We start from the raw sequence: 53,357 nt of genomic DNA, 5'->3' as shown, positions 1-53,357 counted from the left end.
CAATGGTAACGCTGTCGGATCGAAATGATGCCATTGATGCCACGACAGTACGTACCATTTTAGATGACCAAGATGACCTCCAAAATATAGGGGGTATTTCTTATCTTGTAGATTTGGTCAATAGTGTCCCAACATCGGCAAATGCTGAGTACTATGCTAAGATTGTGGCTGAGAAAGCCATGCTTCGACGTATTATAAATAGGCTGACAGAGACTGTCAACCAAGCATATGAGGGCGCAACGGAATCTGATGAAATTATTGCGAATGCTGAGAAAGCCTTGGTTGATGTTTCAGAGCATAGTAATCGTAGTGGTTTCCGCAAAATATCTGAAGTTCTTGACGTTAATTTTAATACCTTGGAGATGCGTTCCCAGCAAACATCAGATGTTACTGGATTACCAACAGGTTTCCGTGACCTTGACAAGATTACAACAGGTTTACACCCTGATCAATTAATTATTTTAGCAGCTCGCCCCGCAGTTGGTAAAACAGCCTTTGTGTTGAACATTGCTCAGAATGTTGGCACCAAGCAAAATAAAGCTGTTGCAGTCTTTTCATTAGAGATGGGTGCAGAAAGCTTAGTTGATCGTATGTTGGCAGCTGAAGGGATGATTGATTCTCATGCTTTACGTACAGGTCAATTGACAGAGCAAGATTGGAATAATGTTATGATTGCTCAAGGAGCACTGGCTGAGGCACCTATTTACATAGATGATACCCCTGGTATAAAGATTACTGAGATTCGTGCACGGTCCCGTAAATTGTCACAAGAAGTAGAGGGTGGTCTTGGTCTCATTGTGATTGACTACTTGCAGTTGATTACAGGTACGCGACCAGAAAATCGCCAACAAGAGGTTTCAGATATTTCAAGACAGTTAAAAATCCTGGCCAAGGAGCTCAAAGTTCCTGTAATTGCCTTGAGTCAGTTATCTCGTGGGGTTGAACAACGTCAGGACAAACGTCCAGTATTATCTGATATCCGTGAGTCAGGATCTATCGAGCAGGATGCCGATATTGTCGCCTTCTTGTATCGTGATGATTACTACCGAAAAGAGGGTGAAGAACCAGAAAATGCGATTGAAGATAATACCATCGAAGTTATCCTAGAAAAAAACCGTGCTGGTGCGCGTGGAACAGTCAAGTTACTATTCCAAAAAGAATACAATAAATTTTCATCGATTGCTCAGTTTGAGGAATCATAATTTTCAGATTTAAGGAGATATATATATGAGTGATGCATTTGCAGATGTTGCTAAGATGAAAAACATCAAGGAAGCTATTAAGTCACATGAAGGTCAGCTAGTAGAATTGACCCTAGAGAATGGGCGTAAACGTGAAAAGAATAAAATTGGTCGATTGACAGAAGTTTATCCGTCATTGTTTATTGTTGAATATCAAGACTTCAGTTCCCAAGCAGGAGCTATTAATAATAGTTATGTTGAATCTTACACTTATTCAGATATTTTGACTGAGAAGACTCTCATTCGTTATTTGAGTCCTGAGGAACAAGCTGAAATCGAAAATAAATAAGAAAAAGCCTTTACTTGGGCTTTTTTTCGTGGTAAAATATTTAAGTATGTGAAATAATAGCAGGATAAAATGAAGCTCGTCAACAGGAAGTCGGCTAGAAAAGTAACCTTTGCTGTTTGGGCGAAGTCTTTCTGAACGAATCAGGTTTATCTAAAACGTTATTTCCTAAAAATATTTTTTATAGGAGGACATTATTAATGTCACGTTATACAGGTCCATCATGGAAACAATCACGTCGCCTTGGTTTCTCACTTACAGGCACAGGTAAAGAATTGGCACGTCGTAACTACGTACCAGGTCAACACGGTCCAAACAACCGTTCAAAACTTTCAGAATACGGTTTGCAATTGGCTGAGAAACAAAAACTTCGTTTCTCATACGGTTTGGGTGAAAAACAATTCCGTAACTTGTTCGTACAAGCTACTAAAGTTAAAGGTGGAACACTTGGTTTCAACTTTATGGTTCTTTTGGAACGTCGTCTTGACAACGTTGTTTACCGTCTTGGTCTTGCAACTACTCGTCGTCAAGCACGCCAATTCGTAAACCACGGTCACATCCTTGTTGATGGTAAACGTGTTGATATCCCTTCATACCGCGTTGAAGTTGGTCAAGTAATCTCAGTTCGTGAAAAATCAGCTAAAGTTCCTGCTATCCTTGAAGCAGTAGAAGCTACTATCGGACGTCCAGCATTTGTATCATTCGATGCTGAAAAACTTGAAGGTTCATTGACACGTCTTCCAGAACGTGATGAAATCAACCCAGAAATCAACGAAGCACTTGTCGTTGAATTCTACAACAAAATGCTTTAATTTTAAGATTATTGTATCGAAAAGCCCGTTGTTATGGGCTTTTTTGTTTGTCTTAAATCATTGATTTCTAGGTTTGTTCAGTTACAAGTTTCCTAAAGCCATTTCATAGAATGAGACTGCTTTTTGTTTTCGAATATTAAAAAGACCCCTAGTCTGATACAAGTGACTAAGGGATTCGTAACATGATGATAGATGATTTTGAGGTATAAATTATTTATTATCCAATCCGCCTTCAAAATCTGCTGAAACGTTTGAAACGTAGTTGGTGAAGTAGCTTTCAAAATCTTTTTTTAGTTGGTCGTACTCCTCTTCGGAGTAATCTTTATCCTCTATATAAGCCTGAAATCTAGGAATTCCCAAATCTTTTTGGAGACGTTGGATTACTTCTGTCTTTGTCATAAGAACCTCTCTTTCATTCTTTATTTTACCATATTTCAAATTGTATGAAGCATACATGTTGTTTTAAAAGTTTACTTTTGATATACTGTCAAAGTTATTTAAGAAGGAGGCTACGATGTCTATTATTACACTAATCTTAGCTGGGATTGTTGCTTTGGAGCATCTCTATATCATGTATTTGGAAACTTTTGCGACACATTCAGACATGACTAGTCGTGTTTTCAATATGAGTAAAGAAGAACTTCAACGTGATTCTGTTACAAACTTATTTAAAAATCAAGGGATCTACAATGGTTTGATTGCTGTATTCCTCTTGTATGGGATTTTCACAAGTAGTCAGCTACTTGTAACTGTTTTTGTACTCAATGTTTTCTTTGCTGCTATTTATGGTGCTATGACTGCAAATAAGAAAATTATTTTAACTCAAGGTGGACCCGCAATCTTGACCTTACTTTCACTTATCATTTCCTTATTTTAAGGTTTTTATTGTAAAAGAAAAAGCTGCTTTAACTGTTGAAATGGTTTGCAGCTTTTTATGCTTTTGAAGTTGTTTTATTGTGGAATAAATCGTAGAAGAAAATCTGTCATTTCTCGGGGGGATTCTTTTTTTCCTTTATTTATCCAGGCTTGACAAGCACCAAAAATAGCGTGCGCAAAATAAATACTGGCATAGTCTTTCTCAAATCCTTTTAGAGATCTTTCTTCAGCAGTAGGGACAATGAAGTCCTCAGCTATCATACGCTGAAGTTTATGTATCAGAAAATCTTGAATTTCTTTTGATCCATTGGTAGACAAAAGAGCTGATAGGAGTTTTTCACGAGTAAGAAATTCAAAGATTTCGAGGAAGGCTCCCTCCTTCTTTCCTTCGTATTTATCGAAGATATACTCTAGTTTATGGAAAAGCTCTTTCTGATAACTATCAATCATTTCATACTTATCTTTGTAGTGGGTATAAAAACTCGAACGGCTAATCCCAGCTGTTTGAACCAGACGAATGGTAGTAATATCATTGAAATCTTGATCTTTAAGGCATATTACTAAAGCATCTAAAAGAGCTTTTTTAGTTTGAGCTCGCCTTTGATCTTTTGACATACAAATCTCCTCTTATACACTTTTAGACTATGTGTCCAAAAACTAATTATTTAACATTGCTTTTCATGTAAATGAGTTTATAATTGATTATATCATAAAAATAAACACAATGTCTAAAAAGGAGAAATATGTTAGCAGAATTAAAGGCGCTTCTTAAAAGTCCAAAGCTCTGGATAACTATTATTGGTGTCTCATTGATACCCGCTTTATATAATCTAATCTTTTTATCTTCTATGTGGGATCCTTATGGAAATGTAAAGCATCTGCCAGTAGCCGTAGTGAACAAAGATAAGAGTGCTAGTTTCCAGAATAAGACTCTAAATATTGGTCATGATATGGTAGACAATATGTCTAAAAACAAAAATCTAGACTATCATTTTGTGACTGAAAATGAAGCCCAAAAAGGAATTGATGATGGTGATTACTATATGGTAATCACTTTTCCAGAAAACCTCTCAAGTAATGCAGCAAGTCTTTTGACAAATGATCCTAAGAAACTTGAAATTTCTTATCAGACAACAGCAGGGCATAGCTTCGTTTCTTCAAAAATGAGCGATTCTGCCATGTCTAAGTTGAAGGATACCGTTTCTAAAAATATTACATCAACTTATGTTGGAGCTGTCTTTAGGAGTATGTCTCAACTTCAGGGTGGTATGGGAACTGCGGCGAATGGAGCTAGTCAATTATACGCAGGTGCAGGCGCACTTCAGTCTGGGAGTCAGACCTTATCAAGTGGTTTAGGAACTCTTGCTGGTTCTACACAGACATTGGCTACAGGTGTTGATACCTTGAGTTCAGGTGCATCTGCCTATACTTCAGGTGTGTCAACTTTGTCAGGTGCTTTGTCACAGTTAAATGCTAACTCTGAGGCTGTTAATTCTGCTGCAGGTCAATTTGTATCAGGAGCAGATGCTATGAGTACCTTAGTTACTGGTGCAGATTCTTTGTCAACTGCACTCAGTCAAATGGCTACGGCAACAAGTTTATCTGAAGAACAGCAAGCACAGTTGTCAACCTTGTCAACTAATTTAACCGATTTAAATACAGCAATTCAAAATCTCAATACAGCGGTAAGTAACACATCATTACCTAGTGGAACATCAACAACATCAGTAGATACAAGTTCAATAGCGACTTATCTTTCAAATATTTCTTCTGCGGCTAGTTCTATAGCTACGGCTAGTGCCACTGACAAAGCGAACGATTTGGCTGCGGTACAAGGAACAGCTGCTTATCAAAGCTTGACGGCAGATCAACAAGCAGAGATTACATCGGCAATTAGTAACGCAGGATCTACGGCTAGTAGTTACGCTTCAACTATTGCATCAGAAGTGTCAAGTATGTCAACGGCCTTATCTAGCTTGACAGGTACGACAACAACTAGTAGCGGAGATTCAAGTAGTTTAGCTTCTCTACAAACATCTATTTCAGGCATTGCAAGTTCGGCGAATGCTCTTCTTCCTGTAGCTTCATCAACGGTATCATCAATGCAAGCTAATATTGCTAATGTCAATTCGGTACTTGTCAATCAATTATCACCAGGAGCAATTCAAGTGGCTTCAGGTGTGTCAACCGCTCAAAGTACTCTAGCAACAGGTGCAAGCGCACTTTCAACTGGTTTGTCAACTTATACTGGTGCTGTGTCAACAATTGCTAGTGGCGCTAAAACTCTAGATGCTAACAGTAGTAGTTTAATGACTGGTTTTTCTACTCTTCAAAGTGGTACAAGTGCTCTCAATGCAGGTGCTCAACAATTAGCAACTGGAGGAAACACCTTAACAAATGGTTTGACAAGTCTGTCAACTAACCTTTCTACATTATCTGATTCATTAAACAAAGCTAATCAGCAACTCTCTCTTGTTTCTGTAAACTCAGACAATTCAAAAATGGTGAGTGCTCCGCTCAAAGAGAAGAAAACTGATAAGGATAAGGTTGACACTAATGGTGTGGGAATGGCTCCATATATGATTTCTGTTTCTCTTATGGTTGTCGCTCTTTCAACTAATGTTATCTTTGCTAAGAGCTTGACAGGAAGAAAATTTACGGGTCGTTTTGATTGGGCTAAGAATAAGTTACTTATCAATGGTATTATTACAACTATGGCTGCTATTGCGCTTTATATTGCCATTCGATTTGTGGGAGTTGAACCAAATCATCCATTAGCTACATTTGGTATGATTCTCCTTGCAGCATGTACTTTAATGGCGCTGGTTACAGCCCTTGTGGGTTGGGATGATAGATATGGTGCATTTGCTTCCATGATTATACTCCTTTTGCAGTTAGGTTCTAGTGCAGGAACTTATCCAATTGAACTTAGTCCTAAGTTCTTTAAGGTCGTCCAACCATTCTTACCAATGTCCTACTCGGTATCAGGTCTTCGTCAAACTATTTCAATGACAGGACAGATCTCAGATCAAGTACGTATGTTATTCATTTTCTTACTTATTTTTGTAGTTGTAGGTATTATTATTTATAGACCAAAGTCTGAAAATGAATAAACTAAAGGCCAGCTCTAATGTGAGCTGGCTTTTTATGTTATTCAACAGTTATATCACCGAGGTCTGAGGTAATGGTTAGTGAGTTATCCTTTGAGATTTTAAGGTTATTTGTGATGTCTACCTCTCCTGAATGACTATCGGCTTGAACATTGAGCGTGTAATCTTTAAGAGCTAGTTCAATATCACCAGATGTAACATCAAGTTTATTGTGACCATTGAAAATTAGGTTATCTCCAGAGTAATCTCCCATTGCAATAGATAAATCTGAGTTAGTAAAAAGTGTATGATTACTATCAACACTACCAACATCAAGGTTAGCTTTTAGGTTGCTGACAATCATTTTAGTAAAAGTTAGGTCCCCTACATTTAGATTGATATCTGCTTGTTTGATGGTGCTATTACTTAAATCTAGATTTCCAGTTGCTAAATCAACCTTTAAAAAATCAATCGTTTGTTTTTTAGGGAGTGTAATGATAATGGTTTTCTTTCTGACTTCCTCGTTGAGAGTAGAAAGCCTCACTAAATCTTTTAATCCGAAAAAGTTAATATGTTTGTTAGAAGTTGAATCTAATTCAGAGTTGCTATCATTGATAGTCAATTGACCATCCTTTACAGATGTGTCAATTGGATTTTTTGTTTTTTGGTAGTAAGAAAGCGTTGCTTTGTCAACATCACCATTTTTTATAAGCACATTGTAGCTACTACTTTTAATATCAATTTTATTGAAGTCCTCAACTTCTTTCTTGACATAATCTTGCTCACTTATAGTTTGATTTTGTAAATCTGTTAAGCCACCTTGGCTATAACCCCAAGCTACGAATCCTCCTCCTAAAAATAGAGAGATAAGGGACACTCCGAGGATGATCTTTTTCCAAGTTTTCATGATTTTCTTCCTTTCTTGATGAGCCATTTAATCAATAGGGTAATTAGCTTTACAATAAGTTTACAGATTTCAAACGAAATCAAAAGTAGTAAGAGTGCTCCTCCAAACATCAATAGACCTAGACCTCCTCCAAACAGTGTTGAAGCTAGTGAAACACTTAAGAGAGAGAAGCTTGTAAAGAAAGTGTAAACACCACTAATGAGTAAAGCAAAAGTAAGAGCTAAGGCAGTCACTATAACTGCGAAAATAATCATAAGAAGTGTCACTATCATAGCTAAGAAGAATAGTAGAATTGGTAAGGCGACTGGACTGGCTAAAACAGCTAGAATCGCAATCCAAAGGATAGTTGTTTTATTGCGTAAGCTGCTCTTGTCCTCAACAATCTTTTCTTCTAGAAGACGACTAATGACTTCATGTGCGGCTTCCTTAGGTGTACCCAGTTCTGCAATAACCCGAGCTTCATTCTCAGGTCCAGCCTCTTCAAAATATTCCATGAAATATTCTATAGCTTCTTCGTAGTCCTGTTGTGGTAATTTTCGTAGATATTTTGTTAATTTGGCTATATATTCAGTCTTTGTCATGTCTTAATCTCCCTTCTAGAATACCGTCCAGAGTTTCTTTATAGGTTAACCATTCTTCATTAAGAAATTGAAGTTGCTCTTTTCCCTCTTGGGTAATACTGTAATATTTACGTTTACGCCCTTGATACGCTTGGCTATAGGTGGTCATATAGCCTGCTTTTTCAAGCTTTTTTAGAATAGGATAAAGTGTTGACTCCTTAATATTAGCCGCAAGCTTTATTGTTTGACTAATCTCATAGCCATAAGAGTCTTCTCTATCGATAATAGCTAATATTAAGAACTCTATCAGTATTGATGATGTTGGAAAATACATAGTGTGCTCCTTTGCTTCTAGGATATGTATAAAAAATATATATAATTATTTTACATATAGAGTGTATCTCTTTTAGAAATATATGTCAATATTTTATATATAAAAATTTTATATAATAGGGATATCTTCTTTTTTATGATAATATGAAGTCAAGGAGTTCTTATGACTATTAAAGATAAACTAGCTCGTTACGAGCCGAAGCCACTAGGGGAGAAAAGACGCTATGCGGTGCTTTTACCCCTAATATATGATGTAAAAACTGATAAGTATCAAATTCTTTACCAAGTACGAAGTGAGCATATTTCTCAACCAGGTGAGGTCTCTTTTCCTGGAGGGCGTGTCGAAAATGGTGAGACTTTTCAGGAAGCTGCTATACGAGAAACTTGTGAAGAATTAAACCTAGTTCCTGATCAAATTGACATTTGGGGAGAGCTTGATTATCTGATTCATCAGGGGAGAACCATCCATTGCTTTGTTGGAAAGATAAATATAGAAAATTGGGAGCATATTCATCCAAATGAAGAGGTGAAACGGTTGTTTACAGTTTGTGTTGACACGTTGTTGACAGAAGATCCGGTTTATTACAAAGTCACTTCTACTTTGAGTGATGCGAAAGGTTTCCCATTTTTCTTGGTAAAAAATAGAGAAAAATATAATTTTGGGTACAGTGAACGTCATATTCCTTTTTACAGGAACTTGACAGAGAATATATGGGGGATGACAGCTATGTTTACACATAGATTTACAGATATTTTAAAAGGCTTAGAGTAAAAATAAAAGATCAACGGTAATATGTTGATCTTTTTACTATTATTTAAATTGTTAATTTGGTACCAAAGGAGTGAAATTTATTTCTGGGACATGAGTCTAGAGTATTCCTAAAATGATTTTCAAAATTAATATCGAAGCTTTTAGCTAGGTGGTCAAATTCAGAGTGGACAATGACTTTTTGTTTCGTTTGTGTCATTTCTATGCTAAAAAGAAGGGGAGGTGGATACAGGCAGTTATGCTTTGGTGTTATTCTGCCTAAGATTGATGATTCTATTGATCTTTCTTAGGGAGTTACCTATGTTGAAGAGAAGGTAAAGCATATAACTATAAATAGTAAAGCTCCAAAAATCTGGGACAATACTGAGACTATAGACAAATAGGACTGTTGCACTAACAAAAATTAGACAGCTACATATTATTGAAAGTAGAGGATATCCTTTTGAAAATAATAGGCTTTCTATGATTAAGGCAAAAGCAGGTAGTAACAGAGTTAGAATGATAATAATAAAGATGAAGCGTTGTGTATCATCTAGCATCAAGTTACCCAATGATTTACCTAGGTAAAAACGAGAATCACTCCCCCCCGGATAAATCAATTCTCTTGTCAAGGGACTAACTAGGATTAGGGTGTCAAATAGTGAGAAAGCCGCCCATCTCCAAATAGGGAAAGCCCATTCTTCCTCAGATAATTCTCTCTGAGTTTTTTCTTCAGTTAATTCTAATTTGATTGCCATCAATATGTACCTCTTTTGGAAAGTCGTTATTTTGATTTAAGATATACCATCCATCTGGTAGTTCAGAGTTTTTAAGTACCTGTTCTAATTGCGAATGTAAGTCAATTTCTTTAGTCGTGGAACCAGAAGGAAAACTCAATTGAACAGTAAGTTGTTTGTTTCGTAGAGCATCTTTAAGTGAAAAATCATAATAGCCACCTAGGGCCTTAGAATGTCCCCTCTCATAAGTATAGAGTGTCGTGTATGGTACAGGTTCTATCTGAACAATAATATTTTTTAAATCTTTTTCGGTACTTAAAGCTTTAGAGATATCATTGATAAATTTTTGATTTCTAGGGTTGATTTTAATAGACTTTTTAACAAAATCGTCCCAATATTCCCTTTCATCAGGTAAAATCTTATATTCACTATTTTGGCGATTAAAATCTGAGTCGCTTTCTGTTGGGCTGGCAATGTAAGGATAGAGTAAATCTTGAATATGGAGAGGCAGTTGAGTCTTTACATGTGCTGTTTTGTTATTAATAGTCTCTTGATAATCAATATGGAAAATCAGGTAATGTTTAACCTCATCTTCTTCATTCATACGATAAGTAATTTTATCTGCCCAACCGATGCCAGTTATTTGTACCTTCCCTTGAAATCCACGAGTTTTATAAAAACCTTTAATATTTTCTTGAGCATTGTAATAGAAAAAGATAGCAATCATGGTCAATAATAAACTCAAGGGCATAGTGATTTTAAGGTATTTGAAGCTATTTTTTACCATCTTAGTTCTGACTCTCCTTAACTAGTAGGTTGTAATCTTTTTGACTTTTAATTTCCTCGAGGCGTCCAGTAGTTGTATTAGTGCTTGTAAAATACCAATAGATATCCTCCTTATCTGGTGTTAACTCTTTTTGCAGTTTAACAGCATCATCCAGATTAAGTGAGTCAGTTGTTACGATGATTAAGCTAAATCTTTTTTTGAGCGATTGGTCACTGTATTTGTTGTCATCTTGATTTTTGTAATCAGCAAAATTTCTTTCTTTGGTCCAGATAAGGGGCATGGAGTTGATAGTGAGGGGATCATCTTTATAACCTATAGAAAAATTATCCTTTGAAAGGAGATAGCGGTAAGGTTTAGCAAATCCGTGGTATCGACTGACTTTTGATGGTTTGGTTCTGGTTGCCTTCTGGGTGCGTAAATTGACATAGAATACTTTTTTGTTGTCATAGGATGAAAATTTCACAAACTCATCCCTACCATCGGAGTACATGGTATCATCCATGGAACCAGGATCATCATATCCTAGTTTCTTAGCAAGGCTTAGTACATTAATAGTATGTCCTTTTCCAGTATCTTTACCAAGCTGATAATAGTGAATAATATCATAATTTTTAGAGTCCTTCTTGTTTTTAGATAGTTTATACCTAGATTCTTGGAAGGCTAGGTAGGTGCGACCAACGGCTAATTGACTTCTTTCCAGTGATTTTTCATTTCCAAACTTAACACCTAAAACGTTAAAGTTTCCAATTTTGACGTTTTGAAAGGATGTTACAGTAACTTTTTTGTTAGTATAGTCGTAAAGTCTATCGTCTAAGGAATAAGCGGCCTGAATTCTATAACCATAGCGAACGAATGTACCTGTAAGTAGAATGGTTATAAAAAATAAGGAGATAAACATGCCACATACGCCATCTAAATGTTTCTATTTTTGTCATAGGAAATCCTCTTTGAGTAATAGAAAAACCATGAAAATCTTATTTTCATGGTTTTTAATTCAATTATTTAACCTCAGTAAAGATTACGTGTTTACGCAATTTTGGTGAGTATTTTTTCAATTGAAGACGGTCTGGAGTGTTACGTTTGTTTTTTGAAGTAAGGTACAAGCGTTCACCAGATTCTTTGTGTTCAAGTGTAATATTTACGCGCATGGTATCTCCCTTCTATTATTTAGTTGCGTTAGCTTTAGCGATTTTACGTCCTTTGTAGTATCCTTTAAGTGATACACGGTGTGAACGTGAGTAATCTCCAGTTGTTTCGTCAAATTGTACTGATGGAGCAGTCAATTTGTAGTGTGTACGACGTTTGTTTTTCTTCGCTTTTGAAGTGTGACGTGCAGGTACTGCCATTTCTTTATTTCCTCCGAATTAATATTTATGTTCTTGATTTTAAATCAACTATAACAGAATAACATATCTTTTTTGTAAAGTAAAGTTACTTGACAAAAAACTTTCCAAGAAATGATATAGTTAAAAACTATACCATGAGATAACAAATACATATTTCACAGCTATAACAGCAAGTGCTAGAATAGGCTTATTATTACATTAAGTGAAAGCATAAAAAGGAGTAAATAACTATGAGTAAAGTTCATTATCATTTTGATCATGTTGGTTCTTACCTTCGTCCACAAGCTTTAAAAGAAGCACGTGAAAAATTTGCCAATGGTGAGATTTCGCAAGAAGAATTGTTGAAAGTACAAGATGAATTGGTTAAGGAATTGGTTCATCATGAGGTAGAAAATGGTCTTCAAGTAGTTTCTGATGGTGAATTTGGTCGTTCTTGGTGGCACCTTGATTTCCTATGGAACCTAACCGGTTTTGAAGCTTACCAACAAGAAGATTCATATAAATTCCATGGAGCTAAGACACGTACAACCAACGTTCGTATCAATGGTAAGATTGCCGAAAATCCTAATCATCCTTTCTATCGTGACTTTGAATATCTTAAATCAGTGACTCCTGAAGGAATTACTCCAAAAGTAACTATTCCAAGTCCATCACTCATCATTAACCGTGACCACCGTAGTGATCTTTATGCAGATTACTATGATTCATGGACAGATTTTCTTGATGATTTGGCAAAAGCTTACCATGATACCATCCAACATTTCTACGATTTGGGTGCACGTTATGTACAGTTGGATGATACGACTTGGGGTTATTTGATTCAACAGTTTGAGAATGAAAAAAATAATCCTGAGAAAACAGCTGAGTTGGCAAAAATTGCTGAGGATGATGTATACACTATCAATAAAGCCTTGGAAGGTCTTCCAGAAGATTTGACTTTGGCTACTCATATTTGTCGTGGAAACTTTAAATCAACTTATCTTTTTGAAGGTGGCTATGATTCAGTAGCTAAATATCTTGGGAAATTGAATTATGATATCTTCTTCTTGGAATACGATGATGCGCGTTCAGGTAGCTTCGCACCACTTCCAACGATTTGGAATAATCGTGATCATGTTGAATTGGTGCTTGGTGTGATTACTTCTAAGGATTCAGCTTTGGAAGATGTAGATGCTGTCATCGCTCGTATCCATGAAGCGGCTGAGCTTGTACGACTTAAGAACCTTGGTATATCAACTCAATGTGGTTTTGCATCAACTGAAGAAGGCAATATCTTGACTGAGCAAGACGAGTGGAATAAATTACAATTGATTAAAACAATTACTGATAAAGTTTGGTCATAATAGAAAAATGTAGAGGACAGGCTCAGCTTGTTCTCTATTTTTATGAGTATAGAAAGGAAGTGTCATGAACTATAAAGAGACAGGACAGAAGATTTTAGATGCTGTAGGAGGAAAGGAGAAAGTTCAGAATCTTGTAAACTGTGCTAAACGTTTATGTTTTACCTTAGCAGATGATTCTAAAGCTGATGATAAAGTTGTTCAAACTATCTAAGGTATTGTGAGTTTGGCTAAGAGTGGTGGTCAGTATCAAGTTGTTGTTGGTAGTGATATACCAAATGTATACCGTGCTTTGGAAGGCTTATTAGACCTAGATGAAGTGTCTAAGGAATCATCGGAAAAACAAGACAGAACTCCTCTTCAAAGCTTTTTAGCCCTTATTTCTGGGATTTTCACACCAATCTTACCGGTAATTACAGCAGCAGGGATGATCAAAGCCGTTTTGTCTCTTTTGGTTGTCTTTAAGGTAGTAGCTGTAGATGATGTTAACGATCAAGTTCTTAATTTTATTAGTGATGCTGGATTTTATTTTTTACCTGTATTTTTAGGTGCTTCAGCAGCTCGATAGTTTAAGACAAACGCTCAATTGGGGATGTTGATTGGTGCTATTTTATTACACCCAACTTTTACGAAGATTGTGACAACTGCCAAGGAATCAGGTCATGGCGTCTCTTTCTTTAGTATTCCCCTTACATTAACTTCTTACTCATCAACGGTTATTCCTGTTATTTTGGCAGTTTGGTTTATGAGTTATGTGGAGCGCTTTGCAATTAAAATTTCATCAAAGACTGTTAAATTTTTCTTGGTGCCTATGATTACGACCTTGATCACTGCAAACGTAACACTTTTGATTTTAGGTTCAGGTACTTTGGCTTCGAATGTGGCTCAGGGGGGAGTAGCCCATGCTATTGCTTTAAAAACTAAGGATACCAATAAAAAAGCTCTGGTTTCATCTGCTGGAATTACTGCAATTTGTGGGATTACGGAACCGGCTTTTTATGGGGTAACTTTGCAAAATAAAGCTGCCCTCATAGGATCTATTGTTGCAGGGGGAGTAGGTGGCTTCTTCCTTGGTATTTTAGGTGCGAGAAATTTTGCAGGTGGTTCCCCAGGTCTATTGACGATTGCAGCCTATATCGGTGAAGATACACTTAAATATTTTTACACAGCTATTACAGGTCTTGTAATTTCTGTTGTGGTCTCTTTTATTGTGACCTTCGTTCTTTATAAAGAAGATTAATGATTGTGGCAGGTCGAGAGGTCTGTTTCTTTCTTACGTTGAAAAAACCTTTACCATTTCCCAAAAGCTATGTAAATTATGATAGAATAGAGTGATTATATCTGTAATAACGGAAAAGGAGGGCAGGTCTATTTGAGACCTGTATCATCATTATGAAACTTCAAAAACCTAAGGGAACGCAGGATATTTTACCTGCTGATAGTGCTAAATGGCAGTACGTAGAAAATGTTGCACGTGAAACATTTAAGAAATACAATTATGGTGAAATTCGTACACCTATGTTTGAACATTACGAGGTCATTTCACGTTCAGTAGGTGATACAACTGACATCGTTACTAAGGAAATGTACGATTTTCATGATAAGGGAGACCGTCATATCACACTTCGTCCAGAAGGAACAGCACCGGTTGTACGCTCTTATGTAGAAAATAAACTCTTTGCGCCAGAGGTTCAAAAACCCGTTAAAGTTTATTATATTGGATCAATGTTTCGTTATGAACGTCCTCAAGCAGGACGCTTGCGTGAGTTCCACCAACTTGGTGTAGAGTGCTTTGGATCAAAAAATCCAGCTACAGATGTTGAAACCATTGCTATGGCCTACCAACTCTTTAATACGCTTGGCATCAAGGAAGTTACCCTTCATTTGAATAGCCTTGGAAATACTGAGAGTCGTCTGGCTTATCGTCAGGCCTTGATTGACTACTTGACACCAATGCGTGATACTTTATCAAAAGATAGTCAACGCCGTTTGGATGAAAATCCTTTGCGAGTACTCGATTCAAAAGAAAAAGAAGATAAGGTTGCAGTTGAAAATGCACCCTCTATTCTTGATTATTTAGATGACGAAAGTCAAGCGCACTTTGACGAAGTGCGTGCCATGCTCGATAGTCTTAACATTCCTTATGTGATTGATACTAATATGGTACGTGGTCTTGATTACTACAACCACACGATTTTTGAATTTATTACCACTATTGATAAGTCTGAATTGACAATCTGTGCGGGGGGTCGTTACGATAGTTTGGTTGAATACTTCGATGGTCCAGAAACAGCTGGTTTTGGTTTTGGACTTGGTTTAGAACGCTTGCTTTTGGTTATTGATAAACAAGGTATTGAACTTCCGGTGGAAGAAAGTCTAGATGTTTACATTGCAGTACTTGGTTCAGGTGCTAATGGTAAAGCTCTTGAGTTAGTTCAAGCTATCCGCTATCAAGGATTTAAAGCTGAACGTGATTACCTTGGACGCAAGATTAAGGCACAATTCAAGTCAGCAGATACCTTCAAGGCCAAGACTGTTATCACATTAGGTGAGAGTGAAGTGGAGTCAGGTCAAGTTAATGTCAAAAATAATTCTACTCGTGAGGAAGTTACTGTAAGTTTCGAAGAGCTAACTAAGAACTTTGCAGCAGTCCTCAAACAGTTAGAAAAGTAGGGGGCATATGATTAGTATAGTTGATATGCTCAAACGGAGTGAAAAGTTTAGTTTGGCTTTTGATCGTAGTATGCCTATTCGTTTCCAACAACAGTTTTGGCAGTTGATTGCTTTTCTTGATAAGCATGAAATTACTTGGTTTAATGATGAGCCTGCAAGTGATCATGCGATGTGTCAGCAATTACTTGGTCAAGTTTGGCGTCAAGATTGTCAAGATGTAGTCTTGAGTTTTGAAACTCAGGAACGTTATTTGGGATGGCAGGTAGACGAGGAAACTGATGAACTTAGTGTTATCATTGAAGATGTTTACGGTTTCCGCTGGAATAGTTTACTTGACTTAGAAACAGCTGATTATCGTTTTGAAGATTTTGAAGAGTTTGCTGAAGATTACGTGGATACTAGTGATTTGTTGAAACAATTTGGCAAATAGTTTGATAAAAAAGAAAGTCTATTAAAATTCTAACCTGAAATGGGTGGGGTTTTGATGGGCTTTTTGCTATAATAGTTAAGACTAAAAAATTAACGAAAGAAGTGTATTTATGGAACGTTCTATGTATGCCGGACGTGTTCGTAGTGAACACATCGGAACTACTATTACTTTGAAAGGTTGGGTATCTCGCCGTCGTAACCTCGGAGGTTTGATTTTCATCGATCTTCGTGACCGTGAAGGTTTGATGCAGTTGGTTGTTAACCCTGAGAATGCGGATGCAACTGTGGTTGAAACAGCTGAGAGCTTGCGTAGCGAATTTGTTATTGAAGTAACAGGAACTGTTGAAGCGCGTGAACAAGCTAATGATAACTTGCCTACAGGTGCTGTCGAACTTAAAGTTGAAGACCTTAAAATCCTTAATACTGCCAAAACAACACCATTTGAAATCAAAGATGGTGTTGAGGCTAGTGATGATACACGTATGCGTTACCGCTACTTGGATCTTCGTCGTCCAGAAATGTTGGAAAACTTTAAGCTCCGTGCAAAGGTAACTCACGCCATCCGTAATTATCTGGATGACTTGGAATTTATCGATGTTGAAACACCAATGTTGACAAAATCTACACCAGAAGGTGCTCGTGATTACTTGGTGCCAAGCCGTGTTAGCCAAGGCCACTTTTATGCTCTTCCGCAAAGTCCCCAAATCACTAAACAGTTATTAATGAATGCTGGTTTTGACCGTTATTATCAAATTGTTAAGTGTTTCCGTGATGAAGATTTGCGTGGAGATCGTCAACCTGAATTTACACAAGTTGACTTGGAAACCTCATTCCTTAATGAGCAAGAAATCCAAGATATTACTGAAGGATTGATTGCTAAGGTCATGAAAGAAACTAAAGGTATTGAAGTCACATTACCATTTCCACGTATGTCTTATGATGATGCCATGAATAACTATGGTTCTGACAAGCCAGATACACGCTTTGACATGCTTTTACAAGACTTGACAGAGGTTGTCAAGGGTGTAGACTTCAAAGTGTTTGCTGAGGCACCAGCTGTTAAGGCAATTGTTGTCAAAGGAAATGCAGACAAATACTCACGTAAAAGCATTGACAAGTTGACAGAGTTTGCTAAACAATTTGGCGCTAAAGGTCTTGCTTGGGTTAAGATGACTGACGGAGCTCTAGCTGGTCCAGTTGCTAAATTCTTGACAAGTATTGAAGAAAAGTTGACAGATGCTTTACACCTTGAAGAGAATGACCTAGTTCTTTTTGTAGCAGATACTCTTGAAATCGCTAATAACACACTTGGTGCTTTGCGTAATCAGATTGCTAAAGAACTTGACATGATTGACAATACTAAGTTCAACTTCCTTTGGGTTGTCGATTGGCCAATGTTTGAGTGGTCTGAAGAAGAAGGACGCTATATGTCTGCTCACCACCCATTTACTTTGCCAACAGAAGATTCTGTAGCAGAGCTTGAAGGTGATCTTTCCAAGGTTTGTGCTGTGGCTTATGATATTGTCTTGAATGGTTATGAGCTTGGTGGGGGTAGTCTACGTATCAATCATAAAGACCTACAGGAACGTATGTTGAAAGCCCTTGGCTTCTCTGAAGAATCAGCCTACGAGCAATTTGGATTCCTTCTTGAAGCTATGGACTATGGTTTCCCACCACATGGTGGTTTGGCTATCGGTCTTGACCGTTTTGTTATGCTTCTTGCAGGTAAAGATAATATCCGTGAAGTGATTGCCTTCCCTAAAAATAATAAGGCATCAGATCCTATGACTCAGGCTCCAAGTCTTGTGGCTGATAAACAGTTGGAAGAACTTGCCCTTCATGTAGATTTAGAAAATGAATAAAGCACCTCTTCATAAACATGTTAAATTTGTAGCGAAAAAGTCTGCGAAGAGAATGGGCGTTTTGCAGGCTGTTCGTAGTATTTCCCGTGAAAAGTATACTGAAAAAGTCTCAGCGTCTTTACTTTATGGGCTCTTATCGTCAATCGCCGTTAATTTCTTTTTTCAACCTGGACATGTTTACTCCAGTGGAGCGACAGGTTTGGCACAGGTTTTATCGGCATTGAGTGTTAGAACTTTGGGCTTTGAGATACCAGTATCATTGACTTTCTACGCGATTAATATCCCTCTCTTGATTTTGGCTTGGTATAAGATTGGCCATAAATTTACTATCTTTACCTTCATTACAGTAACGATGAGTTCCCTTTTTATTCAGGTGATGCCACATGTAACCTTGACAGAGGATCCTTTGATCAATGCTATCTTTGGTGGTTTGGTCATGGGAACAGGAATTGGTTTCGGTTTAAAATCTCGTATCTCTAGTGGGGGGACGGATATCGTTAGCCTCACTATTCGTAAGAAAACAGGCCGTGATGTTGGTAATATCTCCTTGATTGTCAATGGGATTATCATGGTTTTTGCGGGCATTCTTTTTGGTTGGAAATACGCTCTCTATTCAATGGTTACGATTTTTGTTTCTAGTCGAGTAACGGATGCGATTTTCACAAAACAAAAGAAAATGCAGGCTATGATTGTTACAAGTAATCCAGATCCAGTTGTACGAATGATCCAGAAGAAACTCCACCGTGGAGTAACGTTGATTAATGATGCGGAAGGAACATATAATCACGAAAAGAAAGCCGTATTATTGGCGATTATTACGCGTGAAGAGTATACTGACTTCAAGCATTATATGAGAAAAGCAGACCCTAAAGCCTTTGTCTCCATTGCAGAAAATGTACATATTCTAGGTCGTTTTGTTGATTTAGATGACTAACAAAAAAAGAAAGTTGACGAACGTTAGCTTCTTTTTTGTTGGATAGAATTCTTGACGAAATGCTTGCTTGACTTTACAATATCAGTATGATTAGATTTTTAATTCCAACCGCAAAAGAAATGAAGGCCAGTAAGGAAGTTCCGTCTCAAAAATTATCTGAAAAGAGTGCGGCTATCCTAACTGAAATGGCAAAATTATCCACAGATGAATTGTCCACAGCTTATAAAATAAAGCCTGAGCAGGCTGAGAAAGAGAAGCAGCGCTGGGCTGCGATTTTGTCTGGAGAAGCGAAGAACTATCCGGCTGTCGAGCTTTTTAATGGACTGATGTATCGTCACATCAAACGTAGTGACTTATCCACATATGAAAAAGATTTCTTAGGCCAACAAGTATTCATCACATCTTCTTTTTATGGAATCATTCCCGCTTTTTACCCGATTCAAGAACATCGTCATGACTTTCATACGAAGATCAAGGTTAATGGTCAGTCCTTAAAAAACTATTGGCGTGCTGAATATGACCAATTTCTAGAGGAGAGTCAAGTTCCAGTTGTTTCTTTGCTTTCAAGTGAATTTGAAGATGTTTTTAGTCCAACTCTTCGTAAGCAGTTATTCACGGTTAGCTTTATGGAAGACCGCAATGGGGTTCTTAAGACTCACTCTACGATATCCAAAAAGGCAAGAGGGGCTTTTTTGACAGCTGTTATGGAGGAGAATTGTCAAACGATTAATGCTTTACGAAAATTGTCTTTTGATGATTTTAACTATCGTGAGGATTTATCCTCTAACAATGAGCTAGTTTTTGTTAAAATCGTCTAAAAAAGTCTGAGTTATCAACTCAGACTTTTTCTTATAGCATATCTTTACGATCAACTTGTTCATAGTTCGTTTGACCGTCATTTAGTTTGTCCCAAATAACGACTGCTCCTTGATCAAGAGATTTTTTGACATCAATAATACGTTGATTAGATGATCCTCGAAACTGGAGCATAAGATTCTTTTTAGTGATGTCAAAGCGGCCGTCAACGAGAATATCAACGAGTTGAAGAAGTTCTAGTTTATCAGGGGTTTCAAGCATCAACTCCTCCCAAGTATATCCAGTCCAAGACCAGATATCTTTTTCCGGGAGTTCCTTACGAATGCGTTTGACTAAGGGAATGAGAATTCCTGTGTTTAGGAAGGGTTCACCACCAAGTAGCGTGAGACCTTGTACGTAAGGTTGAGCTAGATCCCTCATGATTTGTTCTTCAAGTTCTTTAGTATAGGGAATTCCTGCCTTAAAGGACCAGGTGGTAGCGTTATAGCATCCCTCGCAATGAAACATGCAACCAGAGACGTAAAGGGAGTTACGTACGCCTTCACCATCAACGAAATTAAAAGCTTTGTAGTCAATAATGCGTCCTTGGCTAAGTTCTTCGGACTTCCATTCTTGTGGTTTTGGTGTATTCCATGTCATGATTTTACTCCAAATCTATCCAATAGCGCTCAGTTTCATGGCGAATGTCCTCCAACTGACCACCGTTGGCTAATATAACAGCTTGGCTAGCAGGATTCTTGATACTACAAGTGACCAGAACACGATGAATATTCTTTTCTTTAGCTATTTGTAAGCCTTGACGGAGAGATTCTTTCGCATAACCCTTTCCTCGTTCGGATGGACGGATAGAGTAGCCGATATGGCCCCCTTTTTCTAGTAAGTAGTCATTTAATCGGATACGAAGGTTGAGAAAGCCAAGAGCCTGGCCTGCTACGTCAAAACTAACCAGCTGGATAGCAGGAACCCAGTTTTCAGGAATATTGAGTCCCGCTTCCGCTTGAAGATTTTCTTCTAGCCACTCTTCATAAACAAAATTGTTGGCGTTCCAAAATCCACCATCATGAGCAGCTTGCTCCCTTTCAAATTCAGCCATCATCTCTAAGATAGCTTCTTTATCTGTTTGACTTGGACGGCGTAAAATCATATTACTTCTTCTTTCCAGCTTTTTTCAAAAGGGCTTGGACACGTGCTTTTTTATCATTTTTGACGGTTGCATTTTTTTCGTGGTAACGTTCCACTTGTTGCATACCTTTATAATCTAATTGATATTTTCCCATTATATTCCTTTCTAAAAATGAAATAAGCAAAGCAGTTGGAAGGTATCATCCAGCTGCTTCTAGTTTATTATAATGTATTCTAGGTCTTATTAAAGGTGTTTACCTTCATATTTTATGGTTGAACCGTTCATGTGTTTGACTCGAGCTGAGATTTCTTTGTGGCGTCCTTTAACCATTGGGCGTGCCTGTGGATTTCCTAGATAACCGCAAGTACGTTTGACAACATCAACTGTTTTAGGATCTGTGTTGCCACAGTTAGGACACATGAATCCACGTTCTGTTGGGGTGAAGTCCCCTTCAAAGTCACACTTGTAGCATTTATCTATTGGAGTATTCGTTCCAAGATAACCGACACGGTCATAAGCAAAGTCCCAGACAGCTTCGAGTGCTTTAGGGTTTTGCTGGAGGACTGGATATTCACAATAATGGATGAATCCACCAGTTGCGCCAGCTTCTGGGTAAGCTTTTTCGAATTCTAATTTTTCAAATGGTGTTGGATTTTTACGAACATCGTAGTGGAAAGAGTTGGTGTAATATTCTTTATCTGTGATATCAGTCACGACACCGAATTTTTCAGTATCCAAACGACAGAAGCGATCAGTCAAACTTTCTGATGGTGTTGAATAAACAGAGAAATGATAATCATATTCGTCAGACCAACCTTCACAAGCATTTTTCATAGCTTTTACGATATTTAAAGTAAATGCCTTGGCTTCTAGATTTGTCTCCCAGTCACTACCATAAAAAACAGATGCTACTTCATAAAGCCCAATATAACCAAGTGATACGGTTGCACGACGATGTTTGAAGAGTTGATCTACATTGTCGAAGTTACCTAGACGTTGGCCAAAGGCCCCATACTGATAAAGTATAGGCGCATTAGCAGGTGTAGCTTCTTTGACACGTTCAACTCGATAGACGAGTGCATCTTTGGCAATTCCCATTCTTTCTTCAAAAATTTCCCAAAATTTATCTTGGTCTCCCTTAGATTCTAGGGCAATTCGAGGAAGATTAAGGGTTACAACCCCCAGATTCATTCGTCCAGAATTAACTTCAACACCATTTTCATCCTTCCACCCCTGTAGGAAGGAACGACATCCCATAGGAGCCTTGAAGGAACCCGTCAATTCAATGACTTTGTCATACGATAGGACATCCGGGTACATACGCTTTGTTGCACATTCAAGAGCTAGTTGCTTAATATCGTAGTTAGGTGAGCTAGGCTCTAAGTTAAGTCCACGTTTTAAGGTAAAAATCAGTTTAGGGAAAATAGCTGTACGGTGTTCGGAGCCAAGTCCTAAAATACGAACTTGTAGGATAGCCTTTTGGATTTCACGCTCAAACCAGCTTGTTCCCAAACCGAAACCTAGAGAGGTAAAGGGAGTCTGTCCATTTGAAGTGAAAAGCGTATTAATCTCATATTCAAGAGATTGCATAGCATCGTAGATATCTTTACGCGTTTTGGCGCGTGCATAATCTTCACGTTTTTCTTCAGCTACCCACTCTTTAGCATCAGCTAAGTGTTTTTTGTAGTTAAGTTTTGCGTAAGGAGCTAAAAACTCATCGATACGGTCAGCAGTACAGCCACCATATTGACTAGAGGCAACATTTGCGATGATTTGTGAAATTTGTGCTGTTGCAGTTTGAATGGATTTAGGACTTTCAACTTCAGCGTTACCAATTTTAAAACCATTTGCCAACATGCCTTTGAAGTCAATCAAACAACAGTTGGTCATAGGTGTGTAGGGGCTGTAGTCTAAATCGTGGAAATGGATATCTCCTTTTTGATGAGCATTTGCCACGTGTGGAGGAAGCATCTTAAGTCCTACAGACTTTCCGACAATTCCTGCGGTTAGATCACGTTGTGTATTGTAAAGGTCGCTATCTTTATTAGCATTTTCATGGACAACAGCTTGATCTTTATTAACAAGTTTACTGATGGTGAAATTGATGTCAGTAGCCTGAGAACGCTCAAAATCACGTTTGGTACGATAGTTAATATATTCTTGAGCGATAGCATATTCGTTAGCTTCGAGTAACTCATGCTCTACAATGCTTTGGATTTCATATATTTTGATATTTTGAGTGAAGCGGTCATTAATTTCAGCAACAATACGGTTGGCAATTCCCTCCAATTTTGCTTCAATTAAGGGTGTGATAGGTGTAATAGCTTCACTCGCTTTGAGAATAGCTTCATATATTTTACTTGAATCAAAGACAACCATACGACCATCACGTTTGATGACTTTGATATCAGGGTTGATTGTAACCTTTTCTTTTTCTAATGTAATCATCTAAAAATCACCTCGTTACTAATTATAGCACTAGGCAAAAAAAAATCAATATATTGTGGTATATTTTTATCTCAACCACTATATATTGATTTTTTGACCTATTTTAGGACGTAAACAGTGTATCGTTCAACGCCTTTTACAGGGGCTTTTTTATAGTTTTTTGAAAGTGTAGATTTAACATCAGAAGGTAGTTGTGTATCCTGTTGGACAACGATATATTGTGCTGAATCTTGGATAATAGTATCTGAGAGAGCTTTCTGATGACTAGATTTAGCTGTGTTAAGTTCTGGAAGAACAAATTGTGAGGCTGCTTTACGACCGCTTTCCAAATAAATTTTTGCTGAGGAATCGTAAACGTAGATAGTTTCATCTTTTTTGGTATTTTTAGCGAGGTAATTTGCAACAGTACTACGTTCAGTATTATTCCCTAAATTAAATAGGAACATAATGATTGGCATCGCAAAAGCGAATGCAAAGACTGCAATAGGTAAGAAGTAATTACGACTAAGGAAGATACCAAAAACTTTAAGTGTGTGAATTTGGTTACCATTACGACGTCGGTGAGAAGTTCGCTCTGCTCTCTTTTTAATAGCATCATCTAAAGAAAGTGCTGTTAAGACTAGACCATAAGGTACGATATTGAGCATACTGTAAAGTCCAAAGCTTTGAGAGAACAAGCTGTAAACCACTGTAAAGATAAAACTAAGGAGCAGTACCCACTTGATGCTCTTATCTTTAGCCTCGCCAAGAAGGTGGTTGCTTGTAGTAAGTGCACCAATAAGTAACCCAGAGCCTAAAACAGCAAAGCTTTGATAGGCTAGTGTAAGTAGAAAGTCATTTTTTTCTACAGCGAGTTGTGTAAAGTTGTAAACCAAAACTTGGTTAATATAGTCCGATGTAATTTGTAAATTAAGGATAAAGTAAAGACATAGATACAATACTAGAATATTACCAAAAACAATACAAAGAACTTGATAAAAACCACGAGCAAAGTGTTTGTTGACAAGGTTGTAAACGAAGATTGTCACAAGTGACAATATCCAGAAAATAAGAGTTCGAGCTTCAAAGAGGGCCCCGGCAGTTCCAGCAAAGCCGTAAAGAATAAAGGCTTCGTCACGACTATGACCCGCAAAGTAACGAGTTAAGAAGAAGATTGCACCTAGGACAAAAGGCATAGCAAATTGGATAGGGTAAAGCCCACCAAAACCAAGTGTTCCATTAGTGACATAGAAAATAATACTAATTAGAGTGGCAATTTCCTTCTTACTTGTCATGTGCATGACAGTCTTGTAAAGGTAACTACCAGAAAGATAGTAGGCGAGGAATTGTATAGGAATTAGCCAAAGCGTTGATCCTAAACGGAAAGCAAGAGAAACCAGGAGGTAATAAAAGAATCCACCTGTCGCAAAAAAGTCAGAGTAAGGTAAGCTACCATTGGCAAACATTTTTGCAATATAAAGGTTTTGAGACTGTATATTATTGGCAAAGTCTGTAAAGCAGGGAACTGATATACTAAAAATACTTAAGATCAAACTGAAAATCAGGATATGACCTTTATGCTTCCATGGAAGTGAGATCTTAGTTTTTTTCTCTATTTGAGAAGAATCTGATTCTTCGGTATGTCCTTGAATTGTCACTTCAATCTTTTCGGATTGACTATCTTGTGTATGAGATCGATGGTGGCTTCGATGATAACCTTGGTAGCCACTTGAATCTACAGTATTGTCTTCGTTGTATGGACTCACAATTAAACTCCTTTGTTGACATTTGAAAAGTTATAAATAGAAGGGTCTTGCCTCCTAATTGTCTTATTTAAAGTATATCAGATAATACCATTTAGTCAATTTTCCTCTAATTTCTTACATTTAATAAAAAATATCTAAAAAAGAGACTGAGATACAATATCCCAATCTCTTTTTAACAAGCCATTTCTTTGCCTATGGCATTGAATATTTTTAGTTTTCGTCGATAAAGCTATTGAAAACTTCTTCGATCATATCCCATTCAGCATCTGAATCTTCAGGGATTGGTTGAAGGTCGCCTTCAGTACCGTCTTCATTTTCAGTGAATGAGTATGCTTGTATTTCGATTTCTCCATTAGCATCTTCTTCAGCACCAGCTGGTACTAAAAGAACATAGTTTTTACCAAATTCTTCGCGTCCATCAATAGTCAACAAGATTTCAAAAAGTGTTTCATTTCCTTGTTCGTCTACTAAAGTGATGACTTCATGATCATGGTTGTGGTCGTGATTGTGTGACATATTGTTCTCCTTTTTGAAGAGAGCGCTGAATAGTGAGGAAAATCTAGTATATTTGCTTGTCAGTTTACTAGATTGTCACTTGACTATTAGGTCTCTATTACACTTTCTTAAAACATTCGATCGAGGTAGTTTTGTAGAATAAGTTGGGCAGCTAATTTATCAATAACTTTTTTACGTTTTCCACGGCTGACATCTGCTTGTTCAACTAACATACGCTCGGCTTGAACAGTTGTCAAGCGCTCGTCTTGGTAATCTACAGGAATTCCAAAGATTTCCTTGATTTTGTCACCATAGGCTTTGCTTGCCTCAACACGTGGTCCTTCAGTGTTATTCATGTTTTTAGGAAGACCAACAACAAATTTTTCTACCTTATATTCTTTAACGAGCTCGCCTAGTCGGTCGAAACCAAACTCTTCAGCCTCCTCGTCAATTTTGATAATTTCAACGCCTTGGGCTGTAAAACCGAGGGGGTCACTAATCGCAACTCCTACTGTTTTTGAGCCAACATCAAGTCCCATTACTCGCATTAGAGGTCAATTCCATTTCCTTTAAGATAATAGCGAACGAGTTCTTCAACGATTTCATCACGTTCGTATTTACGAATCTGGTTACGGGCGTCATTATAACGCGGAACATAAGCAGGGTCACCGCTCAGAACATAACCGACGATTTGGTTGATAGGATTATAACCTTTCTCAGCCAACGAACGGTAGACATTTGTCAAAGTATTACTGATTTCATCTTTGCTACCGTCGTCTAGGTTGAAACGAACAGTTTCATCTGTAAATCCCATACTGACACCTTCTTTCTATAAGAATTATCTGTTAGTTCTTTATTATAACATAAGTATACCCAAAAGGGAAAGATGATAAATAAAAAAAGAGACGACTGAAGTCATCTCTCTTAATATCCAATAAGATTAAACGCGTTCAACTTTACCAGATTTAAGCGCACGAGCTGAAGCCCAAACTTTTTTAGGTTTACCATCAACAAGGATAGTAACTTTTTGAAGGTTAGGTTTAACGGCACGTTTAGTTTTGTTCATAGCGTGTGAACGGTTGTTTCCAGAAACAGTTTTACGTCCTGTAAAGTAACATACTTTAGCCATTTCGTGTTTTCCTCCTAGGTAGAATTTATTACGGATGTGCTAGCACCACATACCAAAACATTCTATCATAAGAATTTAGGTTTGACAAGAACTATTTATGATTTCTTTTTGTAACAAAATAGTATATGCTTATTGTAATAAGAAAAAATCAGTTAAAAAAGGAGAGAAGATGCCAGATAATCTTGCTCTACGCATGCGTCCACGTACAATTTCAGAGGTGATTGGTCAGAAGCATCTGGTTGGTGAAGGTAAAATTATTCGCCGTATGGTAGAAGCTAATATGCTATCGTCAATGATTCTCTACGGGCCACCAGGAATCGGGAAGACCTCAATAGCTAGTGCTATTGCAGGAACAACAAAATTTGCTTTTAGAACCTTTAATGCTACAGTTGATAGCAAGAAACGCCTGCAGGAAATTGCGGAAGAGGCTAAATTTTCAGGTGGCTTAGTTCTGCTCCTAGATGAGATTCATCGTTTAGATAAAGCTAAACAAGACTTTTTATTACCACTCTTAGAGAATGGTAATATTATCATGATTGGGGCTACAACGGAGAATCCGTTTTTTTCTGTAACACCAGCCATCCGTAGTCGTGTACAAATATTTGAGTTGGAACCACTCTCTAACGAGGATATTAAGGAAGCTATCCTAGGTGTTTTAGAGGACAAGGAGCGTGGTTTTGACTTTGATGTCCAGTTAGATGATGATGCTCTAGATTTTATTGCTACAGCTACTAATGGTGATCTACGTTCTGCTTATAATTCGTTAGATCTAGCTGTCATGTCGACGCCAGCTTCAGAAGATGGGCTTCGCCATATTACTTTAGATACAGTGGAAAATAGTTTACAACGTAGCTATATCACCATGGATAAAGACGGTGATGGACACTATGATGTGCTCTCTGCTTTGCAAAAATCTATTCGAGGCTCTGATGTTAATGCCAGTCTTCATTATGCAGCGCGTTTGGTTGAAGCAGGAGATCTCCCTAGTCTAGCGCGGCGCTTGACTGTGATTGCATACGAGGATATTGGTTTAGCTAATCCTGATGCGCAAGTTCACACGGTTACAGCTTTGGAAGCTGCACAGAAAGTAGGTTTCCCAGAGGCGCGTATTTTGATAGCCAATGTAGTTGTTGACTTAGCTTTATCTCCTAAGTCGAATTCGGCTTATATGGCCATGGATGCTGCCTTAGCAGACCTTAGAAAATCAGGAAATTTACCGATTCCTCGTCATTTGAGAGATGGACACTATGCTGGAAGCAAGGAACTGGGCAATGCACAAGATTACAAGTATCCCCATGCTTATCCCGAAAAGTGGGTCAAGCAACAATACCTTCCAGATAAACTAAGAGGTGTGAATTATTTCCACCCCAATGAAACCGGGAAATATGAAAGAGCTCTTGGAGCTAATAAAGAACGGATTGATAAGTTATCTAGGTAATACGAGAGGAATCAACGAAAACGATTGCAAAAAATTGATTTTTCCTCTTGCAATAATTTTCAAAAGTGGTATTATAAAAACATAGAAATTGCTGTGGTATACGAATCCACATATAAGTGTTGACCGACTAATTTTTGTATTATCGGGAGACAGAGGTCTATTAACAGTGTGCAGGCTGGCTCACCCAGAAGCAACTGAAGTTAGTAGCGAGTCGCCCACCTGCTTTTTTACGTCGCGGGTTCAATACAAACCGTGGATCATCGGTACCAATACAGCATCCAGCCTCCTTAGCTCAGTTGGTAGAGCAGTGGACTCTTAATCCATGGGTCACAGGTTCGAGCCCTGTAGGGGGCATCAAACTCCAACAGTAAAAGCCTTGATAACCAAGGCTTTTTTGCTTGTCTTAAGAGCATTTGCCCCATCGTTTGCCCCACATTTTTTTATGAGCAATCTTTCCAGATATCTCTGATTTGATTAAATTCCTCAAAAATTTTCTCTTCTAAAGTGTGTCCATATACTTCTACCAACATTGAAATATCTCTATGCCCTAGAATTTTTGCAATAACTCCAAGGTCAAACCCTTTGTGCCAGAGGTAGCTTCCATAGGTGTGACGTGCTCCTTTTGTCGTGATAATTGGATAAATGTCCAACTCATTTAAGAGAACACTCAAAGCTTTATTGACGCTTGCAATATCTGGAACTGAATGAATATATCCAAAATGTTGAAAGATCATTCGATATCGATTTTTGATTCCTAACTCCATGTTTGCTCTTTCTTGCTCCGTTTGTAAAAGGCGCAAAATTTTGATACACTCTTCGTCTATTGGAACCATCCGAATAGACGTTTTATTTTTTGGTGGAACAAACTTATGAGAGAGAGTATTATACCTCCTGTATGTTTTTAACAATCCTCTGTCAAAATCAACCTCATTCCAAGTTAACGCTACTAACTCTCCAAACCTCATGCCTGTTTTTAATAGAAAATAGACGATATAAGGAACAATTGAACGTTGGTAATCGAATTTTCTCTTTACTGCTAAAAGTAAATCCAGATAGTCCTTTTCTGTATGTAAATATTTCTCTTCTGTCATCTGTTGTTCTTTGGATGAAAACAACTCGACATGTTGTGTAAAATCATCTATTAGAACTTTGTCAGCAATTGCCATTTGGATGCTCTGATGAATCCCCGTATTCAATCTACCAAGAAAATTTCTACCAACTGTTTGCCCATACTTATTCATAATTCTTTGGTATTCACTCGCACGAATTTGAGTGACTTTTTTATTTCCAAATAATCTTTCAATTGTGTTTTTACGGAGAAGATATTTTTTCTTTGTTTCTTCCGACCTACTACTTGGTAAAATTTTTAGTTCAAGCCATTCTTGATATAGATCGGCAAGAGAAATATCTCTAGAAATTCTTTTTCCTAAACGAAGTTCTTGCAGAATCGGTTCAGCTTCTGACTCTGCAAGTTTTTTTGTTTTAAAACCGCTATTATGAGCAACAGTTTTTCCTTCGTTACGAATTTCATAAGTCCATAAATTACTATCTCCTCGCTTTCGGTAACGAACACTTGCCATATTACGCCACCTCTGTTCCTAGAATCTCATTTACAACACTTTTTGGAACAACCATCAAACGTTTGCGATTATAAAATGTATAGCCTCGTGATACAAGTAATTCTCTTGCCTGATGGATGATATCATTTGCAGTGTGAGGGCGATAGCCCATTTCAATTAATTCTTTGTTGCTAATTAAATTATTATCCATAGTTATCCTCCTTATTGATTTTCTAAAGTCAGAAACTCACCTACAAGTAGTTGTAATTCTGTATTTAATTTAGGGAGATTCTGTATTAATACTTCTTTTAATTCTTCCGCAAATTGGTTCGTTTCTTCTCTCAATAGTTTGCGGACTCTTGTTTTTTTCTTTTTGATGCTGTCTGATTTTAAATTTGGAAAAGCCAATGACAACAGTTCAGGATTGTTGAGAAAGATAATTGTAAATGCTCTTTGCTCCACTCGAATATGATCTAGCTGGTAAAATCCGAAATTATCAAGTCGATTCATAATATCTTGGACCATCTCCTCCCCAATCGCTTTGGTTCTGAGTTGGAACTCTAGTCTCCACCAAAACGGATTTACAGCCAAATCTAGCTTCTCTTGGCGCTTGTGAGCAATGATTTCTTTATTCTTATCATATAACCTAACTTGTACATTACTACCGCTAGAACCCCAATATTTCGTCTCTAATTCGCCCCCTCGACCATAGAAGACCTTATGGGTAACACCACCTTTAATATGTTGCAAATTAACGATCTCAGGCCTGTTGAGAATGTCAAATGCCAAATCAAAACGAGACAATCGTACCGTCAATGAATTCAATCTGGCAAAGTACATTAATTGCCTCCATACTTTCATTCCATCAAATTCTTTTAAAGTGTTAGGATTGAAATCAATCCGAATCAATTGTTCACCTCCATAAGTGGATAATTGAAAAAATATAATATTGATTGAATCATACTCATTAAAATCTTTAGCTAAAGTAAAGACATCATCTCGCACGTTATCATGTATTTCAAATGAGTCAACTCTTGTACTTATTGCCTGTTTCAGATTTTTGAAAATTCGTCTTAGGGAACCCGTGTCTGTATCCCAGATAACCGTTAATCTATCAATACTGACATCTAACCTCTGTACTAATTCTCCTATTTCACATCGTTCTTGAATGCTTCTTAAATCTTGTATAGAAACCAACAAAATTGTCCCCCCTTCTTTTAGATTTTTTAGGTCTCAGAAACACCGTCAAATCAACGTTTGCTCGTTCCGTCGTTCTTTGGACGTTGTCCTAAGTGTACCTTTTTGCTGGCTGTTAGAATAGCCAGTTTTTGCTTGGCTAGAAATTGTCTGGACGGCAGTCTGCAGGACTTCGCCTGACTTCCCGTCAGGCTCGTCCCTTGTCCTTGTCCACACAATTTCTAGCTCCAAGGCTTCGAATAGTCATAAGTCATAGTCTCGTCTTCAACTTCCTCCTCACTCACTATTCCTAAACAGATGAACTATTTTGTATTATTTATAACTTATTTTTAAGTTATAAATATATTTTACAAAAAATATTTTTGGAAGTCAATTAAAAACTTGATTTGTAAGTTTATAGGTGATAGAATAAGTTTAAAATAAAAAACAGGAGTTCATCATGACCTTTATTATTCAAAATTTTGGACCCAATTTGGCACGACTACGCATAGAAAAAGGAGTGAGTCAAACTCAACTTGCGGAAGATTTAGGAATCGGTAAACAATCCATCTCTGACTACGAAAAACAAAAAAGCTACCCCACCTTTGCAAATTTAGATAAGATAGCAGAATATTTTAATGCAACTCCAACTCAACTTTTTGGAACGAGTAAGGAGATTGAATTAGAAAAGAGTGTTCTTGAATCGAATGAATACTCTGATAAAGTAAGTGAGATCTTAAAGGCTGTCAAATACATCGAACATTTTCTACAAACTGATGGACAGTACTTAGAGGATTTACTTTACCTAACAAGAGGCAACCAGCTATACACAGAAGATGGAGATGAGTTGTATATTGATCCAACTTCTCAGAAAAGAACATTTCATAACCAATATGAACCTGGTTTTATTGTAGCAAGAGATAAATCCCCACTAGAACTCTTAATTGAAAATAAGAACCTATTAGATTAAAAAAAGCGAGGATATGTACTGATCCCAAAAGTTAGATTTTTTCTGTCTAACTTTTGGGGTGCAGTACATTTTCAACTCTCTTATTTATTTTCTTATCTCACATAATTACTTCACATATCCAGGCTCATCAAATTCATTTTTTTCAATAACATATGCCACATTTGCATCCTTATTGATCAAAGAACATATATCTATTAAACTACAAAAGCTCTCTGACCGCAAAATTCCGTTAATTTACAACCTTATTCCTACTTTCTATTTTACTTTTCTGACAGGTAAGATTATAATAAGGAGTATTTATTTTCGGAGGTTTTTATGTCATTTCTATCAAAAAATTGGGCAGGACTGTTAGTCTGTCTGATCATTTCTATCATCTCTTGGGTTTTAGGAGGCTTTCTGCCTGTTGTGGGAGCACCTGTTTTCGCCATTTTTATCGGAATGATTCTCTACCCCTTTCTCACTCCCTATAAACAACTGGATGCTGGTTTGACTTATAGCTCCAAAAAATTGCTTCAGTATGCTGTTATCTTACTTGGTTTTGGACTCAATATCTCTCAAGTTTTCGCAGTTGGAAAATCTTCCCTTCCTGTCATCCTTTCGACTATTTCTATCGCTTTAATTATTGCTTTCTTTTTCCAACGATTTTTTAACATGGATACAAAGCTAGCTACCTTGATTGGGGTAGGCTCTTCTATCTGTGGCGGTTCTGCCATTGCAGCGACTGCTCCTGTTATTCACGCCAAGGAAAAAGAAGTAGCCCAAGCCATTTCTGTTATCTTTTTCTTCAATGTCTTGGCAGCTCTTATCTTTCCAACTCTAGGTTCTTGGCTCCATCTCTCCAACGAAGGTTTTGCTCTCTTTGCGGGTACTGCGGTCAACGATACTTCCTCTGTAACAGCCACAGCTAGCTCCTGGGATAGTCTGTATCATACCAATACTCTAGAATCTGCAACCATTGTCAAACTGACTCGTACCTTAGCTATTATCCCTATTACTCTCTTCCTCTCCTATTGGCAAAGCCGTCAACAAGACAACAACCAAGGAGTAAAGCTTAAAAAAATCTTCCCCGTTTTCATTCTCTACTTCATCCTAGCTTCTCTGCTAACTACCGTCCTTACTTCTTTTGGTGTTAGCAATAGCTTCTTTTCACCTCTCAAACAGCTCTCCAAATTCCTCATCATCATGGCTATGAGTGCTATTGGTCTCAAAACTAACCTCGTTGCTATGATCAAATCCAGTGGAAAATCCATTCTTCTTGGAGCCCTTTGCTGGATCGCTATCATCCTGACTAGTCTTGGCATGCAATTACTCATCGGTATTTTCTAAGAAAAAAGGGAGCCTAAAGGCTACCTCAGAACGTAGACAAACGTCATTTTTGGCGTTTGTCTTTTTGTATCTTCAAAGATATTTTGTCTTATCATCTACTATTCCATCCAAAAATCTGATTTAAAGCAAAATAAAAAGGGATATTCCCTATCCATTTCGATAATTTTTTCATTAATTTGTTTTTCCATTTTATCCTCCGATTAGTCTCGCACTGATATTTATTGATAACAACACTATATTTCTAGTATAGCATAATCATTAGATATTATAGGTTTTCAAACCAAATGAGAGTCATTCGTTTTTGCCCCACTTTTGCCCCATTTTTAAATCATGACATTGGAAATACCTAAAAGTACTTCCCTAAAATCACTTATATTTCAATATTTTTAATTACTCTCAATATGAAAATCCTTTCCAAATCCATGTAGGGGGCATCTTAATATCGGAAAGAGACTTGCTTATAAGTCTCTTTTTATTTTTCTAAGAAAGAACTCACTTTAAACAGGACTTTACGTGCTTGTTTGTCTAAACGAGAGTTGTTCCCAATGATAATTTCTTCTAAATATATGCTTTGTGTTATGATAATAGTCAAGAAACAGAATTGAAAAAGGAGACATGAGTTGAATATTGCAATCATTGGCTATAGTGGTTCTGGAAAGTCGACTTTGGCAAATTTTTTAGGTCAACACTACAATTGTAAGGTACTTCATTTAGATAAAATTCATTTCACATCAAATTGGCAAGAGCGAACAGTTGATGAAATGACTGGCGATATATCAACATTTATGCTACAAAGTGATTGGATTATCGAAGGGAATTACTCGGCCTGTCTTTATGAAGAACGTATGAGGGAAGCTGACTGTATTGTATATTTCAACTTTAACAGAGTTAATTGTCTCTATCGGGCGTTTAGGCGTTATTTAACATATAGGGGAAAGACACGTCCTAGCATGGCAGAAGGCTGTAATGAAAAATTTGATTTTGCATTTGTGAAATGGATTTTATTAGACGGACGTTCTAAAAAATATGTAGAGCGATATAATGCAGTTGTTAAAAATTATTCTGACAAGACAATTATTTTAAAGAATCAAAGGCAGTTAAATGATTATATGAAGCAGGTTAAATAGCTGATAGTTGTACATAAGAAGCAAGGTTAAAAAGATATAGTAAATAACTAGTTGCAATCTTAGCTATAACTGTCAGAATATTTTGTAAGAAGCGCTTTCAACGTTGAACAAATAGACTTTTTTCTGCTATAATAAACTGTAACGCAAAACTTGTGGGTGAAATTCCCACCGTGAAGTTTTTCAAGAAAGGTGGGGACAGCCTCGTAAAGGTGAAGCTGTCCGTTATCAAAATAATATGACATCAGTAGTTGTTGTGGGTACCCAGTGGGGTGATGAAGGTAAAGGGAAAATTACAGATTTCCTAAGTCAAGATGCCGAAGTGATCGCACGTTATCAAGGTGGAGACAATGCAGGTCACACGATTGTTATCGATGGTAAGAAATTTAAATTGCACTTGATTCCATCAGGTATTTTCTTCCCAGAGAAAATCTCTGTTATCGGGAACGGTGTAGTGGTCAATCCTAAATCACTTGTCAAAGAGTTGAAATATCTTCATGCAGAAGGTGTGTCAACAGAGAGCCTTCGTATTTCTGACCGCGCACACGTTATTTTGCCGTACCATATTAAACTTGATCAACTGCAAGAAGCCGCCAAAGGTGACAATAAGATTGGTACAACTAACAAAGGTATTGGTCCTGCCTATATGGATAAGGCTGCGCGTGTAGGTATCCGTATTGCAGACCTTTTGGACAAAGAAATTTTTGCTGATCGTTTGAAAACGAACTTAGCTGAGAAAAACCGTCTTTTCAGTAAGATGTATGAAGCTGAAGAATTATCATTCGATGAGATTTTTGAAGAATACTACGCTTACGGACAACAAATTAAGCAATATGTCACAGATACATCCGTTATCTTGAATGACGCTCTTGATGCAGGTAAACGTGTCCTCTTTGAAGGAGCTCAAGGGGTTATGCTTGATATTGACCAAGGTACTTACCCATTTGTAACGTCATCAAACCCAGTTGCGGGTGGTGTTACAATCGGTTCTGGTGTTGGTCCATCTAAAATTAATAAGGTAGTTGGTGTATGTAAGGCCTATACGAGTCGTGTTGGTGATGGTCCTTTCCCAACTGAGTTATTTGATGAAGTGGGTGAACGCATCCGTGAAGTTGGTCATGAATATGGAACAACAACTGGACGTCCACGTCGTGTAGGATGGTTTGACTCAGTGGTGATGCGCCATAGTCGTCGTGTATCAGGTATCACAAACCTCAGCTTGAACTGTATCGATGTTCTCTCAGGTCTTGACACTGTAAAAATTTGTGTAGCTTATGACCTTGATGGTGAGCGTATTGATTACTACCCAGCTAGTCTTGAGCAACTGAAACGTTGTAAACCAATCTATGAAGAATTGCCAGGTTGGGAAGAAGACATCACAGGTTGCCGTAGTTTAGATGAGCTTCCTGAAAATGCTCGTAATTATGTTCGTCGTGTAGGTGAATTGGTAGGTGTACGTATCTCTACTTTCTCTGTAGGACCAGGACGTGAACAAACAAACATCCTTGAAAGTGTTTGGTCAAATATCTAAAGCCAACAAAAGGAGAATCTAGGAAACTAGGTTCTCTTTTCTCACGCCTTAAACATATAGATTAATAGGAATATTGCAACTGTTAAAAAAGGTTACTAATTTTTCGATATGATTAGGAAAGAAACCTTTCTATTTGATTAGTTTTTCGGTATAATATGGATTGATTAAATGAAAATTAATGAGAACCTACTTTCATGATTTAAAAGTGTGTTCATAATTTTGACGAAGAAAATAAGTGAGCATATCTCTTAATAGTTTTGGGCAAGAGGTGAATAATGAATAAGATTGTATTTGTTTGTCTGGGGAATATTTGTCGTAGCCCAATGGCAGAATTTGTGATGAAAGAGCTGGACCAAGAAAAGTCTTTGCATATCGAAAGTCGCGCGACATCTTCATGGGAGCATGGAAATCCAGTTCATCAAGGAACCCAAAAGATTTTAAGGAAATATGCTATTTCTTTTGACTCTTCCAAGGGCTCACAACAGATTAGTCAGGCCGATTTTGAGTTCTTTGATTTAGTTGTGGGAATGGATGAGTCAAATGTTGAGGATCTTCTACAGATATCTGCAGGGCGTTATGACGATAAAATCAAGCTTTTCAGACCTGGTGGAGTTCCGGACCCATGGTATACAGGTGACTTTGAAGAAACATACAAATTGGTAACTGCAGGTTGTCGAGATTGGTTACAGTGGATTAAGGATAGACAATGAATTTTAAACAACTAAAGGATTTTGATTTTAAAAATATTGATATTGACCGAAATCAATTTGAGCGTATTACAGTAGGGGTTATTATTTTATGCGCCCTGTCCTTGTTTTTGGTGACTATAAAAACGCAACATTCTATCAAGATTGATGGGACTAAGATTGCCTATAAAGGTCAGATGCAGAACCATCGTTTGAATGGTCAAGGAACTTTGACCTATGATAATGGTGATACCTATACGGGAGAATTTAAGAATGGTTCCTTTAATGGTCAAGGAACCTTCAAATCTCATGAGGGTTGGATTTATCAAGGAGAGTTCAAGTCTGGTCAAGCCGATGGTCAAGGAAAATTGACTACTGAAAATAAGGTTACCTACAAAGGAAAATTTAAACAGGGGATTTTTAAAGGATGAGAATTAACTGGTTTTCTTATATTCGTGTGACAGGACTTCTTTTGGTTCTGATCTATCATTTCTTCCCAAGTATTCTTCCTGGGGGCTTCATCGGTGTTGATGTCTTCTTTACCTTCTCAGGGTATTTGATTACAGCGCTTTTGATTGATGAGGTATCTAGGACGCATCGCATTGATTACCTTGGTTTTATGCGACGACGCTTCTACCGGATAGTACCACCACTTGTGTTGATGGTTCTTATCTGCACCCCTTTGGCACTCTTGGTTCGAAATGATTTTATTGCAGGTATTGGACGTCAAATCACCTCTGTTATCGGTTTTGTAACTAACTATTATGAGATTTTGACCGGGGGAAATTATGAGAACCAGTTTAACCAGCATATTTACCTCCATACATGGAGTCTGGCTATTGAGGTTCACTATTATATTCTTTGGGGTGCCTTGCTTTGGTTCCTAGCTAAGCGTGTTAAACATCAAAATCAATTTAGAAGCCTAGTCTTTATGGTATCTCTTGCCTGCTTTATGGTGAGTTTTCTATCAATGTTTATTAGTGCTTTCTTTGTTGATAGTTTTTCTCGCTTATATTTCTCATCAATTACGCATGCCTATCCATTCTTCCTAGGTTCTCTCTTTGCGACACTTTCAGGTGTGTATGAAACGACCGCTAGGTTCAAGAAAAATATACGCCTTTGGACTCTGAAAAAGACAGTCCTTTATATGGTAGGAAGTTTTGCCTTGCTCGTATTGTTGGGCTTAGTTCTCCATTTTGAGGAACGCATTACCTATCTATTTGGTTTTGTTTTAGCTAGTTTGTTCACGGCTGTTATGATTTACTCTGCCCGTGTCCTCCATGAGAAATTGCCTGGAAAATCAGAGCCTGCTCTTATTAGTTATTTGGCAGAGATTAGCTATAGTGTCTATCTTTTTCACTGGCCGCTATATATTATCTTTAGTCAATTGACCAATAATATTATTGCAGTCATTCTGACAACGATTCTGTCAATTGTTTTCGCAACACTTTCCTACTATATAATAGAGCCATTTATTGCAGGAAGAAAGGCCAGTCTCTTTGGAATAGATTTAGACTTGACGCCGTACCGACATATTGTGCTTTATGTTTTTAGTGGTCTTACTTTAATTACAGTGCTTATTTCTCTCTTTGCGCCAGCTGTAGGGAACTTCGAGAAAGATTTAGAAGCTAATGGTTTGTCGCAAGCTCAGACTAAGATGAAATTAACGCGTACCAATGCGGAAAACAGTCAGGCTACTTCATTTGGTGTGAATAAGGGAGTGACAGTTTTAGGGGACTCCGTAGCTCTTAGATCAAAAGATCAGCTGGAATCAAGTATTGATAATGTCGCTATAGATGCAGTTGTCAGTCGTAACCTATCAACAATCAATGATTTGCTTAAAGATTACGCGGATAGTAATGCTCTTGCTAAGGATGTTGTCATTGCTGGTGGTGTTAATGAGATTGACGACTATAAAGGCGTTATTAATAAAATCATCAAGAATTTACCTAAGGGTCACCATATTATCTTTGTGACACCATATAATGGTAGTAAATCTGGTAATGAGGCCCAATCTTTGATTCAGTTACGTAAGTATGAGTTAGAGATGGCTAAGAAATACGACTTTGTGACGGTTGCTGACTGGTATCAAGTGGCTAAAGAAAATATTTCTATCTGGAATGGTACAGATGGGGTTCACTTTGGATCTGATAGCGACTCTATTAACCGTGGTGCTAAACTCTATACTAAGACAATTAAAGAAGCTATAGAGAAAGCTGATAAGGCACCAGTTAAGGGTGGTAAGAAATAATCAAAAGAGAAGGCAAGTCTTGTCTTCTTTTTTATGGACAAATTTTGACTGCATTTTTTGTTTTGTGCTAAAATAAGCCTATGGCAAGAATATTAGATAATGATTTACTAGGAGATGAAGAGTATGTTGAGCGTACCCTTCGTCCTCAGTACTTTAAGGAATATATTGGTCAAGATAAGGTTAAGGACCAATTAAAGATTTTTATAGAGGCAGCTAAACTTCGTGATGAAGCATTGGATCATACTCTTTTGTTTGGTCCTCCAGGTTTAGGGAAAACGACCATGGCTTTTGTGATAGCTAATGAGATGGGCGTCAATTTAAAGCAGACGTCTGGGCCAGCAATTGAGAAGGCTGGAGATCTGGTTGCCATACTAAATGACTTGGAGCCAGGTGATATCTTATTTATTGATGAGATTCATCGAATGCCTATGGCAGTGGAAGAAGTACTTTATAGTGCTATGGAAGATTACTACATCGATATCATGATTGGTGCAGGTGAAACAAGTCGTAGTGTTCACCTAGAGTTACCACCGTTCACTTTAGTGGGTGCAACCACACGAGCAGGTATGTTGTCAAATCCATTGAGGGCTCGTTTTGGGATTAATGGTCATATGGAATATTATGAGTTACCAGATTTGAAGGAAATTATAGAACGCACTTCAGAAATCTTTGATATGACTATAACACCTGAGGCTGCCCTAGAGTTAGCACGTCGTAGTCGTGGAACGCCACGTATTGCTAACCGCCTACTTAAGCGTGTGAGAGACTATGCACAAATTATGGGTGATGGCATCATTGATGATAAGATTGCAGACAAGGCGTTGACTATGTTGGATGTGGACCATGAAGGACTAGATTATGTCGACCAAAAAATTCTCCGAACCATGATTGAGATGTATGGTGGTGGACCGGTTGGTCTAGGGACCTTGTCAGTTAATATTGCTGAAGAGCGAGAAACGGTAGAAGATATGTATGAACCCTATCTAATTCAAAAAGGATTTATTATGCGAACACGAACAGGACGTGTTGCAACGGTTAAAGCCTATGAACACATGGGGTACGACTACACTAAAGAAAGTTGATAAAAAATCCATCGAAGGTGGATTTTTTTTGTTTAGTCAAAAAGAAAATAAAGAAAAAAGAAAAAAACTTAAAAAATCCCTTGCAATGAGTGGGTTCTTTTGTTATTATATTATGGTGCTGTAAATACAGCGCTTAGCTATGATACAAGAGGTTGCGACACGCCTGGTTGCACTGCCACGCAATCCGTGTTGGTTTTCTTGAGGAGCTAGCCTATTATCTTAAATAGACGAAAGAGGAGAAAAAATGGCAAACAAAAAAATTCGTATCCGTTTGAAAGCTTACGAACACCGTACGCTTGATACAGCGGCTGAAAAAATCGTAGAAACTGCAACTCGCACAGGTGCGACAGTTGCTGGACCAGTTCCACTTCCAACTGAACGTAGTCTCTACACAATTATTCGTGCGACTCACAAATATAAAGATTCTCGCGAACAATTTGAAATGCGTACACATAAACGTCTTATCGACATCATCAACCCAACTCAAAAAACAGTTGACGCTTTGATGAAACTTGATCTTCCAAGTGGTGTGAACGTAGAAATCAAACTTTAATTTAAAGTTTGATTCAATGAGCATAAAAAACGCTCGTTAAAAACTTTTTTGAGCATAAAAAACGCTCATAAAAAACTTTTTGAAAAAACAATAAAGTAAAGGAAATATTTTCTCATGACAAAAGGAATCTTAGGGAAAAAAGTGGGAATGACTCAAATCTTCACTGAAGCAGGTGAATTTATCCCTGTTACTGTCATCGAAGCTACTCCAAACGTTGTGCTTCAAGTTAAAACTGTTGAAACAGACGGTTACGAAGCAGTTCAAGTTGGTTTTGACGACAAACGCGAAGTATTGAGCAACAAACCTGCCAAAGGCCACGTAGCGAAAGCTAACACAGCTCCTAAGCGCTTCATTCGTGAATTCAAAAACATTGAAGGCTTGGAAGTTGGATCAGAAATCACTGTTGACACATTCGAAGCTGGAGATGTTGTTGACGTAACTGGTACTTCAAAAGGTAAAGGTTTCCAAGGTGTTATCAAACGCCACGGTCAATCACGCGGACCTATGGCTCACGGTTCTCGTTATCACCGTCGTCCAGGTTCAATGGGACCTGTTGCGCCTAACCGTGTTTTCAAAAACAAACACTTGGCAGGACGTATGGGTGGCAACCGTGTGACAATTCAAAATCTTGAAGTTGTACAAGTTATCCCAGAGAAAAACGTTATCCTTATCAAAGGTAACGTACCAGGTGCTAAGAAATCTCTTATCACTATCAAATCAGCAGTTAAAGCTGCTAAATAATAAGAAAGGAGAAATCAGTTAAAAATGGCAAACGTAAAACTATTTGACCAAACTGGTAAAGAAGTTAGCACAGTTGAACTTAATGACGCTATCTTCGGTATCGAACCAAACGAATCAGTAGTATTTGATGTCGTAATCAGCCAACGTGCTAGCCTTCGCCAAGGTACTCACGCGGTTAAAAACCGTTCAGCAGTATCAGGTGGTGGACGTAAACCATGGCGTCAAAAAGGAACTGGACGTGCTCGTCAAGGTTCTATCCGCTCACCACAATGGCGTGGTGGTGGTGTTGTCTTCGGACCAACTCCACGTTCTTACGGATACAAACTTCCACAAAAAGTTCGTCGCCTTGCATTGAAATCTGTTTACTCAGCTAAAGTTGCAGAAGATAAATTTGTAGCAGTTGAAGCTCTTTCATTTGCAGCTCCAAAAACTGCTGAATTCGCAAACGTTCTTTCAGCTCTTAGCATCGATTCTAAAGTACTTGTTATCGTTGAAGAAGGAAACAAATTCGCTGAACTTTCAGCACGTAACCTTGCAAACGTAACTGTTGCAACTCCTGCAACTGCAAGCGTACTTGACATCGTAAACGCAGATAAACTTCTTGTTACTAAAGAAGCTATCTCATCAATCGAGGAGGTTCTTGCATAATGAATTTGTATGACGTAATCAAAAAACCTGTTATCACTGAGAAATCTATGATTGCTCTTGAAGCAGGAAAATACACTTTCGAAGTTGATACACGTGCACACAAACTCTTGATCAAACAAGCAGTTGAAGCTGCATTTGAAGGTGTTAAAGTTGCTAGCGTGAACACTGTAACTGTTAAACCAAAACAAAAACGTGTTGGACGTTACACTGGTTTCACTTCAAAAACTAAAAAAGCTATCATCACTCTTACAGCTGATTCTAAAGCAATCGAGTTGTTTGCAGCTGAAGCTGAATAATCAAAGGAGAAATTAACGTGGGTATTAAAGTTTATAAACCAACGACAAATGGCCGTCGTAACATGACTTCTTTGGATTTCGCAGAAATCACTACAAGCACTCCTGAAAAATCATTGCTTGTTTCTCTTAAGAACAAAGCTGGTCGTAACAACAACGGTCGTATCACTGTACGTCACCAAGGTGGCGGACACAAACGTCACTACCGTTTGATTGACTTCAAACGTAACAAAGATGGCGTTGAAGCAGTTGTTAAAACAATTGAGTATGATCCAAACCGTACTGCAAACATCGCTCTTGTACACTACACTGACGGGGTTAAAGCTTACATCATCGCACCTAAAGGTCTTGAAGTAGGTCAACGTATCGTTTCAGGTCCAGATGCGGATATCAAGATTGGTAACGCTCTTCCACTTGCAAACATCCCAGTTGGTACAGTTATCCACAACATCGAGCTTCAACCAGGTAAAGGTGCTGAACTTATCCGTGCCGCTGGTGCTTCTGCTCAAGTTTTGGGTCAAGAAGGTAAGTACGTACTTGTTCGTCTTCAATCAGGTGAAGTTCGTATGGTTCTTGGTACATGTCGTGCAACTATCGGTACTGTAGGTAACGAACAACAATCACTTATCAACCTTGGTAAAGCCGGCCGTAATCGCTGGAAAGGTATTCGCCCAACAGTTCGTGGTTCTGTAATGAACCCTAACGATCACCCACACGGTGGTGGTGAAGGTAAAGCACCAGTTGGACGTAAAGCGCCATCTACTCCATGGGGTAAACCTGCGCTTGGTCTTAAAACTCGTAACAAGAAAGCTAAATCTGACAAACTTATCGTTCGTCGTCGTAACGAAAAATAATTTAGTCGCTTAGCACATAACATCCGCCAACTCGGTAGCATTTCTTAGTGCAAGCCGCTGTGGTACATTCAATTTAAAGGAGAAAACTACAAAATGGGACGTAGTCTTAAAAAAGGACCTTTCGTCGATGAGCATTTGATGAAAAAAGTTGAAGCTCAAGCCAATGACGAAAAGAAAAAAGTAATTAAAACTTGGTCACGTCGTTCAACGATTTTCCCAAGTTTCATCGGATACACTATCGCAGTTTATGATGGACGTAAACACGTTCCTGTTTACATCCAAGAAGACATGGTAGGTCACAAACTTGGTGAATTTGCACCAACTCGTACTTACAAAGGTCACGCAGCTGACGATAAGAAAACACGTCGTTAATAGGAGGAGGACACAATGGCAGAAATTACTTCAGCTAAAGCAATGGCTCGTACAGTGCGTGTTTCACCTCGTAAAACACGTCTTGTTCTTGATCTTATCCGTGGTAAGAACGTTGCTGATGCAATCGCAATCTTGAAATTCACTCCAAACAAAGCAGCTCGCATTGTTGAGAAAACTCTTAACTCTGCTATCGCTAACGCAGAAAACAACTTTGGTTTGGAAAAAGCTAACTTGGTAGTATCTGAAACATTCGCAAACGAAGGACCAACAATGAAACGGTTCCGTCCACGTGCGAAAGGTTCAGCTTCACCAATCAACAAACGCACAACTCACGTAACAGTAGTTGTGTCAGAAAAATAAGGAGGTAAACTCGTGGGTCAAAAAGTACATCCAATTGGTATGCGTGTCGGGATCATCCGTGACTGGGATGCGAAATGGTATGCTGAAAAAGAATACGCAGATTACCTTCACGAAGATTTGGCAATCCGCAAATTCATTCAAAAAGAACTTGCAGACGCTTCAGTTTCAACTATTGAAATCGAACGTGCTGTAAACAAAGTTATTGTTTCACTTCACACTGCAAAACCAGGTATGGTAATCGGTAAAGGTGGATCAAACGTTGACGCTCTTCGCGCTCAACTTAATAAATTGACTGGAAAACAAGTACACATCAACATCGTTGAAATCAAGAAACCTGATTTGGACGCTCACCTTGTTGGTGAAACAATTGCTCGCCAACTTGAGCAACGTGTTGCTTTCCGTCGTGCACAAAAACAAGCTATCCAACGTGCAATGCGTGCTGGAGCTAAAGGAATCAAAACTCAAGTATCAGGTCGTTTGAACGGTGCAGATATCGCCCGTGCAGAAGGATACTCTGAAGGTACAGTTCCACTTCACACACTTCGCGCTGATATCGATTACGCTTGGGAAGAAGCTGACACAACTTACGGTAAACTTGGTGTTAAAGTTTGGATCTACCGTGGAGAAGTTCTTCCAGCTCGTAAAAACACTAAAGGAGGCAAATAACAAATGTTAGTACCTAAACGTGTTAAACACCGTCGTGAATTCCGTGGAAAAATGCGCGGTGAGGCTAAAGGTGGTAAAGAAGTATCATTCGGTGAATACGGTCTTCAAGCTACAACTAGCCACTGGATTACAAACCGTCAAATCGAGGCTGCTCGTATTGCCATGACTCGTTACATGAAACGTGGTGGTAAGGTTTGGATTAAGATCTTCCCACACAAATCATACACTGCTAAAGCTATCGGTGTACGTATGGGTTCTGGTAAAGGGGCACCTGAAGGTTGGGTAGCACCAGTTAAACGTGGTAAAGTAATGTTCGAAATCGCAGGTGTTTCTGAAGAAGTTGCACGTGAAGCGCTTCGTCTTGCTAGCCACAAATTGCCAGTTAAATGTAAATTCGTGAAACGTGAAGCAGAATAAGGAGAAGACATGAAACTTGAAGAAATCAAAAAGTTTGTTGCTGAGCTTCGTGGCTTGTCTCAAGAAGAGCTTGCTAAAAAAGAAAACGAACTTAAGAAAGAACTTTTCGACCTTCGTTTCCAAGCTGCAGCAGGTCAACTTGATCAAACTGCCCGTTTGAACGAAGTGAAAAAACAAATTGCACGTGTTAAAACTGTGCAATCTGAAATCAAATAATAGATTGGGAAAGGAGCAATTCTAATAATGGAACGTAATCAACGTAAAACCCTTGTTGGACGCGTAGTATCTGACAAGATGGATAAAACAATCACAGTTGTAGTTGAAACTAAACGTAACCACCCAGTCTATGGTAAACGTATCAACTATTCTAAAAAATACAAAGCACATGATGAAAACAACGTTGCTAAAGAAGGCGATATCGTTCGTATCATGGAAACTCGCCCACTTTCAGCTACAAAACGCTTCCGTCTTGTAGAAGTTGTGGAAGAAGCTGTTATTATCTAATAAAACTAAAAGGAGACAATTGAAATGATTCAACAAGAAAGTCGCTTAAAAGTTGCTGATAATAGCGGTGCTCGTGAAATCTTGACTATCAAAGTTCTTGGTGGTTCAGGACGTAAATTCGCTAACATCGGCGACGTTATCGTTGCAACTGTTAAACAAGCTACACCAGGTGGAGCTGTTAAAAAAGGTGATGTTGTTAAAGCTGTTATCGTTCGTACAAAAACTGGTGCTCGCCGTCCAGACGGTTCATACATCAAGTTTGATGATAACGCTGCAGTAATCATCCGCGATGACAAAACTCCTCGTGGAACTCGTATCTTTGGCCCTGTTGCACGTGAATTGCGTGAAGGTGGATACATGCGTATCGTATCTTTGGCGCCAGAAGTACTTTAATCTGAATTAACACAAACTTAGTCCCCTGAAATGTTCAGGGTGCCCATTAGGGCGTAAGAAATAATAGGAGAAATACTCAAATGTTTGTAAAAAAAGGCGATAAAGTTCGCGTTATTGCTGGTAAAGACAAAGGAACTGAAGCAGTAGTTCTTAAAGCTCTTCCAAAAGTAAACAAAGTTGTTGTTGAAGGTGTTGCAATCATCAAAAAACACCAAAAACCATCAGCTGAAAACCCTCAAGGTGCTATCGTGGAAAAAGAAGCACCAATCCACGCTTCAAACGTTCAAGTTCTTGACAAGAACGGTGTAGCTGGACGTGTAGGTTACAAAGTTGTTGACGGCAAAAAAGTTCGTTACAACAAAAAATCAGGCGAAGTGCTTGACTAATCACGAAGGAAAGGAGAAAGTATTAAATGGCTAACCGTCTTAAAGAAAAATACACTAACGAAGTAATTCCAGCTTTGACTGAAAAATTCAATTATTCTTCAGTTATGGCTGTGCCAAAAGTTGATAAAATCGTTATCAACATGGGTGTTGGTGAAGCTGTAAACAACGCTAAAACTCTTGAAAAAGCTGCTGCTGAGTTGGCACTTATTTCAGGTCAAAAACCATTGATTACTAAAGCTAAGAAATCAATCGCTGGCTTCCGTCTTCGTGAAGGTGTAGCGATCGGTGCTAAAGTTACCCTTCGTGGTGAACGCATGTACGAATTCTTGGATAAATTGGTATCAGTATCACTTCCACGTGTTCGTGACTTCCATGGTGTTCCAACTAAATCATTTGATGGACGTGGTAACTACACACTTGGTGTTAAAGAACAACTTATCTTCCCAGAAATCAACTTCGACGATGTTGATAAAGTACGTGGTATGGATATCGTTATCGTAACTACTGCTAACACTGACGAAGAAGGTCGTGAATTGCTTAAAGGCCTTGGAATGCCTTTTGCAAAATAATCTAGGAGGTAAATAAATTGGCTAAAAAATCAATGATTGCTAAGAACAAACGCCCTGCGAAGTTCTCTACGCAAGCTTACACTCGTTGCGAACGTTGTGGACGTCCACACTCAGTTTATCGCAAATTTAAACTTTGCCGTGTTTGCTTCCGTGAATTGGCTTACAAAGGTCAAATTCCAGGTGTTACCAAAGCTTCTTGGTAAAAACATGGTACATTTAAGTTAGTTTCATCTAATTTGAATGTATTTAACACAATTGAGCCTAGCTCAATCATTAACTAGCAAGTGAATTATTCAAACTACTAGTAAGAGGAGAAAATATAAAATGGTTATGACTGACCCAATTGCAGATTTCTTGACACGTATTCGTAACGCTAACCAAGCTAAACACGAAGTACTTGAAGTACCTGCATCAAACATTAAAAAAGGTATCGCTGAAATCCTTAAACGTGAAGGTTTCGTAAAAAATGTTGAAGTTATCGAAGATGACAAACAAGGTATCATTCGCGTATTCTTGAAATACGGACAAAACGGTGAACGTGTTATCACTAACTTGAAACGTATTTCTAAACCAGGTCTTCGTGTTTACTCTAAACGTGAAGATGTTCCTAAAGTTCTTAACGGACTTGGAATCGCGATCATCTCTACTTCAGAAGGTCTTTTGACTGATAAAGAAGCTCGTCAAAAGAACGTTGGTGGAGAAGTTATCGCTTACGTTTGGTAAGAAGTTGATACTAAGCACTTATCTCAAATGATTTGTGCGAGTTTCGTTGATTATATTCTATGAAACTCATCCCCGTGAAAACTAGTCACTTTGTGGCTTGATAATCTAACAGGAGAATTAAATACTATGTCACGTATTGGTAATAAAGTTATTACTTTGCCTGCTGGTGTTGAAGTAACAAACAACGATAACGTTGTTACTGTTAAAGGACCTAAAGGCGAACTCACTCGTGAGTTTAACAAAAACATTGAAATCAAAGTTGAAGGCAATGAAGTTACACTTCACCGTCCAAACGACTCAAAAGAAAACAAAACAATCCACGGTACTTCTCGTGCAAACTTGAACAACATGGTTGTTGGTGTTTCTGAAGGTTTCAAAAAAGAACTTGAAATGCGCGGTGTCGGATATCGTGCGCAACTCCAAGGAACAAAACTTGTTCTTTCAGTTGGTAAATCTCACCAAGACGAAGTTGAAGCTCCAGAAGGTATTACTTTTGAAGTACCATCTGCAACTTCAATCGTTGTAAGTGGTATTAACAAAGAAGTTGTTGGTCAAACAGCGGCTTACATCCGTAGCCTTCGTTCACCAGAACCTTACAAAGGTAAAGGTATTCGTTACGTTGGTGAATACGTACGTCGTAAAGAAGGTAAAACTGGTAAATAATAGGATTTTATCCTTATGGCAATTCTTTGTGGATTGTCTCTTTACCAAAAGCTCTCATGAGCTAGCATTATAATTAAGAGGTGAAAATTGTGATTTCGAAACCAGATAAAAACAAACTCCGCCAAAAACGCCACCGTCGCGTTCGCGGAAAACTCTCTGGAACTGCTGATCGCCCACGTTTGAACATTTTCCGTTCTAATACAGGCATCTACGCTCAAGTTATTGATGACGTAGCGGGTGTAACGCTCGCAAGTGCATCAACTCTTGATAAAGAAGTTTCTAAAGGAACTAAAACAGAACAAGCCGTTGTTGTCGGTAAACTTGTTGCTGAACGCGCAGTAGCTAAAGGTATTTCTGAAGTGGTGTTTGACCGCGGTGGATATCTCTATCACGGACGTGTTAAAGCTTTGGCTGACTCAGCTCGTGAAAACGGATTGAAATTCTAATAGGGAGGACACTTAATAATGGCATTTAAAGATAATGCAGTAGAACTTGAAGAACGCGTAGTTGCTATCAACCGTGTTACTAAAGTTGTAAAAGGTGGACGCAACATGCGTTTTGCTGCTCTTGTTGTTGTTGGTGACCGTAATGGTCGCGTAGGATTTGGTACTGGTAAATCTCAAGAGGTTCCAGAAGCTATCCGTAAAGCAGTTGAAGCAGCTAAGAAAAACCTTATCGAAGTTCCTATGGTTGGTACAACTATTCCTCACGAAGTTCGTTCAGAATTTGGTGGAGCGAAAGTATTGTTGAAACCAGCTGTTGAAGGGGCTGGGGTTGCCGCTGGTGGTGCAGTTCGTGCCGTCATCGAATTGGCTGGTGTTGCTGATGTAACATCTAAATCACTCGGTTCAAACACTCCAATCAACATCGTTCGTGCGACTGTTGAAGGATTGAAACAACTTAAACGTGCTGAAGAAGTTGCGGCTCTTCGTGGCATCTCAGTATCTGACTTGGCATAAGAAAGGAGATAACAATGGCTCAAATTAAAATTACTTTGACTAAGTCTCCAATCGGACGCAAACCAGAACAACGTAAAACAGTTGTTGCTCTTGGACTTGGTAAATTGAATAGCTCAGTTGTTAAAGAAGACAACGCTGCTATCCGTGGTATGGTCAACGCAGTATCTCACTTGGTAACTGTAGAAGACGTTAAATAAAAATTGATTTAAGTCGTGAGGGTTACCTCGCGACTTAAACTGAATTTCATGTATAGGCGAGTTTCTAATCAAGCTACCTTACTTGATTAGAGGCGCTAGCATTTTACAAAAAGAGGAGAAAATAATAATGAAACTTCATGAATTGAAACCTGCTGAAGGTTCTCGTAAAGTCCGCAACCGTGTAGGTCGTGGTACTTCATCTGGTAACGGTAAAACTTCAGGCCGTGGTCAAAAAGGTCAAAAAGCTCGTAGCGGTGGTGGCGTACGTCCAGGATTTGAAGGTGGACAAACTCCATTGTTCCGTCGTCTTCCAAAACGCGGATTCACTAACATCAACGCTAAAGAATACGCACTTGTAAACCTTGATCAATTGAACGTCTTTGAAGATGGTACAGAAGTAACTCCAGTAGTTCTTAAAGAAGCTGGAATCGTTCGTGCTGAAAAATCAGGCGTTAAAGTTCTTGGTAACGGCGAATTGACTAAGAAATTGACTGTTAAAGCAGCTAAATTCTCAAAATCTGCTGAAGCAGCTATCACTGCTAAAGGTGGTTCAATCGAAGTCATCTAATGAGGGGTAACTCATTATGTTCTTTAAACTATTAAAAGACGCGTTGAAAGTCAAAAACGTTCGTAATAAGATTTTATTTACAATCTTCATTATTTTCGTTTTTCGTGTAGGGACTCATGTAACAGTTCCTGGTATCAATGCGGAAAGTTTGAAACAATTAAGTGATTTACCTTTCTTGAACATGCTTAACTTGGTGTCTGGTAATGCCATGAATAACTTCTCAATCTTCTCGATGGGGGTTAGTCCTTACATTACAGCATCAATCATCGTCCAACTTTTGCAGATGGATATCTATCCGAAATTTGTGGAGTGGGGCAAACAAGGGGAAGTTGGTCGTCGTAAATTGAACCAAGCGACTCGCTATATTACTCTTGTTTTAGCCTTTGTTCAATCGATTGGTATTACAGCAAGTTTTAATACTCTCTCATCAATTTCATTGGTTAAAACACCAAATGTTTCAACCTACCTATTGATTGGGACAATTCTAACTGCTGGTAGCATAATTGTGACATGGCTTGGTGAACAAATCACAGATAAAGGTTTTGGTAATGGTGTGTCAATGATTATCTTTTCAGGGATCATTGCTTCTATTCCAAAAATGTTCTCAACGATTTACGAGGATTTCTTTGTCAATGTTCGTTCAGGAGAATTGACTCGTTCATACATCATAGTTGCTTTGTTAATTGTGGTAGGTTTGGCGATTGTCTTCTTTACGACATTTGTTCAACAGGCAGAATATCAAATTCCAATTCAATATACTAAACTGGTTCAAGGGGCTCCAACGAGTTCTTACCTTCCATTGAAAGTAAATCCAGCTGGTGTTATTCCCGTTATCTTTGCTAGCTCGATTACAACAATTCCTAGTACTATTCTTCCATTCTTCTCGAAGGTTACATGGTTATCACACTTACAAGGACTACTCTCGTATAATACACCTAGTGGAATGATTACTTACGCGATATTGATTATCTTATTCTCATTCTTCTACACATTTGTCCAAGTAAATCCTGAAAAAACTGCTGAAAATCTTCAAAAGAATGGGTCTTACATTCCTAGTGTTCGTCCAGGTCGTGAGACTGAAAAGTACATGTCTTCATTGCTTAAGAGATTGGCAACAATCGGGGCTGTATTTCTCGCGTTTATTTCATTGGCTCCAATTGCGGCTCAACAGTTTATGCACCTTACAAGCTCAATCGCGCTTGGTGGTACATCTCTCTTGATCTTGATTTCAACTGGTATCGAAGGTATGAAACAACTCGAAGGTTACCTATTGAAACGTCAGTACGTTGGATTTATGAATCTTGAAGACTAAGTCTTCTCATGAACAATTGAGAGGGAAAGAAAGGTTACTTTCTGTCCCTTCTCTTTTGTTTTTTGATAACTCTACCAATGTGTTAAAACCTTGATAGAGTTATTTGAAAACAAAAATAAGGAGTTCGTAAGATGAATCTTTTAATTATGGGTCTACCAGGTGCTGGTAAAGGGACTCAAGCTGCAAAAATTGTTGAAGAATTTGGTGTAGCTCACATCTCAACTGGTGATATGTTCCGTGCTGCTATGGCTAACCAAACTGAAATGGGTGTTTTGGCCAAATCATTCATCGATAAAGGTGAATTGGTACCAGATGAAGTAACAAACGGAATCGTTAAAGAGCGTTTGGCTCAAGACGACATTAAGGAAAAAGGATTCCTTTTGGATGGTTTTCCTCGCACAATCGAACAAGCTCATGCCTTGGATCAAATCTTGGTTGATCTTGGTTTGGAGCTTGATGGAGTAATCAATATCGAAGTGGATCCATCTTGCCTTCTTGAACGCTTGAGTGGTCGTATTATTCACCGCGAAACAGGTGAAACTTACCATAAAGTATTCAACCCACCAGCTGACTACAAGGAAGAAGACTATTACCAACGTGAAGATGACAAACCAGAAACAGTGAAACGCCGCTTGGATGTGAATATTGCTCAAGGTGAGCCAATTATTGCACATTACCGTGAGCTTGGTCTTGTATCTGATATTCAAGGTAACCAAGATATCGACGATGTATTCGCTGATGTTAAAAAAGCGATTGCAGCAATTAAATAATTATATAATCTTACTTGCGTATCAGACTTAAGCATGTTATAATACTTTAGTCTGACTTATAATTGTTACCTCTGTGCTCAGAGGAAATCAAATCGAAATTTTAGGGGGTACTTTTGCGTGGCAAAAGAAGACGTGATTGAAATTGAAGGTAAAGTTGTAGAAACTATGCCTAATGCTATGTTTACTGTTGAATTGGAAAATGGACACCAAATTTTGGCGACAGTTTCTGGTAAAATCCGTAAAAACTACATTCGTATTTTGGTCGGTGACCGTGTGACTGTTGAAATGAGTCCTTATGATTTGACACGTGGACGCATCACATACCGCTTTAAATAATCGAAATAATTGGAGGGATTGAAACATGAAGGTAAGACCATCGGTTAAACCAATTTGCGAATACTGTAAAGTTATTCGTCGTAACGGTCGTGTTATGGTAATTTGTCCAACAAATCCAAAACACAAACAACGTCAAGGATAATATAGAAAGGAGAAATCATGGCTCGTATTGCTGGAGTTGACATTCCAAACGATAAACGTGTAGTAATTTCACTTACTTACGTATACGGTATCGGACTTGCAACATCTAAGAAAATCTTGGCTGCTGCAGGCGTTTCTGAAGACATCCGCGTTAAAGATTTGACAAATGATCAAGAAGACGCTATCCGTCGCGAAGTGGATGCAATCAAAGTTGAAGGTGACCTTCGTCGTGAAGTTAACCTTAACATCAAACGTTTGATGGAAATCGGTTCATACCGTGGTATCCGTCACCGTCGTGGACTTCCTGTCCGTGGACAAAACACTAAAAACAATGCCCGCACTCGTAAAGGTAAAGCTGTTGCGATTGCAGGTAAGAAAAAATAACTAAAATAAAATAGGAGGTAAAAACATTGGCTAAACCAACACGTAAACGTCGTGTGAAAAAGAATATCGAATCTGGTATTGCTCACATTCACGCTACTTTCAATAACACTATTGTTATGATTACAGATGTGCATGGTAACGCTGTAGCATGGTCATCAGCTGGTGCTCTTGGTTTCAAAGGTTCTCGTAAATCTACACCATTTGCTGCACAAATGGCTTCAGAAGCTGCTGCTAAATCTGCACAAGAACATGGTCTTAAAACAGTTGAAGTAACTGTTAAAGGTCCTGGTTCAGGTCGTGAGTCTGCTATCCGTGCTCTTGCTGCTGCAGGTCTTGAAGTAACAGCAATCCGTGATGTAACACCTGTACCACATAATGGTTGTCGTCCTCCAAAACGTCGTCGTGTGTAATCTTTAATAACAATAGTACACAAGGTTCGTTTCGAGGGAGTATAATAAATGATTGAGTTTGAAAAACCAATAATAACAAAAATTGATGAAAATAAAGATTACGGCAAATTTGTCATCGAACCACTAGAACGTGGTTATGGTACAACTTTGGGTAACTCTCTTCGTCGTGTACTTTTGTCATCACTTCCAGGTGCTGCCGTAACATCAATTAAGATTGATGGAGTACTCCACGAATTTGATACCGTACCAGGCGTCCGTGAAGACGTGATGCAAATCATC

Annotated in this window: 75 protein-coding genes, 1 tRNA gene and 1 other RNA gene (2 of these 77 cut by a window edge); 54 read left to right on the top strand and 23 right to left on the bottom strand. The window is 38.2% G+C overall.

What is annotated here, in order from left to right:
• From dnaB to rpsD, 3 genes are all read left to right on the top strand, one after another.
• A protein-coding gene (dnaB, locus tag HMPREF1517_RS03585) for a replicative DNA helicase (RefSeq protein ID WP_037599358.1) crosses the window boundary here: on the top strand, positions 1 to 1,202 show its 3' portion. It extends 160 nt beyond the left edge of the window; the window shows 1,202 of its 1,362 coding nt (coding positions 161-1,362); the start codon falls outside the window, past its left edge; it ends in the stop codon at positions 1,200 to 1,202.
• Between the two features lie 25 nt (positions 1,203 to 1,227).
• Positions 1,228 to 1,530, top strand: coding sequence for a Veg family protein (locus HMPREF1517_RS03580; protein WP_002885699.1), 303 nt, complete (start codon positions 1,228 to 1,230; stop codon positions 1,528 to 1,530).
• Between the two features lie 197 nt (positions 1,531 to 1,727).
• Positions 1,728 to 2,339 carry a 30S ribosomal protein S4 gene (gene rpsD, locus HMPREF1517_RS03575; RefSeq protein ID WP_002885833.1) on the top strand — a complete coding sequence of 204 codons (612 nt, stop codon included), beginning with the start codon at positions 1,728 to 1,730 and terminating at the stop codon, positions 2,337 to 2,339.
• A 210-nt stretch (positions 2,340 to 2,549) separates the two neighbouring features.
• Here the strand turns inward: rpsD and HMPREF1517_RS03570 are convergent, their stop codons facing one another.
• Positions 2,550 to 2,738, bottom strand: coding sequence for a hypothetical protein (locus tag HMPREF1517_RS03570; RefSeq protein ID WP_003095232.1), 189 nt, complete (start codon positions 2,736 to 2,738; stop codon positions 2,550 to 2,552).
• Between the two features lie 115 nt (positions 2,739 to 2,853).
• Between HMPREF1517_RS03570 and HMPREF1517_RS03565 the strand changes: the two genes are divergently transcribed.
• On the top strand, positions 2,854 to 3,216 hold the full coding sequence (locus HMPREF1517_RS03565) for a DUF1304 domain-containing protein (protein WP_037599356.1): 363 nt from the start codon (positions 2,854 to 2,856) through the stop codon (positions 3,214 to 3,216).
• Positions 3,217 to 3,290: 74 nt separating this feature from the next.
• Here HMPREF1517_RS03565 and HMPREF1517_RS03560 read toward each other — a convergent pair whose 3' ends face one another.
• A complete protein-coding gene (locus tag HMPREF1517_RS03560; RefSeq protein WP_037599355.1) occupies positions 3,291 to 3,830 on the bottom strand; it encodes a TetR/AcrR family transcriptional regulator in 540 nt (179 codons plus the stop codon).
• 128 nt (positions 3,831 to 3,958) lie between these two features.
• Here HMPREF1517_RS03560 and HMPREF1517_RS03555 point away from each other — a divergent pair, with 128 nt between their 5' ends.
• Positions 3,959 to 6,328 (top strand): YhgE/Pip domain-containing protein, encoded by a 2,370-nt coding sequence (locus HMPREF1517_RS03555; protein ID WP_037599353.1) that lies wholly within the window; start codon positions 3,959 to 3,961, stop codon positions 6,326 to 6,328.
• 37 nt (positions 6,329 to 6,365) lie between these two features.
• Here the strand turns inward: HMPREF1517_RS03555 and HMPREF1517_RS03550 are convergent, their stop codons facing one another.
• From HMPREF1517_RS03550 to HMPREF1517_RS03540, 3 genes are read right to left on the bottom strand one after another with little or no spacing between them, the layout of a single operon-like run.
• A complete protein-coding gene (locus HMPREF1517_RS03550; protein ID WP_082757390.1) occupies positions 6,366 to 7,211 on the bottom strand; it encodes a DUF4097 family beta strand repeat-containing protein in 846 nt (281 codons plus the stop codon).
• The gene (locus HMPREF1517_RS03545; protein ID WP_037599351.1) at positions 7,208 to 7,792 is read right to left on the bottom strand and encodes a DUF1700 domain-containing protein; all 585 of its coding nucleotides are present in this window, start codon (positions 7,790 to 7,792) and stop codon (positions 7,208 to 7,210) included. The genes HMPREF1517_RS03550 and HMPREF1517_RS03545 overlap by 4 nt, the downstream gene beginning before the upstream one ends.
• Positions 7,779 to 8,105 (bottom strand): PadR family transcriptional regulator, encoded by a 327-nt coding sequence (locus tag HMPREF1517_RS03540; protein ID WP_037599350.1) that lies wholly within the window; start codon positions 8,103 to 8,105, stop codon positions 7,779 to 7,781. The genes HMPREF1517_RS03545 and HMPREF1517_RS03540 overlap by 14 nt, the downstream gene beginning before the upstream one ends.
• Positions 8,106 to 8,267: 162 nt before the next feature.
• Here HMPREF1517_RS03540 and HMPREF1517_RS03535 point away from each other — a divergent pair, with 162 nt between their 5' ends.
• Positions 8,268 to 8,876: an NUDIX hydrolase gene (locus tag HMPREF1517_RS03535; protein ID WP_037599348.1), complete on the top strand. Its 609-nt coding sequence runs from the start codon at positions 8,268 to 8,270 to the stop codon at positions 8,874 to 8,876.
• Positions 8,877 to 9,109: 233 nt separating this feature from the next.
• Here the strand turns inward: HMPREF1517_RS03535 and HMPREF1517_RS03530 are convergent, their stop codons facing one another.
• From HMPREF1517_RS03530 to rpmF, 5 genes are all read right to left on the bottom strand, one after another.
• A complete protein-coding gene (locus tag HMPREF1517_RS03530; RefSeq protein ID WP_037599346.1) occupies positions 9,110 to 9,610 on the bottom strand; it encodes a hypothetical protein in 501 nt (166 codons plus the stop codon).
• The gene (locus HMPREF1517_RS03525; protein ID WP_037599344.1) at positions 9,585 to 10,376 is read right to left on the bottom strand and encodes a hypothetical protein; all 792 of its coding nucleotides are present in this window, start codon (positions 10,374 to 10,376) and stop codon (positions 9,585 to 9,587) included. Before HMPREF1517_RS03525 ends, HMPREF1517_RS03530 begins: the two co-directional genes overlap by 26 nt.
• Position 10,377: 1 nt before the next feature.
• On the bottom strand, positions 10,378 to 11,274 hold the full coding sequence (locus tag HMPREF1517_RS03520; RefSeq protein ID WP_229058224.1) for a hypothetical protein: 897 nt from the start codon (positions 11,272 to 11,274) through the stop codon (positions 10,378 to 10,380).
• Positions 11,275 to 11,374: 100 nt separating this feature from the next.
• Positions 11,375 to 11,524 (bottom strand): 50S ribosomal protein L33, encoded by a 150-nt coding sequence (rpmG, locus tag HMPREF1517_RS03515; protein ID WP_002262412.1) that lies wholly within the window; start codon positions 11,522 to 11,524, stop codon positions 11,375 to 11,377.
• 15 nt (positions 11,525 to 11,539) lie between these two features.
• Complete coding sequence (gene rpmF / locus HMPREF1517_RS03510; protein ID WP_002892130.1) at positions 11,540 to 11,722, bottom strand: 50S ribosomal protein L32; 183 nt, start codon at positions 11,720 to 11,722, stop codon at positions 11,540 to 11,542.
• A 230-nt stretch (positions 11,723 to 11,952) separates the two neighbouring features.
• On the opposite strand from rpmF, the gene HMPREF1517_RS03505 reads away from it, so the two are divergent.
• The 9 genes from HMPREF1517_RS03505 (at position 11,953) to yaaA (ending at position 19,778) form a co-directional block, all read left to right on the top strand.
• Complete coding sequence (locus HMPREF1517_RS03505) at positions 11,953 to 13,065, top strand: vitamin B12 independent methionine synthase (protein ID WP_037599342.1); 1,113 nt, start codon at positions 11,953 to 11,955, stop codon at positions 13,063 to 13,065.
• A gap of 64 nt (positions 13,066 to 13,129) precedes the next feature.
• Positions 13,130 to 13,276 (top strand): PTS transporter subunit EIIB, encoded by a 147-nt coding sequence (locus HMPREF1517_RS10635; RefSeq protein WP_002892127.1) that lies wholly within the window; start codon positions 13,130 to 13,132, stop codon positions 13,274 to 13,276.
• A gap of 6 nt (positions 13,277 to 13,282) precedes the next feature.
• The gene (locus HMPREF1517_RS10630; protein ID WP_037599340.1) at positions 13,283 to 13,630 is read left to right on the top strand and encodes a PTS beta-glucoside transporter subunit IIABC; all 348 of its coding nucleotides are present in this window, start codon (positions 13,283 to 13,285) and stop codon (positions 13,628 to 13,630) included.
• A gap of 24 nt (positions 13,631 to 13,654) precedes the next feature.
• Positions 13,655 to 14,302, top strand: coding sequence for a PTS beta-glucoside transporter subunit IIABC (locus HMPREF1517_RS10625; RefSeq protein ID WP_037599338.1), 648 nt, complete (start codon positions 13,655 to 13,657; stop codon positions 14,300 to 14,302).
• A gap of 152 nt (positions 14,303 to 14,454) precedes the next feature.
• On the top strand, positions 14,455 to 15,735 hold the full coding sequence (gene hisS / locus HMPREF1517_RS03485; protein ID WP_037599337.1) for a histidine--tRNA ligase: 1,281 nt from the start codon (positions 14,455 to 14,457) through the stop codon (positions 15,733 to 15,735).
• 7 nt (positions 15,736 to 15,742) lie between these two features.
• Entirely contained in the window at positions 15,743 to 16,165 is a 423-nt protein-coding gene (locus tag HMPREF1517_RS03480; RefSeq protein WP_002892121.1) for a hypothetical protein, read from the top strand.
• 109 nt (positions 16,166 to 16,274) lie between these two features.
• Positions 16,275 to 18,026 (top strand): aspartate--tRNA ligase, encoded by a 1,752-nt coding sequence (aspS, locus tag HMPREF1517_RS03475; RefSeq protein WP_037599335.1) that lies wholly within the window; start codon positions 16,275 to 16,277, stop codon positions 18,024 to 18,026.
• On the top strand, positions 18,019 to 18,960 hold the full coding sequence (locus HMPREF1517_RS03470; RefSeq protein ID WP_002892117.1) for a YitT family protein: 942 nt from the start codon (positions 18,019 to 18,021) through the stop codon (positions 18,958 to 18,960). The genes aspS and HMPREF1517_RS03470 overlap by 8 nt, the downstream gene beginning before the upstream one ends.
• 86 nt (positions 18,961 to 19,046) lie before the next feature.
• The gene (yaaA, locus tag HMPREF1517_RS03465; protein WP_037599334.1) at positions 19,047 to 19,778 is read left to right on the top strand and encodes a peroxide stress protein YaaA; all 732 of its coding nucleotides are present in this window, start codon (positions 19,047 to 19,049) and stop codon (positions 19,776 to 19,778) included.
• A gap of 31 nt (positions 19,779 to 19,809) precedes the next feature.
• Here yaaA and nrdG read toward each other — a convergent pair whose 3' ends face one another.
• The 9 genes from nrdG to rpmB all read right to left on the bottom strand — a co-directional run bounded on the left by nrdG (position 19,810) and on the right by rpmB (position 26,716).
• Positions 19,810 to 20,415 (bottom strand): anaerobic ribonucleoside-triphosphate reductase activating protein, encoded by a 606-nt coding sequence (gene nrdG, locus HMPREF1517_RS03460; protein WP_037599332.1) that lies wholly within the window; start codon positions 20,413 to 20,415, stop codon positions 19,810 to 19,812.
• Between the two features lie 4 nt (positions 20,416 to 20,419).
• A complete protein-coding gene (locus HMPREF1517_RS03455) occupies positions 20,420 to 20,920 on the bottom strand; it encodes a GNAT family N-acetyltransferase (RefSeq protein WP_037599330.1) in 501 nt (166 codons plus the stop codon).
• Position 20,921: 1 nt separating this feature from the next.
• Entirely contained in the window at positions 20,922 to 21,053 is a 132-nt protein-coding gene (locus tag HMPREF1517_RS10710) for a hypothetical protein (protein WP_002885877.1), read from the bottom strand.
• Positions 21,054 to 21,142: 89 nt separating this feature from the next.
• Positions 21,143 to 23,347 carry an anaerobic ribonucleoside-triphosphate reductase gene (nrdD, locus tag HMPREF1517_RS03450; RefSeq protein WP_037599329.1) on the bottom strand — a complete coding sequence of 735 codons (2,205 nt, stop codon included), beginning with the start codon at positions 23,345 to 23,347 and terminating at the stop codon, positions 21,143 to 21,145.
• A 98-nt stretch (positions 23,348 to 23,445) separates the two neighbouring features.
• The gene (locus HMPREF1517_RS03445; protein WP_037599327.1) at positions 23,446 to 25,092 is read right to left on the bottom strand and encodes a hypothetical protein; all 1,647 of its coding nucleotides are present in this window, start codon (positions 25,090 to 25,092) and stop codon (positions 23,446 to 23,448) included.
• Between the two features lie 210 nt (positions 25,093 to 25,302).
• Complete coding sequence (locus HMPREF1517_RS03440; protein ID WP_002887079.1) at positions 25,303 to 25,608, bottom strand: DUF1292 domain-containing protein; 306 nt, start codon at positions 25,606 to 25,608, stop codon at positions 25,303 to 25,305.
• Positions 25,609 to 25,715: 107 nt separating this feature from the next.
• On the bottom strand, positions 25,716 to 26,135 hold the full coding sequence (gene ruvX / locus HMPREF1517_RS03435; RefSeq protein WP_002887078.1) for a Holliday junction resolvase RuvX: 420 nt from the start codon (positions 26,133 to 26,135) through the stop codon (positions 25,716 to 25,718).
• Entirely contained in the window at positions 26,135 to 26,401 is a 267-nt protein-coding gene (locus HMPREF1517_RS03430) for an IreB family regulatory phosphoprotein (RefSeq protein WP_002885737.1), read from the bottom strand. Before HMPREF1517_RS03430 ends, ruvX begins: the two co-directional genes overlap by 1 nt.
• 126 nt (positions 26,402 to 26,527) lie before the next feature.
• Positions 26,528 to 26,716, bottom strand: coding sequence for a 50S ribosomal protein L28 (gene rpmB / locus HMPREF1517_RS03425; protein ID WP_002885786.1), 189 nt, complete (start codon positions 26,714 to 26,716; stop codon positions 26,528 to 26,530).
• Between the two features lie 169 nt (positions 26,717 to 26,885).
• Here rpmB and HMPREF1517_RS03420 point away from each other — a divergent pair, with 169 nt between their 5' ends.
• The 3 genes from HMPREF1517_RS03420 (at position 26,886) to HMPREF1517_RS03415 (ending at position 28,508) form a co-directional block, all read left to right on the top strand.
• Positions 26,886 to 28,154 carry a replication-associated recombination protein A gene (locus HMPREF1517_RS03420; RefSeq protein ID WP_037599326.1) on the top strand — a complete coding sequence of 423 codons (1,269 nt, stop codon included), beginning with the start codon at positions 26,886 to 26,888 and terminating at the stop codon, positions 28,152 to 28,154.
• An 85-nt stretch (positions 28,155 to 28,239) separates the two neighbouring features.
• A non-coding RNA gene (gene ssrS / locus HMPREF1517_RS10220) (6S RNA) lies at positions 28,240 to 28,435 on the top strand.
• Positions 28,436 to 28,508 (top strand) — tRNA-Lys (locus HMPREF1517_RS03415). It begins immediately after the preceding RNA gene.
• Positions 28,509 to 28,594: 86 nt separating this feature from the next.
• Here HMPREF1517_RS03415 and HMPREF1517_RS03410 read toward each other — a convergent pair.
• Genes HMPREF1517_RS03410 through HMPREF1517_RS10770 form a run of 4 tightly spaced genes read right to left on the bottom strand, consistent with a single transcriptional unit; the run spans position 28,595 to position 31,141 of the window.
• A complete protein-coding gene (locus HMPREF1517_RS03410; protein WP_002885655.1) occupies positions 28,595 to 29,734 on the bottom strand; it encodes a site-specific integrase in 1,140 nt (379 codons plus the stop codon).
• A gap of 1 nt (position 29,735) precedes the next feature.
• On the bottom strand, positions 29,736 to 29,924 hold the full coding sequence (locus tag HMPREF1517_RS03405) for a DUF3173 domain-containing protein (RefSeq protein ID WP_000369785.1): 189 nt from the start codon (positions 29,922 to 29,924) through the stop codon (positions 29,736 to 29,738).
• A gap of 11 nt (positions 29,925 to 29,935) precedes the next feature.
• Positions 29,936 to 30,913, bottom strand: a complete 978-nt coding sequence (locus HMPREF1517_RS03400; RefSeq protein WP_037599324.1) for a replication initiation protein — start codon at positions 30,911 to 30,913, stop codon at positions 29,936 to 29,938.
• 45 nt (positions 30,914 to 30,958) lie between these two features.
• Positions 30,959 to 31,141: a hypothetical protein gene (locus tag HMPREF1517_RS10770; RefSeq protein WP_080976925.1), complete on the bottom strand. Its 183-nt coding sequence runs from the start codon at positions 31,139 to 31,141 to the stop codon at positions 30,959 to 30,961.
• A gap of 208 nt (positions 31,142 to 31,349) precedes the next feature.
• On the opposite strand from HMPREF1517_RS10770, the gene HMPREF1517_RS03395 reads away from it, so the two are divergent.
• The 36 genes from HMPREF1517_RS03395 to HMPREF1517_RS03225 all read left to right on the top strand — a co-directional run.
• A complete protein-coding gene (locus HMPREF1517_RS03395) occupies positions 31,350 to 31,859 on the top strand; it encodes a helix-turn-helix domain-containing protein (RefSeq protein WP_002885824.1) in 510 nt (169 codons plus the stop codon).
• Positions 31,860 to 32,174: 315 nt separating this feature from the next.
• On the top strand, positions 32,175 to 33,185 hold the full coding sequence (locus tag HMPREF1517_RS03390) for a YeiH family protein (protein ID WP_002885799.1): 1,011 nt from the start codon (positions 32,175 to 32,177) through the stop codon (positions 33,183 to 33,185).
• 620 nt (positions 33,186 to 33,805) lie between these two features.
• The gene (locus HMPREF1517_RS03385) at positions 33,806 to 34,312 is read left to right on the top strand and encodes a DNA topology modulation protein (RefSeq protein WP_037599322.1); all 507 of its coding nucleotides are present in this window, start codon (positions 33,806 to 33,808) and stop codon (positions 34,310 to 34,312) included.
• Between the two features lie 235 nt (positions 34,313 to 34,547).
• On the top strand, positions 34,548 to 35,840 hold the full coding sequence (locus HMPREF1517_RS03380; RefSeq protein ID WP_037599321.1) for an adenylosuccinate synthase: 1,293 nt from the start codon (positions 34,548 to 34,550) through the stop codon (positions 35,838 to 35,840).
• A 275-nt stretch (positions 35,841 to 36,115) separates the two neighbouring features.
• Entirely contained in the window at positions 36,116 to 36,550 is a 435-nt protein-coding gene (locus HMPREF1517_RS03375; RefSeq protein ID WP_014635146.1) for a low molecular weight protein-tyrosine-phosphatase, read from the top strand.
• On the top strand, positions 36,547 to 36,957 hold the full coding sequence (locus HMPREF1517_RS03370; protein ID WP_014635145.1) for a membrane protein: 411 nt from the start codon (positions 36,547 to 36,549) through the stop codon (positions 36,955 to 36,957). Before HMPREF1517_RS03375 ends, HMPREF1517_RS03370 begins: the two co-directional genes overlap by 4 nt.
• A complete protein-coding gene (locus tag HMPREF1517_RS03365) occupies positions 36,954 to 38,777 on the top strand; it encodes an acyltransferase family protein (protein WP_014635144.1) in 1,824 nt (607 codons plus the stop codon). Before HMPREF1517_RS03370 ends, HMPREF1517_RS03365 begins: the two co-directional genes overlap by 4 nt.
• A gap of 80 nt (positions 38,778 to 38,857) precedes the next feature.
• The gene (gene ruvB, locus HMPREF1517_RS03360) at positions 38,858 to 39,859 is read left to right on the top strand and encodes a Holliday junction branch migration DNA helicase RuvB (RefSeq protein WP_002892095.1); all 1,002 of its coding nucleotides are present in this window, start codon (positions 38,858 to 38,860) and stop codon (positions 39,857 to 39,859) included.
• 244 nt (positions 39,860 to 40,103) lie between these two features.
• Positions 40,104 to 40,412 (top strand): 30S ribosomal protein S10, encoded by a 309-nt coding sequence (gene rpsJ, locus HMPREF1517_RS03355; protein WP_002885653.1) that lies wholly within the window; start codon positions 40,104 to 40,106, stop codon positions 40,410 to 40,412.
• A 114-nt stretch (positions 40,413 to 40,526) separates the two neighbouring features.
• The gene (gene rplC / locus HMPREF1517_RS03350; RefSeq protein ID WP_002885755.1) at positions 40,527 to 41,153 is read left to right on the top strand and encodes a 50S ribosomal protein L3; all 627 of its coding nucleotides are present in this window, start codon (positions 40,527 to 40,529) and stop codon (positions 41,151 to 41,153) included.
• A gap of 24 nt (positions 41,154 to 41,177) precedes the next feature.
• Complete coding sequence (rplD, locus tag HMPREF1517_RS03345; protein WP_002885795.1) at positions 41,178 to 41,801, top strand: 50S ribosomal protein L4; 624 nt, start codon at positions 41,178 to 41,180, stop codon at positions 41,799 to 41,801.
• Complete coding sequence (locus HMPREF1517_RS03340) at positions 41,801 to 42,097, top strand: 50S ribosomal protein L23 (RefSeq protein WP_002887066.1); 297 nt, start codon at positions 41,801 to 41,803, stop codon at positions 42,095 to 42,097. The genes rplD and HMPREF1517_RS03340 overlap by 1 nt, the downstream gene beginning before the upstream one ends.
• A gap of 17 nt (positions 42,098 to 42,114) precedes the next feature.
• Complete coding sequence (rplB, locus tag HMPREF1517_RS03335) at positions 42,115 to 42,948, top strand: 50S ribosomal protein L2 (RefSeq protein WP_002887065.1); 834 nt, start codon at positions 42,115 to 42,117, stop codon at positions 42,946 to 42,948.
• A gap of 93 nt (positions 42,949 to 43,041) precedes the next feature.
• Positions 43,042 to 43,320: a 30S ribosomal protein S19 gene (gene rpsS, locus HMPREF1517_RS03330; RefSeq protein ID WP_000533765.1), complete on the top strand. Its 279-nt coding sequence runs from the start codon at positions 43,042 to 43,044 to the stop codon at positions 43,318 to 43,320.
• A gap of 15 nt (positions 43,321 to 43,335) precedes the next feature.
• Positions 43,336 to 43,680 (top strand): 50S ribosomal protein L22, encoded by a 345-nt coding sequence (gene rplV, locus HMPREF1517_RS03325; RefSeq protein ID WP_002887063.1) that lies wholly within the window; start codon positions 43,336 to 43,338, stop codon positions 43,678 to 43,680.
• Positions 43,681 to 43,692: 12 nt separating this feature from the next.
• Positions 43,693 to 44,346, top strand: a complete 654-nt coding sequence (gene rpsC / locus HMPREF1517_RS03320; RefSeq protein WP_002885727.1) for a 30S ribosomal protein S3 — start codon at positions 43,693 to 43,695, stop codon at positions 44,344 to 44,346.
• 3 nt (positions 44,347 to 44,349) lie between these two features.
• Positions 44,350 to 44,763, top strand: coding sequence for a 50S ribosomal protein L16 (gene rplP, locus HMPREF1517_RS03315; RefSeq protein WP_000960950.1), 414 nt, complete (start codon positions 44,350 to 44,352; stop codon positions 44,761 to 44,763).
• A gap of 9 nt (positions 44,764 to 44,772) precedes the next feature.
• Positions 44,773 to 44,979 (top strand): 50S ribosomal protein L29, encoded by a 207-nt coding sequence (rpmC, locus tag HMPREF1517_RS03310; protein ID WP_002885754.1) that lies wholly within the window; start codon positions 44,773 to 44,775, stop codon positions 44,977 to 44,979.
• A 27-nt stretch (positions 44,980 to 45,006) separates the two neighbouring features.
• The gene (rpsQ, locus tag HMPREF1517_RS03305; RefSeq protein WP_002885836.1) at positions 45,007 to 45,267 is read left to right on the top strand and encodes a 30S ribosomal protein S17; all 261 of its coding nucleotides are present in this window, start codon (positions 45,007 to 45,009) and stop codon (positions 45,265 to 45,267) included.
• Positions 45,268 to 45,291: 24 nt separating this feature from the next.
• Positions 45,292 to 45,660, top strand: coding sequence for a 50S ribosomal protein L14 (gene rplN, locus HMPREF1517_RS03300; RefSeq protein WP_002885711.1), 369 nt, complete (start codon positions 45,292 to 45,294; stop codon positions 45,658 to 45,660).
• An 80-nt stretch (positions 45,661 to 45,740) separates the two neighbouring features.
• Positions 45,741 to 46,046, top strand: coding sequence for a 50S ribosomal protein L24 (gene rplX, locus HMPREF1517_RS03295; protein ID WP_002885874.1), 306 nt, complete (start codon positions 45,741 to 45,743; stop codon positions 46,044 to 46,046).
• A gap of 26 nt (positions 46,047 to 46,072) precedes the next feature.
• Positions 46,073 to 46,615, top strand: a complete 543-nt coding sequence (gene rplE / locus HMPREF1517_RS03290; protein WP_002887058.1) for a 50S ribosomal protein L5 — start codon at positions 46,073 to 46,075, stop codon at positions 46,613 to 46,615.
• Positions 46,616 to 46,632: 17 nt separating this feature from the next.
• Positions 46,633 to 46,818, top strand: coding sequence for a type Z 30S ribosomal protein S14 (locus tag HMPREF1517_RS03285; RefSeq protein WP_001085699.1), 186 nt, complete (start codon positions 46,633 to 46,635; stop codon positions 46,816 to 46,818).
• Positions 46,819 to 46,939: 121 nt separating this feature from the next.
• The gene (rpsH, locus tag HMPREF1517_RS03280) at positions 46,940 to 47,338 is read left to right on the top strand and encodes a 30S ribosomal protein S8 (RefSeq protein WP_002885642.1); all 399 of its coding nucleotides are present in this window, start codon (positions 46,940 to 46,942) and stop codon (positions 47,336 to 47,338) included.
• A 126-nt stretch (positions 47,339 to 47,464) separates the two neighbouring features.
• Positions 47,465 to 48,001 carry a 50S ribosomal protein L6 gene (gene rplF, locus HMPREF1517_RS03275; protein WP_002887056.1) on the top strand — a complete coding sequence of 179 codons (537 nt, stop codon included), beginning with the start codon at positions 47,465 to 47,467 and terminating at the stop codon, positions 47,999 to 48,001.
• An 89-nt stretch (positions 48,002 to 48,090) separates the two neighbouring features.
• Positions 48,091 to 48,447 carry a 50S ribosomal protein L18 gene (gene rplR, locus HMPREF1517_RS03270; protein WP_002885810.1) on the top strand — a complete coding sequence of 119 codons (357 nt, stop codon included), beginning with the start codon at positions 48,091 to 48,093 and terminating at the stop codon, positions 48,445 to 48,447.
• A gap of 18 nt (positions 48,448 to 48,465) precedes the next feature.
• A complete protein-coding gene (rpsE, locus tag HMPREF1517_RS03265; protein ID WP_002885626.1) occupies positions 48,466 to 48,960 on the top strand; it encodes a 30S ribosomal protein S5 in 495 nt (164 codons plus the stop codon).
• Positions 48,961 to 48,974: 14 nt separating this feature from the next.
• A complete protein-coding gene (gene rpmD / locus HMPREF1517_RS03260) occupies positions 48,975 to 49,157 on the top strand; it encodes a 50S ribosomal protein L30 (protein ID WP_002885773.1) in 183 nt (60 codons plus the stop codon).
• A gap of 127 nt (positions 49,158 to 49,284) precedes the next feature.
• Complete coding sequence (gene rplO / locus HMPREF1517_RS03255) at positions 49,285 to 49,725, top strand: 50S ribosomal protein L15 (RefSeq protein ID WP_021144711.1); 441 nt, start codon at positions 49,285 to 49,287, stop codon at positions 49,723 to 49,725.
• A 16-nt stretch (positions 49,726 to 49,741) separates the two neighbouring features.
• Positions 49,742 to 51,037 (top strand): preprotein translocase subunit SecY, encoded by a 1,296-nt coding sequence (gene secY, locus HMPREF1517_RS03250; RefSeq protein WP_002892081.1) that lies wholly within the window; start codon positions 49,742 to 49,744, stop codon positions 51,035 to 51,037.
• A gap of 131 nt (positions 51,038 to 51,168) precedes the next feature.
• Positions 51,169 to 51,807: an adenylate kinase gene (locus HMPREF1517_RS03245; protein ID WP_021144709.1), complete on the top strand. Its 639-nt coding sequence runs from the start codon at positions 51,169 to 51,171 to the stop codon at positions 51,805 to 51,807.
• A gap of 117 nt (positions 51,808 to 51,924) precedes the next feature.
• Complete coding sequence (gene infA, locus HMPREF1517_RS03240) at positions 51,925 to 52,143, top strand: translation initiation factor IF-1 (protein ID WP_001040189.1); 219 nt, start codon at positions 51,925 to 51,927, stop codon at positions 52,141 to 52,143.
• Between the two features lie 25 nt (positions 52,144 to 52,168).
• Positions 52,169 to 52,285 carry a 50S ribosomal protein L36 gene (rpmJ, locus tag HMPREF1517_RS10210; protein ID WP_000868345.1) on the top strand — a complete coding sequence of 39 codons (117 nt, stop codon included), beginning with the start codon at positions 52,169 to 52,171 and terminating at the stop codon, positions 52,283 to 52,285.
• Positions 52,286 to 52,302: 17 nt separating this feature from the next.
• Complete coding sequence (rpsM, locus tag HMPREF1517_RS03235; RefSeq protein ID WP_002885820.1) at positions 52,303 to 52,668, top strand: 30S ribosomal protein S13; 366 nt, start codon at positions 52,303 to 52,305, stop codon at positions 52,666 to 52,668.
• Positions 52,669 to 52,694: 26 nt separating this feature from the next.
• Positions 52,695 to 53,078 (top strand): 30S ribosomal protein S11, encoded by a 384-nt coding sequence (rpsK, locus tag HMPREF1517_RS03230; RefSeq protein ID WP_002885718.1) that lies wholly within the window; start codon positions 52,695 to 52,697, stop codon positions 53,076 to 53,078.
• Positions 53,079 to 53,126: 48 nt separating this feature from the next.
• Positions 53,127 to 53,357, top strand: partial view of a DNA-directed RNA polymerase subunit alpha gene (locus HMPREF1517_RS03225; protein ID WP_002885793.1) — the 5' end (the start) only. The gene runs 708 nt beyond the window's last position; the window shows 231 of its 939 coding nt (coding positions 1-231); it begins with the start codon at positions 53,127 to 53,129; its stop codon lies off the right edge, out of view.

Origin of the sequence: Streptococcus sp. ACS2, from assembly GCF_000525585.1 — a bacterium.
Taxonomy (GTDB): Bacteria; Bacillota; Bacilli; order Lactobacillales; family Streptococcaceae; genus Streptococcus.
The sequence above is the reverse complement of the archived record's forward strand: the minus strand, read 5'-3'. Positions and strand labels throughout refer to the sequence as shown.

Coding starts and splice junctions, on each gene's coding strand:
- HMPREF1517_RS03580 (WP_002885699.1), top strand. CDS start 1,228: ATGAGTGATGCATTTGCAGATGTTGCTAAGATGAAAAACATCAAGGAA.
- rpsD (WP_002885833.1), top strand. CDS start 1,728: ATGTCACGTTATACAGGTCCATCATGGAAACAATCACGTCGCCTTGGT.
- HMPREF1517_RS03570 (WP_003095232.1), bottom strand. CDS start 2,738: ATGACAAAGACAGAAGTAATCCAACGTCTCCAAAAAGATTTGGGAATT.
- HMPREF1517_RS03565 (WP_037599356.1), top strand. CDS start 2,854: ATGTCTATTATTACACTAATCTTAGCTGGGATTGTTGCTTTGGAGCAT.
- HMPREF1517_RS03560 (WP_037599355.1), bottom strand. CDS start 3,830: ATGTCAAAAGATCAAAGGCGAGCTCAAACTAAAAAAGCTCTTTTAGAT.
- HMPREF1517_RS03555 (WP_037599353.1), top strand. CDS start 3,959: ATGTTAGCAGAATTAAAGGCGCTTCTTAAAAGTCCAAAGCTCTGGATA.
- HMPREF1517_RS03550 (WP_082757390.1), bottom strand. CDS start 7,211: ATGAAAACTTGGAAAAAGATCATCCTCGGAGTGTCCCTTATCTCTCTA.
- HMPREF1517_RS03545 (WP_037599351.1), bottom strand. CDS start 7,792: ATGACAAAGACTGAATATATAGCCAAATTAACAAAATATCTACGAAAA.
- HMPREF1517_RS03540 (WP_037599350.1), bottom strand. CDS start 8,105: ATGTATTTTCCAACATCATCAATACTGATAGAGTTCTTAATATTAGCT.
- HMPREF1517_RS03535 (WP_037599348.1), top strand. CDS start 8,268: ATGACTATTAAAGATAAACTAGCTCGTTACGAGCCGAAGCCACTAGGG.
- HMPREF1517_RS03530 (WP_037599346.1), bottom strand. CDS start 9,610: ATGGCAATCAAATTAGAATTAACTGAAGAAAAAACTCAGAGAGAATTA.
- HMPREF1517_RS03525 (WP_037599344.1), bottom strand. CDS start 10,376: ATGGTAAAAAATAGCTTCAAATACCTTAAAATCACTATGCCCTTGAGT.
- HMPREF1517_RS03520 (WP_229058224.1), bottom strand. CDS start 11,274: ATGTTTATCTCCTTATTTTTTATAACCATTCTACTTACAGGTACATTC.
- rpmG (WP_002262412.1), bottom strand. CDS start 11,524: ATGCGCGTAAATATTACACTTGAACACAAAGAATCTGGTGAACGCTTG.
- rpmF (WP_002892130.1), bottom strand. CDS start 11,722: ATGGCAGTACCTGCACGTCACACTTCAAAAGCGAAGAAAAACAAACGT.
- HMPREF1517_RS03505 (WP_037599342.1), top strand. CDS start 11,953: ATGAGTAAAGTTCATTATCATTTTGATCATGTTGGTTCTTACCTTCGT.
- HMPREF1517_RS10635 (WP_002892127.1), top strand. CDS start 13,130: ATGAACTATAAAGAGACAGGACAGAAGATTTTAGATGCTGTAGGAGGA.
- HMPREF1517_RS10625 (WP_037599338.1), top strand. CDS start 13,655: ATGTTGATTGGTGCTATTTTATTACACCCAACTTTTACGAAGATTGTG.
- hisS (WP_037599337.1), top strand. CDS start 14,455: ATGAAACTTCAAAAACCTAAGGGAACGCAGGATATTTTACCTGCTGAT.
- HMPREF1517_RS03480 (WP_002892121.1), top strand. CDS start 15,743: ATGATTAGTATAGTTGATATGCTCAAACGGAGTGAAAAGTTTAGTTTG.
- aspS (WP_037599335.1), top strand. CDS start 16,275: ATGGAACGTTCTATGTATGCCGGACGTGTTCGTAGTGAACACATCGGA.
- HMPREF1517_RS03470 (WP_002892117.1), top strand. CDS start 18,019: ATGAATAAAGCACCTCTTCATAAACATGTTAAATTTGTAGCGAAAAAG.
- yaaA (WP_037599334.1), top strand. CDS start 19,047: ATGATTAGATTTTTAATTCCAACCGCAAAAGAAATGAAGGCCAGTAAG.
- nrdG (WP_037599332.1), bottom strand. CDS start 20,415: ATGACATGGAATACACCAAAACCACAAGAATGGAAGTCCGAAGAACTT.
- HMPREF1517_RS03455 (WP_037599330.1), bottom strand. CDS start 20,920: ATGATTTTACGCCGTCCAAGTCAAACAGATAAAGAAGCTATCTTAGAG.
- HMPREF1517_RS10710 (WP_002885877.1), bottom strand. CDS start 21,053: ATGGGAAAATATCAATTAGATTATAAAGGTATGCAACAAGTGGAACGT.
- nrdD (WP_037599329.1), bottom strand. CDS start 23,347: ATGATTACATTAGAAAAAGAAAAGGTTACAATCAACCCTGATATCAAA.
- HMPREF1517_RS03440 (WP_002887079.1), bottom strand. CDS start 25,608: ATGTCACACAATCACGACCACAACCATGATCATGAAGTCATCACTTTA.
- ruvX (WP_002887078.1), bottom strand. CDS start 26,135: ATGCGAGTAATGGGACTTGATGTTGGCTCAAAAACAGTAGGAGTTGCG.
- HMPREF1517_RS03430 (WP_002885737.1), bottom strand. CDS start 26,401: ATGGGATTTACAGATGAAACTGTTCGTTTCAACCTAGACGACGGTAGC.
- rpmB (WP_002885786.1), bottom strand. CDS start 26,716: ATGGCTAAAGTATGTTACTTTACAGGACGTAAAACTGTTTCTGGAAAC.
- HMPREF1517_RS03420 (WP_037599326.1), top strand. CDS start 26,886: ATGCCAGATAATCTTGCTCTACGCATGCGTCCACGTACAATTTCAGAG.
- HMPREF1517_RS03410 (WP_002885655.1), bottom strand. CDS start 29,734: ATGGCAAGTGTTCGTTACCGAAAGCGAGGAGATAGTAATTTATGGACT.
- HMPREF1517_RS03405 (WP_000369785.1), bottom strand. CDS start 29,924: ATGGATAATAATTTAATTAGCAACAAAGAATTAATTGAAATGGGCTAT.
- HMPREF1517_RS03395 (WP_002885824.1), top strand. CDS start 31,350: ATGACCTTTATTATTCAAAATTTTGGACCCAATTTGGCACGACTACGC.
- HMPREF1517_RS03390 (WP_002885799.1), top strand. CDS start 32,175: ATGTCATTTCTATCAAAAAATTGGGCAGGACTGTTAGTCTGTCTGATC.
- HMPREF1517_RS03380 (WP_037599321.1), top strand. CDS start 34,548: ATGACATCAGTAGTTGTTGTGGGTACCCAGTGGGGTGATGAAGGTAAA.
- HMPREF1517_RS03375 (WP_014635146.1), top strand. CDS start 36,116: ATGAATAAGATTGTATTTGTTTGTCTGGGGAATATTTGTCGTAGCCCA.
- HMPREF1517_RS03370 (WP_014635145.1), top strand. CDS start 36,547: ATGAATTTTAAACAACTAAAGGATTTTGATTTTAAAAATATTGATATT.
- HMPREF1517_RS03365 (WP_014635144.1), top strand. CDS start 36,954: ATGAGAATTAACTGGTTTTCTTATATTCGTGTGACAGGACTTCTTTTG.
- ruvB (WP_002892095.1), top strand. CDS start 38,858: ATGGCAAGAATATTAGATAATGATTTACTAGGAGATGAAGAGTATGTT.
- rpsJ (WP_002885653.1), top strand. CDS start 40,104: ATGGCAAACAAAAAAATTCGTATCCGTTTGAAAGCTTACGAACACCGT.
- rplC (WP_002885755.1), top strand. CDS start 40,527: ATGACAAAAGGAATCTTAGGGAAAAAAGTGGGAATGACTCAAATCTTC.
- rplD (WP_002885795.1), top strand. CDS start 41,178: ATGGCAAACGTAAAACTATTTGACCAAACTGGTAAAGAAGTTAGCACA.
- HMPREF1517_RS03340 (WP_002887066.1), top strand. CDS start 41,801: ATGAATTTGTATGACGTAATCAAAAAACCTGTTATCACTGAGAAATCT.
- rpsS (WP_000533765.1), top strand. CDS start 43,042: ATGGGACGTAGTCTTAAAAAAGGACCTTTCGTCGATGAGCATTTGATG.
- rplV (WP_002887063.1), top strand. CDS start 43,336: ATGGCAGAAATTACTTCAGCTAAAGCAATGGCTCGTACAGTGCGTGTT.
- rplP (WP_000960950.1), top strand. CDS start 44,350: ATGTTAGTACCTAAACGTGTTAAACACCGTCGTGAATTCCGTGGAAAA.
- rpmC (WP_002885754.1), top strand. CDS start 44,773: ATGAAACTTGAAGAAATCAAAAAGTTTGTTGCTGAGCTTCGTGGCTTG.
- rpsQ (WP_002885836.1), top strand. CDS start 45,007: ATGGAACGTAATCAACGTAAAACCCTTGTTGGACGCGTAGTATCTGAC.
- rplN (WP_002885711.1), top strand. CDS start 45,292: ATGATTCAACAAGAAAGTCGCTTAAAAGTTGCTGATAATAGCGGTGCT.
- rplX (WP_002885874.1), top strand. CDS start 45,741: ATGTTTGTAAAAAAAGGCGATAAAGTTCGCGTTATTGCTGGTAAAGAC.
- rplE (WP_002887058.1), top strand. CDS start 46,073: ATGGCTAACCGTCTTAAAGAAAAATACACTAACGAAGTAATTCCAGCT.
- rpsH (WP_002885642.1), top strand. CDS start 46,940: ATGGTTATGACTGACCCAATTGCAGATTTCTTGACACGTATTCGTAAC.
- rplF (WP_002887056.1), top strand. CDS start 47,465: ATGTCACGTATTGGTAATAAAGTTATTACTTTGCCTGCTGGTGTTGAA.
- rpsE (WP_002885626.1), top strand. CDS start 48,466: ATGGCATTTAAAGATAATGCAGTAGAACTTGAAGAACGCGTAGTTGCT.
- rpmD (WP_002885773.1), top strand. CDS start 48,975: ATGGCTCAAATTAAAATTACTTTGACTAAGTCTCCAATCGGACGCAAA.
- rplO (WP_021144711.1), top strand. CDS start 49,285: ATGAAACTTCATGAATTGAAACCTGCTGAAGGTTCTCGTAAAGTCCGC.
- secY (WP_002892081.1), top strand. CDS start 49,742: ATGTTCTTTAAACTATTAAAAGACGCGTTGAAAGTCAAAAACGTTCGT.
- HMPREF1517_RS03245 (WP_021144709.1), top strand. CDS start 51,169: ATGAATCTTTTAATTATGGGTCTACCAGGTGCTGGTAAAGGGACTCAA.
- rpmJ (WP_000868345.1), top strand. CDS start 52,169: ATGAAGGTAAGACCATCGGTTAAACCAATTTGCGAATACTGTAAAGTT.
- rpsM (WP_002885820.1), top strand. CDS start 52,303: ATGGCTCGTATTGCTGGAGTTGACATTCCAAACGATAAACGTGTAGTA.